This window comes from Dietzia massiliensis, assembly GCF_018390595.1.
In the GTDB taxonomy this organism is placed as follows: Bacteria; Actinomycetota; Actinomycetes; order Mycobacteriales; family Mycobacteriaceae; genus Dietzia; species Dietzia massiliensis.
Window position 1 is genome coordinate 1 of record NZ_JAHBAV010000018.1, and the last position, 56,649, is coordinate 56,649.

General features: G+C 67.4%; 56 protein-coding genes and 3 pseudogenes (1 of these 59 only partly in view). 27 read left to right on the forward strand and 32 right to left on the reverse strand.

Annotation, left to right across the window (positions count from 1 at the left end; all coding sequences use genetic code 11):
- On the reverse strand, positions 1–1,614 hold a 1,614-nt coding region (gene istA, locus KHA85_RS06960), incomplete at its 3' end, for an IS21 family transposase (protein ID WP_213185264.1).
- 264 nt (positions 1,615–1,878) lie between these two features.
- Positions 1,879–2,514: a LuxR C-terminal-related transcriptional regulator gene (locus KHA85_RS06965; RefSeq protein ID WP_308936886.1), complete on the reverse strand. Its 636-nt coding sequence runs from the start codon at positions 2,512–2,514 to the stop codon at positions 1,879–1,881.
- A 130-nt stretch (positions 2,515–2,644) separates the two neighbouring features.
- Between KHA85_RS06965 and KHA85_RS06970 the strand changes: the two genes are divergently transcribed.
- The 6 genes from KHA85_RS06970 to KHA85_RS06995 all read left to right on the forward strand — a co-directional run bounded on the left by KHA85_RS06970 (position 2,645) and on the right by KHA85_RS06995 (position 6,906).
- Positions 2,645–2,920: a WhiB family transcriptional regulator gene (locus KHA85_RS06970; RefSeq protein WP_213185265.1), complete on the forward strand. Its 276-nt coding sequence runs from the start codon at positions 2,645–2,647 to the stop codon at positions 2,918–2,920.
- Positions 2,921–3,320: 400 nt separating this feature from the next.
- Entirely contained in the window at positions 3,321–4,121 is an 801-nt protein-coding gene (locus tag KHA85_RS06975) for a PRC and DUF2382 domain-containing protein (RefSeq protein WP_213185266.1), read from the forward strand.
- Positions 4,122–4,250: 129 nt separating this feature from the next.
- Positions 4,251–4,922: an ATP synthase subunit B family protein gene (locus KHA85_RS06980; RefSeq protein ID WP_213185267.1), complete on the forward strand. Its 672-nt coding sequence runs from the start codon at positions 4,251–4,253 to the stop codon at positions 4,920–4,922.
- Complete coding sequence (locus KHA85_RS06985) at positions 4,922–5,350, forward strand: phage holin family protein (protein WP_213185268.1); 429 nt, start codon at positions 4,922–4,924, stop codon at positions 5,348–5,350. Before KHA85_RS06980 ends, KHA85_RS06985 begins: the two co-directional genes overlap by 1 nt.
- Positions 5,347–5,964, forward strand: a complete 618-nt coding sequence (locus KHA85_RS06990; protein ID WP_131886538.1) for a DUF3618 domain-containing protein — start codon at positions 5,347–5,349, stop codon at positions 5,962–5,964. The genes KHA85_RS06985 and KHA85_RS06990 overlap by 4 nt, the downstream gene beginning before the upstream one ends.
- A 123-nt stretch (positions 5,965–6,087) precedes the next feature.
- Entirely contained in the window at positions 6,088–6,906 is an 819-nt protein-coding gene (locus tag KHA85_RS06995; RefSeq protein ID WP_213185269.1) for a hypothetical protein, read from the forward strand.
- A 2-nt stretch (positions 6,907–6,908) separates the two neighbouring features.
- On the opposite strand, the gene KHA85_RS07000 is transcribed toward KHA85_RS06995, so the two are convergent.
- Positions 6,909–8,432, reverse strand: a complete 1,524-nt coding sequence (locus KHA85_RS07000) for an IS1634 family transposase (protein ID WP_438802047.1) — start codon at positions 8,430–8,432, stop codon at positions 6,909–6,911.
- A gap of 113 nt (positions 8,433–8,545) precedes the next feature.
- Between KHA85_RS07000 and KHA85_RS07005 the strand changes: the two are divergent.
- From KHA85_RS07005 to KHA85_RS07015, 3 genes and pseudogenes are all read left to right on the forward strand, one after another.
- Positions 8,546–8,644 (forward strand): annotated as a pseudogene (locus KHA85_RS07005) (Lsr2 family DNA-binding protein); the annotation flags it as partial.
- 202 nt (positions 8,645–8,846) lie between these two features.
- Entirely contained in the window at positions 8,847–9,113 is a 267-nt protein-coding gene (locus KHA85_RS07010) for a helix-turn-helix domain-containing protein (RefSeq protein WP_213185271.1), read from the forward strand.
- Positions 9,110–9,484, forward strand: coding sequence for a CueP family metal-binding protein (locus tag KHA85_RS07015; protein ID WP_083249563.1), 375 nt, complete (start codon positions 9,110–9,112; stop codon positions 9,482–9,484). The genes KHA85_RS07010 and KHA85_RS07015 overlap by 4 nt, the downstream gene beginning before the upstream one ends.
- Before the next feature lie 96 nt (positions 9,485–9,580).
- On the opposite strand, the gene KHA85_RS07020 is transcribed toward KHA85_RS07015, so the two are convergent.
- Positions 9,581–9,970, reverse strand: a complete 390-nt coding sequence (locus KHA85_RS07020) for a heavy metal-responsive transcriptional regulator (RefSeq protein WP_213185299.1) — start codon at positions 9,968–9,970, stop codon at positions 9,581–9,583.
- Positions 9,971–10,062: 92 nt separating this feature from the next.
- Here KHA85_RS07020 and merA point away from each other — a divergent pair, with 92 nt between their 5' ends.
- The 6 genes from merA to KHA85_RS07050 all read left to right on the forward strand — a co-directional run bounded on the left by merA (position 10,063) and on the right by KHA85_RS07050 (position 15,988).
- On the forward strand, positions 10,063–11,457 hold the full coding sequence (merA, locus tag KHA85_RS07025; protein ID WP_213185272.1) for a mercury(II) reductase: 1,395 nt from the start codon (positions 10,063–10,065) through the stop codon (positions 11,455–11,457).
- A gap of 81 nt (positions 11,458–11,538) precedes the next feature.
- Complete coding sequence (gene lspA / locus KHA85_RS07030; protein WP_227022071.1) at positions 11,539–12,102, forward strand: signal peptidase II; 564 nt, start codon at positions 11,539–11,541, stop codon at positions 12,100–12,102.
- Between the two features lie 604 nt (positions 12,103–12,706).
- On the forward strand, positions 12,707–13,273 hold the full coding sequence (locus KHA85_RS07035) for a copper chaperone PCu(A)C (RefSeq protein ID WP_308936887.1): 567 nt from the start codon (positions 12,707–12,709) through the stop codon (positions 13,271–13,273).
- 6 nt (positions 13,274–13,279) lie between these two features.
- Entirely contained in the window at positions 13,280–14,536 is a 1,257-nt protein-coding gene (locus KHA85_RS07040) for a Dyp-type peroxidase (protein ID WP_213185274.1), read from the forward strand.
- A 176-nt stretch (positions 14,537–14,712) separates the two neighbouring features.
- A complete protein-coding gene (locus KHA85_RS07045) occupies positions 14,713–15,357 on the forward strand; it encodes a DsbA family protein (protein WP_067718661.1) in 645 nt (214 codons plus the stop codon).
- On the forward strand, positions 15,341–15,988 hold the full coding sequence (locus KHA85_RS07050) for a vitamin K epoxide reductase family protein (RefSeq protein ID WP_213185275.1): 648 nt from the start codon (positions 15,341–15,343) through the stop codon (positions 15,986–15,988). Before KHA85_RS07045 ends, KHA85_RS07050 begins: the two co-directional genes overlap by 17 nt.
- A 181-nt stretch (positions 15,989–16,169) precedes the next feature.
- Here KHA85_RS07050 and KHA85_RS07055 read toward each other — a convergent pair whose 3' ends face one another.
- From KHA85_RS07055 to KHA85_RS07065, 3 genes are read right to left on the reverse strand one after another with little or no spacing between them, the layout of a single operon-like run.
- Positions 16,170–16,991: an SURF1 family protein gene (locus tag KHA85_RS07055; RefSeq protein ID WP_182642091.1), complete on the reverse strand. Its 822-nt coding sequence runs from the start codon at positions 16,989–16,991 to the stop codon at positions 16,170–16,172.
- Positions 16,961–17,128 carry a hypothetical protein gene (locus tag KHA85_RS07060; RefSeq protein WP_159981201.1) on the reverse strand — a complete coding sequence of 56 codons (168 nt, stop codon included), beginning with the start codon at positions 17,126–17,128 and terminating at the stop codon, positions 16,961–16,963. The genes KHA85_RS07055 and KHA85_RS07060 overlap by 31 nt, the downstream gene beginning before the upstream one ends.
- Positions 17,129–17,142: 14 nt before the next feature.
- Entirely contained in the window at positions 17,143–17,343 is a 201-nt protein-coding gene (locus KHA85_RS07065; protein WP_017838586.1) for a hypothetical protein, read from the reverse strand.
- A 446-nt stretch (positions 17,344–17,789) separates the two neighbouring features.
- On the opposite strand from KHA85_RS07065, the gene KHA85_RS07070 reads away from it, so the two are divergent.
- Positions 17,790–18,167 (forward strand): hypothetical protein, encoded by a 378-nt coding sequence (locus KHA85_RS07070; protein WP_017838585.1) that lies wholly within the window; start codon positions 17,790–17,792, stop codon positions 18,165–18,167.
- Between the two features lie 760 nt (positions 18,168–18,927).
- Here the strand turns inward: KHA85_RS07070 and KHA85_RS07075 are convergent.
- Positions 18,928–19,695: a M23 family metallopeptidase gene (locus KHA85_RS07075; RefSeq protein WP_213185276.1), complete on the reverse strand. Its 768-nt coding sequence runs from the start codon at positions 19,693–19,695 to the stop codon at positions 18,928–18,930.
- A 481-nt stretch (positions 19,696–20,176) separates the two neighbouring features.
- On the opposite strand from KHA85_RS07075, the gene KHA85_RS07080 reads away from it, so the two are divergent.
- The gene (locus tag KHA85_RS07080) at positions 20,177–20,872 is read left to right on the forward strand and encodes a M23 family metallopeptidase (protein WP_213185277.1); all 696 of its coding nucleotides are present in this window, start codon (positions 20,177–20,179) and stop codon (positions 20,870–20,872) included.
- Positions 20,873–20,945: 73 nt separating this feature from the next.
- On the opposite strand, the gene KHA85_RS07085 is transcribed toward KHA85_RS07080, so the two are convergent.
- From KHA85_RS07085 to KHA85_RS07110, 6 genes and pseudogenes are all read right to left on the reverse strand, one after another.
- Complete coding sequence (locus tag KHA85_RS07085; RefSeq protein ID WP_063973418.1) at positions 20,946–21,257, reverse strand: hypothetical protein; 312 nt, start codon at positions 21,255–21,257, stop codon at positions 20,946–20,948.
- An 8-nt stretch (positions 21,258–21,265) separates the two neighbouring features.
- Positions 21,266–22,196: pseudogene (locus KHA85_RS07090) on the reverse strand (IS5 family transposase).
- A 26-nt stretch (positions 22,197–22,222) separates the two neighbouring features.
- Positions 22,223–22,564: a hypothetical protein gene (locus tag KHA85_RS07095; protein ID WP_213185278.1), complete on the reverse strand. Its 342-nt coding sequence runs from the start codon at positions 22,562–22,564 to the stop codon at positions 22,223–22,225.
- Positions 22,565–22,650: 86 nt separating this feature from the next.
- On the reverse strand, positions 22,651–24,693 hold the full coding sequence (locus tag KHA85_RS07100; RefSeq protein ID WP_213185279.1) for a bifunctional copper resistance protein CopD/cytochrome c oxidase assembly protein: 2,043 nt from the start codon (positions 24,691–24,693) through the stop codon (positions 22,651–22,653).
- A 370-nt stretch (positions 24,694–25,063) separates the two neighbouring features.
- Positions 25,064–26,005: a cation diffusion facilitator family transporter gene (locus KHA85_RS07105; RefSeq protein ID WP_017838579.1), complete on the reverse strand. Its 942-nt coding sequence runs from the start codon at positions 26,003–26,005 to the stop codon at positions 25,064–25,066.
- Between the two features lie 6 nt (positions 26,006–26,011).
- The gene (locus KHA85_RS07110) at positions 26,012–26,389 is read right to left on the reverse strand and encodes an ArsR/SmtB family transcription factor (RefSeq protein ID WP_042330374.1); all 378 of its coding nucleotides are present in this window, start codon (positions 26,387–26,389) and stop codon (positions 26,012–26,014) included.
- A gap of 268 nt (positions 26,390–26,657) precedes the next feature.
- Here KHA85_RS07110 and KHA85_RS07115 point away from each other — a divergent pair, with 268 nt between their 5' ends.
- Entirely contained in the window at positions 26,658–27,971 is a 1,314-nt protein-coding gene (locus KHA85_RS07115; RefSeq protein WP_213185280.1) for an ISL3 family transposase, read from the forward strand.
- A gap of 1,461 nt (positions 27,972–29,432) precedes the next feature.
- Here the strand turns inward: KHA85_RS07115 and KHA85_RS18260 are convergent.
- From KHA85_RS18260 to KHA85_RS07160, 9 genes are all read right to left on the reverse strand, one after another.
- Positions 29,433–30,272, reverse strand: coding sequence for a DUF4185 domain-containing protein (locus KHA85_RS18260; RefSeq protein WP_213185301.1), 840 nt, complete (start codon positions 30,270–30,272; stop codon positions 29,433–29,435).
- Positions 30,169–30,744: a DUF4185 domain-containing protein gene (locus KHA85_RS18265; protein ID WP_213185281.1), complete on the reverse strand. Its 576-nt coding sequence runs from the start codon at positions 30,742–30,744 to the stop codon at positions 30,169–30,171. Before KHA85_RS18265 ends, KHA85_RS18260 begins: the two co-directional genes overlap by 104 nt.
- A gap of 133 nt (positions 30,745–30,877) precedes the next feature.
- Positions 30,878–31,258 carry a hypothetical protein gene (locus KHA85_RS07130; RefSeq protein WP_017838560.1) on the reverse strand — a complete coding sequence of 127 codons (381 nt, stop codon included), beginning with the start codon at positions 31,256–31,258 and terminating at the stop codon, positions 30,878–30,880.
- A 485-nt stretch (positions 31,259–31,743) separates the two neighbouring features.
- Positions 31,744–32,244, reverse strand: coding sequence for a hypothetical protein (locus KHA85_RS07135; protein WP_213185282.1), 501 nt, complete (start codon positions 32,242–32,244; stop codon positions 31,744–31,746).
- A 191-nt stretch (positions 32,245–32,435) separates the two neighbouring features.
- Positions 32,436–33,095: a hypothetical protein gene (locus KHA85_RS07140; RefSeq protein WP_156523581.1), complete on the reverse strand. Its 660-nt coding sequence runs from the start codon at positions 33,093–33,095 to the stop codon at positions 32,436–32,438.
- A 79-nt stretch (positions 33,096–33,174) separates the two neighbouring features.
- Complete coding sequence (locus KHA85_RS07145; protein WP_156523582.1) at positions 33,175–33,420, reverse strand: hypothetical protein; 246 nt, start codon at positions 33,418–33,420, stop codon at positions 33,175–33,177.
- A 6-nt stretch (positions 33,421–33,426) separates the two neighbouring features.
- Positions 33,427–33,705, reverse strand: a complete 279-nt coding sequence (locus tag KHA85_RS07150) for a putative quinol monooxygenase (protein WP_082923921.1) — start codon at positions 33,703–33,705, stop codon at positions 33,427–33,429.
- 85 nt (positions 33,706–33,790) lie between these two features.
- Entirely contained in the window at positions 33,791–34,567 is a 777-nt protein-coding gene (locus KHA85_RS07155; RefSeq protein WP_082923922.1) for a recombinase family protein, read from the reverse strand.
- A gap of 287 nt (positions 34,568–34,854) precedes the next feature.
- Positions 34,855–35,814 carry a TIGR03620 family F420-dependent LLM class oxidoreductase gene (locus tag KHA85_RS07160; RefSeq protein ID WP_213185283.1) on the reverse strand — a complete coding sequence of 320 codons (960 nt, stop codon included), beginning with the start codon at positions 35,812–35,814 and terminating at the stop codon, positions 34,855–34,857.
- Between the two features lie 147 nt (positions 35,815–35,961).
- On the opposite strand from KHA85_RS07160, the gene KHA85_RS07165 reads away from it, so the two are divergent.
- From KHA85_RS07165 to KHA85_RS07195, 8 genes and pseudogenes are all read left to right on the forward strand, one after another.
- Complete coding sequence (locus KHA85_RS07165; protein ID WP_213185284.1) at positions 35,962–37,323, forward strand: acyl-CoA dehydrogenase family protein; 1,362 nt, start codon at positions 35,962–35,964, stop codon at positions 37,321–37,323.
- Between the two features lie 57 nt (positions 37,324–37,380).
- The gene (locus KHA85_RS07170; protein ID WP_213185285.1) at positions 37,381–37,857 is read left to right on the forward strand and encodes a hypothetical protein; all 477 of its coding nucleotides are present in this window, start codon (positions 37,381–37,383) and stop codon (positions 37,855–37,857) included.
- 6 nt (positions 37,858–37,863) lie between these two features.
- Positions 37,864–39,111: a D-arabinono-1,4-lactone oxidase gene (locus tag KHA85_RS07175; protein ID WP_213185286.1), complete on the forward strand. Its 1,248-nt coding sequence runs from the start codon at positions 37,864–37,866 to the stop codon at positions 39,109–39,111.
- On the forward strand, positions 39,108–39,506 hold the full coding sequence (locus KHA85_RS07180; protein ID WP_213185287.1) for a sensory rhodopsin transducer: 399 nt from the start codon (positions 39,108–39,110) through the stop codon (positions 39,504–39,506). The genes KHA85_RS07175 and KHA85_RS07180 overlap by 4 nt, the downstream gene beginning before the upstream one ends.
- Positions 39,506–39,934: pseudogene (locus KHA85_RS19435) on the forward strand (FUSC family protein); the annotation flags it as partial. The gene KHA85_RS07180 and the pseudogene KHA85_RS19435, both read left to right, overlap by 1 nt.
- A 720-nt stretch (positions 39,935–40,654) precedes the next feature.
- Entirely contained in the window at positions 40,655–41,518 is an 864-nt protein-coding gene (locus KHA85_RS19440) for an SDR family oxidoreductase (RefSeq protein ID WP_236885332.1), read from the forward strand.
- Position 41,519: 1 nt separating this feature from the next.
- On the forward strand, positions 41,520–43,454 hold the full coding sequence (locus tag KHA85_RS07190) for a glycoside hydrolase family 15 protein (RefSeq protein ID WP_213185289.1): 1,935 nt from the start codon (positions 41,520–41,522) through the stop codon (positions 43,452–43,454).
- 3 nt (positions 43,455–43,457) lie between these two features.
- On the forward strand, positions 43,458–44,423 hold the full coding sequence (locus tag KHA85_RS07195; RefSeq protein WP_213185290.1) for a TIGR03885 family FMN-dependent LLM class oxidoreductase: 966 nt from the start codon (positions 43,458–43,460) through the stop codon (positions 44,421–44,423).
- Positions 44,424–44,444: 21 nt separating this feature from the next.
- On the opposite strand, the gene KHA85_RS07200 is transcribed toward KHA85_RS07195, so the two are convergent.
- From KHA85_RS07200 to glnT, 7 genes are all read right to left on the reverse strand, one after another.
- A complete protein-coding gene (locus KHA85_RS07200; RefSeq protein ID WP_213185291.1) occupies positions 44,445–45,650 on the reverse strand; it encodes an NAD(P)/FAD-dependent oxidoreductase in 1,206 nt (401 codons plus the stop codon).
- A 3-nt stretch (positions 45,651–45,653) separates the two neighbouring features.
- Positions 45,654–46,925, reverse strand: coding sequence for an allantoate amidohydrolase (locus KHA85_RS07205; RefSeq protein WP_213185292.1), 1,272 nt, complete (start codon positions 46,923–46,925; stop codon positions 45,654–45,656).
- 127 nt (positions 46,926–47,052) lie between these two features.
- A complete protein-coding gene (locus KHA85_RS07210; RefSeq protein WP_131886401.1) occupies positions 47,053–47,709 on the reverse strand; it encodes a helix-turn-helix domain-containing protein in 657 nt (218 codons plus the stop codon).
- Between the two features lie 21 nt (positions 47,710–47,730).
- Entirely contained in the window at positions 47,731–49,104 is a 1,374-nt protein-coding gene (locus tag KHA85_RS07215) for an FMN-binding glutamate synthase family protein (RefSeq protein WP_131886390.1), read from the reverse strand.
- Between the two features lie 31 nt (positions 49,105–49,135).
- A complete protein-coding gene (locus KHA85_RS07220; RefSeq protein ID WP_213185293.1) occupies positions 49,136–49,885 on the reverse strand; it encodes a protein glxC in 750 nt (249 codons plus the stop codon).
- A gap of 37 nt (positions 49,886–49,922) precedes the next feature.
- The gene (locus tag KHA85_RS07225) at positions 49,923–50,819 is read right to left on the reverse strand and encodes a class II glutamine amidotransferase domain-containing protein (RefSeq protein WP_213185294.1); all 897 of its coding nucleotides are present in this window, start codon (positions 50,817–50,819) and stop codon (positions 49,923–49,925) included.
- A gap of 34 nt (positions 50,820–50,853) precedes the next feature.
- Positions 50,854–52,266, reverse strand: coding sequence for a type III glutamate--ammonia ligase (glnT, locus tag KHA85_RS07230; protein ID WP_131886387.1), 1,413 nt, complete (start codon positions 52,264–52,266; stop codon positions 50,854–50,856).
- Between the two features lie 258 nt (positions 52,267–52,524).
- On the opposite strand from glnT, the gene KHA85_RS07235 reads away from it, so the two are divergent.
- A complete protein-coding gene (locus KHA85_RS07235; protein ID WP_236885327.1) occupies positions 52,525–53,874 on the forward strand; it encodes an ammonium transporter in 1,350 nt (449 codons plus the stop codon).
- An 81-nt stretch (positions 53,875–53,955) separates the two neighbouring features.
- Here the strand turns inward: KHA85_RS07235 and KHA85_RS07240 are convergent, their stop codons facing one another.
- Together KHA85_RS07240 and pntB are read right to left on the reverse strand one after the other, a co-directional pair.
- A complete protein-coding gene (locus KHA85_RS07240) occupies positions 53,956–55,428 on the reverse strand; it encodes an NAD-dependent succinate-semialdehyde dehydrogenase (RefSeq protein WP_213185295.1) in 1,473 nt (490 codons plus the stop codon).
- Positions 55,429–55,644: 216 nt separating this feature from the next.
- Positions 55,645–56,649: the 3' portion of a Re/Si-specific NAD(P)(+) transhydrogenase subunit beta gene (gene pntB / locus KHA85_RS07245; protein WP_213185296.1), read on the reverse strand. The gene runs 417 nt beyond the window's last position; only the last 1,005 of its 1,422 coding nucleotides appear in the window; the start codon falls outside the window, past its right edge — the gene reads right to left on this strand; its stop codon occupies positions 55,645–55,647.

The window sequence follows — 56,649 nt, forward strand, 5'->3', positions numbered from 1 at the left end:
CTCAAGCGGGCGCTGGTTGGTGGTGGTCAGGAGCTGGTCGTAGCCGGCCAGTGACGGGGCGGGCCTGTGGTCGGTGGCCGCCGGAGCGGCCGTGGCCGGCAACGTGATCGGCGGGGTGGCGGCCCGCCCGCAGGTGGCGCTGCGGGCGTGCACGGCGACCAGGTCGGCATCGAACACCCCGTCGGCGATGGCGGCGGCCATCCCGGCGGTCACCGCAGATGGGGTCATGGTGCGATGCAACAGCAGGACCCCGATCAGGGCGCGGGTGCCCGCGCCATCGCCCAACGCGGTGCGGGCGGCGGTCCAGAACCGCTGGTGGTCGGCGGTGAACAGCCCCGATGCTCGGGCTGCGGCCAGGGCGGTCGACCCGGCCAGCGCACCGGGTTTGCGCACCAGCACCTCCAGGTAGTGGTCCAGGACCAGGTCCTCGGTGCCCTTGTGCAGTGAGCGGGTGTGCTCGGCGATGACCTTGCCGTGCGCGGCCGGGTCGAGCACGCGGATGCTGGTGGCGCCCAGGCGGACCTCGAGACGACGCCCGACGTGGCGTGCGGGCACCGAGTAGTAGGACTGGCGCACGCACACCCGCGCTTTGGCATCGACGCGGCACGACAGGACGGCGGCCACATCGAAGTCCTCGTCCGGGAGCGGCCGCAGCAACGGTAGTTCTCGGGCCGCGGCGGCGCCGACGGTCTCGGCGCGGGCGCCGATACGGCGGGCATCATCGCGGGCATCGCCGGCGGCGATGAGCTCGTTGAGTTCGGCCAGGGAGCCCACTTTCGGTACCGGGGTCAGGTGCCGGCGCCTAAACCGGCCGATCTCGCCCTCGACGCCGCCCTTCTCGTGGGCGCCGTCCTTGCCGGGGAGGCAGTAGAACGAATCGAACCCGTAGTGCGAACGCAACGCCACGAAACGGGGGTGTTCGAACCGGTCCCGGCCAAGCGCGACCCTGGTCACCGCCGGTTTGAGGTTGTCGTAGCGGATCATGCCGACAGGTACCCCGCCGAAGGCGGCGAACGCCCGGACGTGGCCGTCGAAGAACGATTCCTGGGCCTGGTTGGCGTAGGCGAAATGGAACGCCTTGCCCGAATGCGACAGGCGCATGCAGAACATGAATATCTTCATCACCACCCCGGCAATGGTGACGGTGAACTCGCCGAAGTCGACCTCGGCCTCCTCGGCCGGCGGATGAGTTTGAGGCACCATCACCTCTTTCGGCCCGCTGATCTCGGCGCGGAGCTTGGCCACCAGGTTGCGCACGCTCGACTCGGCCACCTCCACTCCTTCCTCCTCCATCAGGCGCTGCCACACGCGGCGAGCGGTGTGACGTTGCTTGCGCGGCGCCTCGAGGTCCTCGGTCAACCAACGCCGGATCGTCGCCTCATGCGGACCCAGAACCGGCGCCTGGCGTTCCGGGGTCTTACGTGGTGGCGGCACCGCATCGGCCAACGCCGCGCGCACCGTACGGCGGTGCACCTTGTGCCTAGCGGCGAGCGCCCGGATGGACAGGCCTTCGTCTCGGGCGTCTCGTCGGATACGTTCGAACTGCTCCACTCTCGATCTCTCCTTCAACCCCTTGCCTCTCGTGAACGTCTTTGGTCGGACGACACGAAACATAGGGTCTGATTGATCGAGGGTGGGGCCATTTCAGACCAGCACTACGCCTCCAAGTGGGGCCAATTCAGACTGGCACACTCACAAGTGCAGGCAGACAGTCCGATGTGCCGGGATCGTGGGCCCTCCTTCCCCACGGTGGCAGCCCACTAGAACCCCGGTGCCGCCGATTCGGCCCTGACTGCGCTGGGGCGTGCCGATGCTGTTCCGGTAACCCTGGCGGGCTGGCGCGTAACCCTGGCGGGCTGGCGCGCGTGGGGAGCTCGCTCAGGGGCCTCGTCGGTCGGGCTTGAGTCCGTGATCGATTCCCCACGCCACGGCCTGGGCTCGGGTGCTCACGCCCATTTTCCGATATGCGGACCGGATGAAGGTTTTGATCGAATTGGTCGACAGGTAGCACTGCGCGGCGATGTCCTTGTTGGATAGTCCCTGGACAATGAGACCGATCACTTCCGCCTCCCTGGGAGACAGGCCCGCCTCTTTGGCCGGCCACTGGTCCGATCGCATCACCGATAGGCCGGGTCCGACCATGGTCACCCGCTGGCCGGCGGCGATTTTTTCAATTCCTTCGACGAGTTCGAGCGCTGTTAGCGACTTCGCTAAGAATCCATGGGCTCCTTGGGCCAGGCTGTCATCGATCGCCCGTTGATCCGCGGCGAAGGAGTAGACGGCGACCGACCCGATCAATGGGTCCTGCAGTAGCGATTCCAGGCGGGCGTGCTTGCCCACAGGTGCGGCGAAGGTGTCATAGAGCGCGACGTCCACGGGGGCCGATCCACTGGTGACGGTGTGCCGTTCGACGACTTCAACTCGGTCCGCATACGGCGCCAGCAGTGCGTTGACTCCCGCCACTACGACGAGATAGTCGTTGACCACAGTCACCCTGATCGCTTTGCCGCTCACCGTGGTAATCGTAGGCGCAGGTGAACACCTCTCCACTTCACCCCTGGGGGTGAAGCCATGGCTGCTGTGGCCCGAGATAATGGGATGTCCACTTGGCGCGCGATGCTTGACGAAGGGCAGGAAATATCTGTTGACTCACATCATCGCCACGGCTCTCGATGACCGGTGGGCATGGGCCGATCGCGGTAGCTGCCAAGGGCAGGCAGAGTTGTTCTACCACGATGAGCAGGACCGCAAAGGGGTTCGGCGCCGTAAAGAGCGGGCAGCCAAAGTCCTCTGCGAGCAATGCCCGGTGATAGTGGAATGCCGCCAGTACGCGATGAAGGCGCGGGAGCTCTACGGCGTTTGGGGAGGCCTGACCGAAATGGAACGCCACAAGCTGGCAGGCCGCCTGCGCTCTGGCTGACCATGCCTCCGTACGACTGACCTACCAGTGTCCCTGCCCGGCCTAGCCCCTCTGGGCAACGGCTCGCGGGCAGGCACTATTTGCTCGCCTGACGGTTGTAACTCTTCTCGGCGTCGACCGGCCTGGAGCGCCCCGGGAAGATGTTCTCGTTAGACGCCTCCAGAGACGAGGAACTGGGCCGTCTCCACTTCTTGCAGGGGCCCGGTCCCGTCCTTTCTGCAGGCCGGTGGCGATCCCTGGGAGCGGCGGCACCGAAGCAACCCACCATCGGAATCACCCTCAGGGGTGAAGAATTGCCCGCGGGGGCCCGAGATAATAGGCAGTGAAGACAACGATCGGGTAGTTAGGTTCCGGTTCGTGGTCGAGGTCGCTTTGTTCCCTACTGCAAGGAGTTCGAAACATGACCGACAATTCGTTTGATCGTCTGGCTAATGCCACTGTTTACGACAATTCCGGAGACAAGATCGGCAAGCTCGGGACGTTGTATGTCGACAACGACAGCGGCCAGCCCTCGTTCGCCACCGTTTCCACGGGTCTGTTCGGGATGTCTGAGAGCTTCGTGCCGCTTCAGGGCGCGCAACTGGGTGACGACGAAGTGCGGGTGGCGTACACCAAGGATCAGGTCAAGGACGCTCCCCGTATCGATGCCGGTGGAGATCTTTCTCCCGCTGAAGAGGACCGGCTCTACAGCCACTACGGACTCACCGGCGGTGGGGCGGCCACCGGCCGTACCGACCGCGCGACGGTGTCTGATGATGACGTCGATGCCCGCGTGAAGGCTGGCACCACCGGGCAGGCGCGTGAGGGTGGCCATGAGGCCACCGACACCGTGACCGCGCACGAGGAGCGCCTCAACGTCGGCACGCGCACCGAAGAGACCGGCCGGGTGCGGCTGCGCAAGTACACGACCACGGAGACCGAGAACGTCGAGGTTCCCGTCTCCAAGGAAAAGCTCGTCGTCGAGCGCGAGGACGCCGGCGGCACGGTCCGCAAGGGTGGCCTCGACGAGGTCAGTGACGGTGAGCACGTCGAGGAGATCACTCTTCGTGAAGAGCGTCCGGTGGTGGAGAAGGAGGCAGTCGAGCGCGAGCGCCTTCGTGTGGGCAAGGAAAAGGTCACCGACACCGAGACCGTGTCGGAGGAGGTCCGCACCGAGCACATCGACATCGACGGCGACACCGACCAGACCACGCGGCGCTAGCCCGACTCAGGCCCTGTGACAGGCGCCGCCCGGCACCCAGCCAGCGGCGCCTGTCAGGCCAATAACGACGTGCACGTCACCACCAAGCTCGCCGGGTAGGCGAGCCGACTCGCAAGAAGGACACCGACGATGACACCGAACTCACAGGGCGCCGACTCAACCCCCGACGCCGCTCGCGAGCAGGCCTCCCAGATCACCGATCAGGCCAAGGGCGCCGCCGGGCAAATGGCGGGCACCGCCCGCCAGGAAGCGTCCCAGGTCACCAACGAAGCACGTGATCATGCCAAGTCCCTGGCCTCCTCGGCACGCGATGAGGCCCTGTCCCAGGCGGCCACCCAGCAGCAGCGCTTGGCCGAGCAGGCCCGTGTGGCCACCGATGATCTCCAGCGCCTGGCCCGCGGCGAACAGCCGGAATCGGACCTGGTGGGTCAGGTCATCTCCACCGTGGCCGATCGCGCCCACCAGCTCACCTCCGCGCTGGAGACCAAGTCGCCCGAGGATCTGTTGACGGGCGTGCGCCGTTTCGCCGCCCGGCGCCCCGGCACCTTTCTGGCCGTGGCCGCTGGTGTCGGCCTGGTTGCCGGGCGCCTGACCCGGGGGCTGGCCGACAGTGACGATGCTCCCGCGGCCGCCACCTCACCGGATGTCCCGACCCCTGCGCATCCGATGCCGGCCCCGGCCGATCCCACGTTCGACTTTCCCGAGCGCGTGGACCCCGTCCCGGCCATCGATCCGCTCAGCACTCCGCTGTTCGGGCAGGGCCCCAGCGGCGCCGACACCATCGATCCGGGTGGCCGTTGATGACCGGGTCCTCGCCAGTTCCCGAACCCGAAGCCGAGCAGCGCGCCCGTACCGAGTCGCTGGGGGAGATGTTCTCCAGCTTCGCCGACAACCTCTCCACCCTGGTCCGCAAAGAAATCGAACTCGCCAAAGCCGAAGCCACCCAATCCGCTAAACAGGCCGGCGCCGGGGTCGGGATGCTCGCCGGGGCAGCACTTGGCGGGTTCTTCGTCCTGATGTTTCTCTCCCTAGCTCTGGCGTGGGCGCTAGGCAACGTCATGGACCTGGGGTGGGCCGCCCTGATCGTGGCCCTGTGTTGGGCCGTTATCGCTGCCGTGCTCGCGGTGCTGGGCAGGGCGCGAATGACCAAGGTCAAGGGGTTGCCCCAGACCCAACGGACCATGCAAGAGATTCCGCCCACCCTCAACCCCAGCAAGGAGACGCCATGAGTACCCCCGAGGAGATTCGGGCCGACATCGAGCGCACCCGCGCCGATCTGGGCCACGATGTGGACGCACTGGCCGAGAAAGTGGACCCCGCCAAGGCCGCCAGCCGTCAGACCGACAAGGTCAAAGACCGGTTCAGCAGCATCCGGGAGTCCGTGATGGGCGCCGTGGACCACACCGCGTCCTCGGGCCAGGACACCGCGGCCCAGGCGCGGGACCAGGCTTCGGCACTGGCCTCGGAGGCTGGGCACGCTGCCAAGCAAGCACCCACCCAGATCAAGAACCGCACTCGCGGCAATCCGCTCGCCGCGGGCCTGATCGCCCTGGGCGCCGGATGGCTTCTCGGGTCCCTGCTACCGGCCAGCGACGCTGAGAAGAACGCGGCCACCACCGTGAAAGACGGGGCAGAACCGCTGGTCGATGAGGTCAAGGGCGTGGCTCAGGACATGACCGAGAGCCTTAAACCGCAGGCCCAGGACGCAGCCGAATCACTCAAGGACACCGCTAGCGCAGCGGCGGAGACGGTCACCAGCGAAGGCAAGCACCACGCCTCCGAGCTCAAGCAGAACTCCCAGCAGGCCGCGCAGAACGTCAAGGACCACGCGCAGGACTCCTAAAGCTCGAACCAACCGACACACCGGAAAAAAGAGGCGCGGGAATCGAGGCTCGCCAGCAGCGAACTCGATCCCCGCGCCCGCCTATCCAGCCGACAAGGTTCAACCCTCAAAGGAGCTCTACCCATGACCTCTGCAGACGACCGAGAGGACGCCAGAGCCGGCCGCGACCGGACCCCGGACACCACCGGATCCCACCGGCGATCAGAAACAGCGGGCTTCGCCCTCGGACACGGCCCCACGCACGGCTCATCTGCGCCACTGGCCCCCGAGCAGCACGACGACACCGCGCGAGATTCTCTCATCGGCACCGATCGAGGCCACCGCACCGCCAACACGTCGTGGGGTGCGATCTTCGCCGGCACCGTGACGTTTCTGGCCATCCTGGTGGTCTTCGCCCTGGCCAGTGCCGCACTGGGCCTATCAGAGGCAAGCGGCATTGCCGTGAGCATCTGGGGCGTGGTGGCGCTGGTGGTAGCGCTCGCCGTCGCCGGGTACATCGCCGGTGCCCTGGCCGTGCGCAGCGGCCTGCTCCACGGGCTGGTGACCTGGGCCACCTCACTGGTAGCGATGCTGGTACTGGTCGGATGGCTGGGCACGAGCATCCTGGGCACCATCGGAGGAGCGCTCGGCACCCTCGCCCAGACCGCGGGCAGCGCGACCACCATCTCCGCCGACCAAGCCAGCCAGGCGGCGCAAAACGCCGACATCGACCAGCAGGATGTCGACCAAGTACAGCAGCAAGCCGACCAGGCCGCCCAGGACGCACAAAACCAGTTCGAGCAGAACCGCGACGAGATAGCGACCGGGGCGTGGTGGGCCGTAGGCGGCCTACTGCTCGGAGCCCTCGTCACCGCACTGGGCGGCGCCGCCGGTGCCCGAAGCACCCACACCACCCGCGCAGACGACTACCGCAGCACCAGACCTGACTTCCACAAGTTTTAGTGTCACCCTGCGTTGATCGCGTCGATGACGGCTCGGGCGGCGTCTGGGATCGTGGGTTCGACAAGCATTTCGTGATCGCCGATGGCGACGGTGACGGTGCGCAGGGGCCGCAGGGTGGTGACGATCTTCTTGATCGACATGCCGGCGGAATCTTGCAGGTGCCGGGATACTTCCAAGGCGGCGAACACGACGGTCAGGTGAGCTTCAATCGCGTCGCGGGTGCGGTGGAAGATCGGGCGGGCCCTCAGGTCAGCCTTGGCCATACGGAAGGACTGCTCGACCTTCCAGAGATCGTGATAGGCCGCCACGACGGCATGGCCGTCCATCACGTCCGGGGCAATGTTGGTGACATACCCCTTGTAACCTGCAGATTCGCGGGCCCGCTCGATTGAAACCTCGTCCAGGATTACCTTTTGGTCGGTGACCTTGACGAATCGCTGCTTCTTGAGTGGCTCTGCCCGGTCGGCCACGCGTTGGGCCCGGTCGATCTGCGCGTTCAGCGTCCGCTGGTCTCGTTTGGCCCGCTCCCATTTGTAGTGCCACACCACCCGCCGGTCGCGCCGGTCCCGGCCTTGCCCCATTGGGCGGATCAGCTCCACGACGCCGTCGTCGGGGATAGCGTTGCCGCGGCGGCCGAAGTGCTCCTCGAGCTCCTTGGGCGCCTTGGAGGTGCGGGAGCCGACGATGAACGACAGGCCCGCGTCCTCCAGTGCATTGAGGTTGGCCGCCGAGAGCATTCCGGCATCGGCCACCACGACCATGTCGCTGATCTGGTGGCGCGTCTGGAAGGCCGTGATGACCGGGATCAGCGTCTTGGTCTCTGCCTTGTTGCCCTCAAAGACGTGCACGTCCAGCGGGAAACCATCCCGGGCCACCAGCAGGCCCACGGTGATCTGCGGATCGACCTTGCGCTCCTTGCTCATCCCGACTTTGCGCAGGTCATCTTCTTTTTCTGCCTCGAAGTACAACGTGGTCAGGTCGTAGAGCACCAACGCCACGCCAGGGCCGCCGGTGCGGGTGACGTGGGCCCAGCAGGCGGTGGCGATCAGGGTGCGGTAATCCCGGCCGACCACCCGCTGTAGACAGTTGTAGAGCGTGTTGACATGCGGTGGTGTCGTCCCCAACTCGGCCAGGACCCGAACCGAGTCCAACTTGCTGGTCGGCTCCACCACGCGGCACAGCACCAGGTCGCGGAACACCGGATCGCCCACCACGTCGAAACCGAGCCTGGAGTACGTACCGGTCAACCCTTGCCACAAGATCCGCGCCGTGGACTGCTGGATCCGCGCGGCCGTCGCCGCCGGCACGTCGATCACCGCGCCGTCGCGCTCGCCCAATTCCAGGTCAAACGCCTGCTGATCGCCCTGAATGCGCTGCTTGGCGACCTCGATCAACGCCGCCAACTCGCCGGGGGTGTGAGCCGAACCGAGGTGCTCGCGCACCACCAACCGGCCGCTTACCCACTCGACCAACTGCACGCCCGTGGCCCCCGACCCCGTCGGCACCTTCCGAAATTTCAGCCCCACACGTCCAAGCTACCGGGCCGTTTAGTGTCACAAACGCCAGCCCCGAACTCGACCTACCAGCGAAAACCGCAATCCCGATCCCTAGAACAGCGTCAACTTGTGGAAGTCAGGCCAGAGCGATTCGAGACTGGGCCCGCGCCAATGGTTACGACGTCTCAGACCGCGGACGCATCCCCGCCGACGTGATGCAGGCCTACGCAGCGGCAAACTAGCTCGACAGCCGGGCGCCAACCACGCGAGAACCAGCCCTGCCGCAACAGGCGCATGGCCGGCCATGGGTGGTTGACCCGTGCGGAAAACGCTCTGACCAGCCGTGAAGTGAACGCCGATAACTTACGTTATGTAAAGTGGAACTTGTCGCAAGCGTTAACTATCCCTTGACGATACCTGTGGCGCACCTGGACACTCGGAGCTATGGAGACTCCTCACCTGGTCGAGCTCATCGACGCCCACAAGCGCGCCTACGGCATCAGTGAGGCCGAGCTGGCCCGCCGAATCGGGATCACCCGCCAGAATCTGCACCTGTGGCGCACCCACGGCCTGCGCGGCCTGCCGGCCCGAACGACCCTCAACGGCATGGCTGCTGAACTGCGCCTTCCATATGTCCGGATTCTCGAGGCGGCCTTGCGCGATGTCGGCTACCTCGACGCCACCGACGGATTATCAGGCTTACTGGCATGACCGCCCCTGACCCCCTCGGCCCGGCGGCCACGATCGCGGCTCTGAGTTCCACCACCCACCCGCTCGGAGACCTGACCACGCTACCCGCGGCATCCGGGCTATATGCCTGGTGGGCGGCCCCAGAGATACTGCCGCACCTGCCCGGCCCCGCCCATCCGCACCAGGTGCAGGTCACCGTCACCGATACCGCCACCGGAGACACCCTCATCGACGAACCACGCACCACCTATGACAACGGCTTCCTCGGATTCTGGCTACCGCGAGACATCACTGCCACGCTCACCATTGATTGCGACGACAAATCGGCCACTGTTCCGATCGCCACCGGGGACCTGGACCTCACCTGCCTGACCACCATGAGACTCACCTGACAACCCCCACTGCCCGCATCAACACCCCCTGCCGGGTCGTGGCCACCGGCCGGCAGGGAAGCCAGGTGCGTCCCGAATGGGCCACAGCTCCGCCAGTCAGAGGTAGCGGCAGATCGTTTCGGCTTGGCAGGTCGCAGGGTCCACTGTGCGGCTGGCGGTCTGGAGCTGGGTGACTGTCTGACGCAGCTGCAAGAGGTCGGCTATCTGCTGGTCGATCTCGTCCAGTCGAGTCACCAGGAGCGTGTCGACGTGAGCGCAAGGTGCCTGTCCGTCATCGCGAATCCGGAGGATCTCACCGATGCGGGCAAGCGATAGTCCCGCGCTCTGGCCTCGCCGGATGAAATCGATCCGGGAGATCGCGTGCTCGGGATAGTCACGGTAGCCGTTGAGGGTTCGTTGTGGGGGCGGGAGAAGGCCCACGGATTCGTAGTAGCGAAGGGCTTTCGGAGTGGTGCCCGCCGCGGCAGCCAGTTCGCCGATCCTCATTGAAATTACCGTTCCTTCGAAACCGCCCGGTTTGACCTTCCAGTGCGCTGGAAGGTCCATCCTAATGAGCGAAGAAAGAGAGGGGCCATCTGATGGAACCGGGTTTCGAATTCGATTTGGCGGTAGTGGGCTCCGGCGGGGCAGCCATGGCGGCCGCTATCACCGCTCGACAGGCCGGCAGGACGGTGCTGATGATCGAGCGCGGCACCATCGGCGGCACCTGCGTAAACATCGGGTGCGTCCCGTCCAAGGCGCTGCTGGCCGCTGCCGGCACCCGCCAGGCCGCACTGACCAATCCCTTCCCAGGGGTCCCCACCCTCGCCCGGGACGTTGATCTGGGAGCGCTGGTCATGCAGAAGGACCAGCTCGTCACTCGACTGCGAGAGACCAAATACGCCGACGTCGCGAACGCCCATGGCTTCGAAATCCGCCGTGGGGAGGCTTCCTTCCTCGATCCCGACACTCTGGTGATGGATGGGGATCCGGTGGCGGCCGGTTCGGTGGTACTGGCCACCGGAGCAGAACCGGCACTACCGAAGGAGGTAACCGGGCTGGACGAGGTGGAGCATCTGACCTCGACCGCCGCCATGGAATTAACTGAACTGCCCGACTCCATGATCGTCATCGGCGGTGGCTACGTCGGTATCGAACAGGCCCAACTCTTCGCCCATCTGGGCACCCGGGTGACCATCATCGGCAGGATCACCCCTGCTGCCGAGCCGGAAATGGTCGCCATCCTTCGCCAGGCCCTGGCCCAGGACGGGATCACGGTGGTCGAGGAGCACGCCACCTCTGTCGACCGGCAGAACGCACAGGTCACAGTCCGCACCGCTTCGGGCCGCAACCTCTGCGCAGAGCGTCTACTGGTGGCCACCGGGCGTCTCCCGTCCACAGACCGCCTCAACCTGCCAGCCGCAGGCATCACCACCGACCCGGACGGATTCATCCTTGTCGACGAGCATCAACGCACCACCAACCGGCGGGTCTTCGCCGCCGGTGACGTCACCTCGGCACCCCAGTTCGTCTACGTCGCTGCTGCCACTGGGAAGGCCGCCGCCGTCAACGCTCTTCGGACCGATCCGCAGGGCCCAGCCGAGGTCGTCGACTACACCGGACTGCCGACGGTGATCTTCTCCCGCCCCCAACTGGCCACCGCCGGGCTCACCGAAGCCGCAGCCCGGGCCGCCGGGCACCGATGCCAATCCCGGGTGATGAGCTTCGAGGACCTGCCGCGCGCCTTGATCGACCAGGACACCCGCGGGGCGATCAAGATGGTCGCCGAAGTAGAAACCGGGAGGATCCTCGGACTCAGCGCCATCGGAGACCGCGCCGGAGAAATCATGCTCGCGGCCACCTACGCCATCACAGCCGGGATGACTACCCGCCAGATCGCCGACACCTGGGCTCCCTATTTGACCACTTCCGAAGCCCTGCGCCTGGTCGCAGGCACCTTCCACACCGAACTACCCACCTCCTGCTGCGCCTGAACACCGCCTCCACGTGGGGGCTTGGTCGGTCGCGTTCGAGGTTTCCTGCCGTCTCGGTTTCGAGTCGAGGAGGATGATGCCATGTCGAAGGACGTCAATCCCGTTACTGAACCACCCCGACAAAGCGAACAAGGTGCCCTGGCGCGAACTGTTCTGGTCGTCTCCGTCATGCTGCTGGCCGCGGCGGACCTCGGAGCTAAGGCTTGGGCGGGCGGAGCACTGGCCGACGGCCACACGGTGGATCTGGGACCAATGCAGCTGCGCCTGGGTTTCAACTCCGGGGTGGCGTTCAGCCTCGGCGCTGGCCTTCCCGCCGGCGTCGTTCTCGGCATCACTGGACTCATCATCGGTGCGCTGGCGCTCTTCACCTGGCGGGCCACCGGCACAGCAACGCGCACAGTACGACTGGCGTTGGCCCTGGTCTTGGGCGGAGCTGTGGCCAACTTCATCGATCGCGCCCCCGACGGGGTGGTGACTGACTACCTGCACACCGGATGGTTCCCTACTTTCAACCTCGCCGATGTCTTCATCACCGGTGGCGCTGTGGTGCTGATCGTGGCCACCCTTACCGGCCGCGACAGGATCGAGGTGTGGGAGACGCCAGAAGTTGCAGCCCGGCAAGTCAGGGGACCTCATGACAACTGAGGTGGCCGCGGCAGCATCGGCCTTGTGGTTCGGCCTCGTGGCCGCGTTCGGGGTGCGCTCCTAGCGCCCCCATCAGAGCACCGCTTTCGCCGACCTGCGCGACCTGCGCGGCCTGCGCGGCCTGCCCGGATCAGTCGAGTGGTTGAGGTGGGAGCTGGTGACGTCAGGTCTTGCGTGCCGACCGCGAGACGAGTCCGAGTTACACCGAGATTCTGCGACAGATGCTCACAGTGGCTGACCCACGCTCAGGGCGGCAGCGCTATCCCCGCTGCATTTCCGCCGATCCCGAGCCCGCTTGGTCGGCAGCCAGTCGATGCAGTTGCGCTCGCCTCTAGTTCGGCCGTACCTGACTGCTCAGGTGCCGACGTGGCCGCACCCGGCCGGTGCGGTGGCCGGCTCTGTCGTTTCTACAACCCACCCACGGCCGGTGGGTCGGACCAAAGCGCGGCATTATAGAGTCCTGGCTAGCCGTTGCAGCCCGAAACGCGCCGTAAATAATCCACGCCGGTGCGACGCTCCGTTTGGACAACAGGGGCGGTCGCGGTTCAGGTGCGTGGAGTTACATGGATGTGAGTGAGCTATGCGTAGGACTCCCTTCGTCGCGGTGATCGCCGCGGTCGCCCTGGGCCTGGCCGGGTGCACCTCGGAGAACACCGAGACCGGGACGGAGACGACCGCAGCCTCGACCGTCGGCGCGGCGCCCCTTGTGGTGGAGGATGCGTGGGTCAAGGCCACTGATGTCAATGGGGGCACTGAACACGGCGAGGCCGCCACTGGTGACCCCGGTTCTGCTGACCCGAATGCGCACGGCGACGGTGGCGCGATGGCACCGGTGTTTGGGATCGTGCGGAATCAATCCGATGAGGATGTCCGCTTGGTCGAGGTGGCCTCCGTGGTCTCCGGTGAGGCCGAGTTGCACGAGACCGTCTCGGGGGCGGCGGGTGGCTCGATGATGCAGGAGCGAGAGGGCGGCTTTGTCATCCCGGCAGGCGGAGAGCTTGTCTTCGAGCCTGGCGGGAACCACATCATGCTGATGGGCGTGCACGAATCGATCCGCACGGGTCAGGAAGTCGCCGTGACCCTCACATTGGAGAACGGCGACAGCAGCGAGATCGTCGCCTCCGCGCGGTCGTTCGAGGGGGGCAATGAGCAGTACCAGGGCGGAGAGTGACCGGCAATGGGTGACAGTAACCGCCGCTCGGCGTTGAATCGCAGATCCTTCCTGGTCGGCGGTGCGGCTCTCACCGGTGGTGCCGCTGTCGCCGGAGGAGCTGCGGGGTGGGGAGTTGGTGGGCGCACCGCGACCGCGCGGACCCCTGATCGCGACGCGATAGCCAACTCCCGGGCCGTCGGCGCGGCCACCGAGCCTTTCCATGGTGACCGTCAGTCCGGCATCACCACGGCGCCGCAGGCGCATGCGGCGTATATGGCATTCGATCTGCGAGACGGCCTTCGCCGCACCGACCTCATCGGCGTACTGCGAGCCTGGACGCAGGACGCGGCCCGGCTCACGCAGGGGCGCGGCGGTCTGGCCGACCTGCAACACGAGTTGGCTGAAGGACCGTCCCGGTTAACGGTGACCATCGGCTTCGGCCCGGAGCTGCTCGGCAAGATCGGTCTTGGAGACCGCACCCCGGAGTGGTTGCAGCCGCTACCGGACTTCCCGCAGATCGACCGGCTCGAGGACCGGTGGTCCGGCGGCGATCTGCTGCTGCAGGTCTGTGCCGACGACCCGCTCACCGTCGCCCACTCGGCCCGGATTCTGTCCTCGGGTGTTCGCGACGCGGTCCTTCAGCGGTGGGCGCAGCGAGGGTTCCGTCGTGCCGTGGGCACCGACCCGTCCGGGCAGACACAACGCAACCTCTTCGGGCAGATTGACGGCACCGCCAATCCCTCGCCGGCCGATGCCGACTACGACCAGTTGTTGTACTCCGATGGCGCCGACCGGCGATGGATGCGGGGCGGTACCTCCCTGGTGCTGCGTCGTATCCGGATGACGATGGACACCTGGGAGGAGATCGAACGGAGCTCCCGTGAGCTCACGATCGGACGGAAACTCGACTCGGGCGCGCCATTGACCGGTGCCACTGAACACGATCCCGCTGACTTCGAGGCGATTGACCAGACCGGGTTGACCGTCATCCCCACCGAGTCACACATGGCCCGGGCTCGGCCGCGGGTCCGGGCCGAGACGATTCTGCGACGACCGTACAACTATGACGATATCCCGGATTCCGGCCAGATCAGCAATTCTGGTCTGTTGTTCGCGTCCTACCAGGCCGACCCGGTACGCCAGTTCGTACCGATCCAGCAGCGACTGGCAGAGCAGGACATGCTCAACACCTGGACGGTCCCGATCGGCTCCGCCGTTTTCGCGATCCCACCGGGGTGCCACGAGGGCGGCTACGTCGGCGAGAGCGCATTGGAGGGATAGCCGCACGCAACCACCGGGAGCTGCGGTCGCCGACCCGCTCGATTCGGACCTGTCCGGCCATCGTCTCGTGGGTCGATCGCGCTCCGGTTGCCCGCCTCACCGCCGAAGCAACGGCTGCCCGATTATCATCCAGTGACCACGTCAGGGCACGCATGAGTTAGAAAGCGGACAATCTGTTGAGTAAGAATCTGAAACTCTCGCTAGCGCTGATCACGACTGCTCTGATCGTTTTGGTGGTGGCCTTACTGGCTGCCGGGAACGATTCCGGCTCCGAGCAGGCACGTCCTGATGACAGTCCGGGCACCGGAGTGTTGGTGCGTGAGGACAGTCCCCGACTGTCTGAGGGCGGTGACGCCGTCTTCGTTGAGTTCCTCGATTTCGAATGCGAAGCCTGCATCGCGCTCTATCCGACAATTGAGGACCTCCGCGAGCAGTACGGAGACCGGGTGACGTTCGTGGTGCGCCACATGCCCCTGCACGACAACTCTATGGCGGCGGCCCTGGCCGCCGAGGCCGCCGCCGAGCAAGGCCAGTTCGAGGCCATGTACCGCAAGTTGTTTGACACGCCCGAGCAGTGGGGCCACCAACAAACCCCGCAAATGGACACCTTCTTCGGCTATGCCGAGGAACTGGGGTTAGATATGGAGCGCTTCGAGAGCGCATACAACGACCCGGCCACCCTCGAGCGCATCGAACAGAGCAAGCAGGACGGTCAGAGCCTCGGGGTCAGTGGCACGCCGACCTTCTTCCTGGACGGGGAGCGCCTCGAGCCGACCAGCGTCACCGATCTCGAGAACAGCATCAATGCTGCCCTCGAATAGCTCAGCCACCCCGGTCGCACACTCCACCAACGCCGGCCCGGATCAGTACCCCCACCGCAGGCTCGCGGTGGTGCTGATCGTTGGTGGGCTCATCGGCCTGGTCGCAGCGGTAGTGCTCCTGGTGGAGAAGATCGCACTGATCGAGAACCCGGGCTACGTCCCGTCCTGCAGCATCAACCCCGTCCTGTCCTGCGGGTCGGTGATGACCACCGCGCAGGCCGAGGCCTTTGGCATCCCCAATCCGATCATCGGCATCGCCGGATTCGCCGCCACCACGGCCCTGGGTGCCGCGCTCCTAGCCGGGGGAGCATTTCAGCGGTGGCTTTGGGCCAGCATCCAAATAGGCGTCACCTTCGCGGTGGTGTTCATCCACTGGCTCATCTACCAAAGCTTGTACAGCATCGGTGCCCTGTGCCCGTACTGCATGATCGTCTGGGCGGTGACCATACCGATCTTCTGGTACTGCACCCTGTGCAATCTTCAGCCACTACGCCGCAGCGATTCGGCGGGTCTTGCGCGCCTCATCGCCGTAGTTACCGAATACCGGGGCGCGATACTTACCGCCTGGTACCTACTTGTCCTGCTGCTCATCACGCACCGCTTCTGGGACTACTGGACCACCCTCGTCTAGAAACGCTCGCCGAACAGCAGATCGCGTTCCGCGAGTCAGTCCTCGGCTCACTCGGGGGCGGCACACCGCAGTCTGCGCAGGCGCTCCCAGATCAAAGCAGCGCACGCCGGATGGCTCTCGGACCCGGTCCCCCGCCCGCTGTCCAACTCCTCGTACAGCTATCGACTGCTGTCGCAGACGATCAGGCGCGGTTGCCTCCACGCGAGCTGCGTCGATACTCGGATGCGAACCGGTCACCGTAGCGATCACGCATGGCCGCCGCTACGAGCCGGTCTGAGTCCGCGGCCTCGTCCGATGGACCATCGTCTCCAACCGTGGCCGCGGGAGGGCCCGACGGGGCCTGCGACGCTGTGGTGTCCTGCCCGGGACCTGCTGCCCGGTTCCCGCCCTTGCGTGGCCGCGCCGCGGCGGCATCGTTGTCCTCGTCGTCCAGACGACGGCGCTGACGTATCTCGCTCCACACGAAGTAGCCCAGGCCGATGGGAGCGAGGACCCCGAAGGCCATCCACTGCAGGCCGTACGACAAGTACGGACCCGACTCGGTGGACGGCACTGGCATCGGTTCCAAAGACCCGGGCTGCCCACCGGCGAGCTGGAGATAATAGGGCGACAAGTCGGTGCCGAGGAGGTCCCCGATGACGGGGGGGTCGATGTTGCGCACCATGTTCCAATCGTGCAGAACGATGGGTTGGGCGGGAGCATCCATCGGGATCCTGAGGCGGGCGATGATGGTCAGCTGGCCCGTCGGCGCGGACGGGAAGTCCGGGACCGCGTTGTCGTCGCCGACGCGGACCCATCCGCGGTTGACGAGCAGGGAGTCACCACTGTCGGTGCGGAATGCACGAAGTGCCTGGTACACGAGTTCACCGTCGACGGACTGCATCCGCAACAGGACATCCTCCATGGGCAGGTAACTTCCGCGCGCAGTAACCAGATGCCACTCGGAATCACCGAGAGATCCCTCCCGCCGGATCACTTCGTCCAACGGAACCGGCCCTGCCACGCTGCTCTCAACGAGCTGGCATTGCGTGCCTTGAGATCCTCGTACTTGTTCAACTGCCAGGGGGCAAGCATCGTGAAGCACAGGTAGGCGAAGAGGCTGATGAACAGAAGGGTGATCAACCATCCCGGCTTGAGCATGCGAGAGAACCGTTTCACCTGCCAAACAGTAATCGTGCCGGCTGTCCGATCACCCTGCGCATCACCACGGCGACGGGAGCCGGCTGCACGGGCCTGTCGGAAAACTGGGCTGACCGGGGGGCGCGCACCTCATTTACGACCTGTCCGGTGCCCTGGTGGTCCGTGATCAGCGTCGTCAGGTTTTCGACCTCCCGCCGATCGAACATGCTCGCCATCGAGCACCGCGCCCAGCGGCGCGCATGTTCATGCGGAGTAGTGACTACCGCTGCGTTCCCGGCCGAGGCCAGAGCCCCGGTGTGTTACGGGCCCGGCGTGGCTGCGCTGGGCGCCTACCTACTGGGCCGCCAGCACCTTCCGGTTGACCGGCGTTCCGCAGAATTCGGTGGTTCTGAAGCCATTCCGGGGTGTTCGCAACGCTGTGCCCTGCACGGGCATGTTGAGGTCTAGCAATTCGTGTCGACTCTGCCCGTGTCACCTAACCCCCCAAGCAGAAACGCGGGACTCATGACCGAATGGGACACTTGAAGAGCGCCCTGGAGTCTCGCCCCCAGCAGCGTCCGGGACCGTAGCCTGATTAGGCGTCGTTGGAGCCGATGACTGCTCGCAGAGCAACGGGCGTGCCAGCCTAGCTGCAATCAGATACCGACCTAGGAGATCAGCAATGATCGCATTGACCACGTGGACGGGCGGCATCCTCACCGCCACCGGACTCATCGCCTACTTCACCACCGGGATGGAGAGTGCCACCTCGCTGATACCGGCGTTTATCGGTGTGCTGCTGCTCATCGCGGCGTTCATCGCGAGCCGCGTCCCGAACGCCAGCCGAGGGGTGATGATCGCAGCGCTCGTCATCGCCGTGCTCGGGGCACTGGGATCTCTCATGCCGCTTGCCGACCTCGGCGCGTTGTTCGCCGGAGATGCAGAGCGGCCTGCTGCGGTAATCGTCAGCGGGATCATGCTGATCGTGCTCGTCGTGTACTTCGTGGCGGGCCTTCGTCAGATCCTGACCACTCGCGAAACGGGGCCAAAAGCAAATTGACAAAGACCCCGGCCTTTCGCGGTGGGGTGAACATCGGGAGGAAGATTCCCGCGGATCGTGAATCGGGGCGCTCGCCTCGCACCGCGGCTGACGCGGGTTGCCGGGGTCGAGAGCGTTCAGGACGTAGTCGGGGGCGCGGGGATCGGCCACGGCAACGTGCTCGGAGAGGTTCTGCTCGCAGCCGTCCTGGACCACCACGTTGGTCGCCATCGAACCGGGGCCAGGCCCGACGTGTACGGCAGGACGACCTCGACGTACCGGGTAGCCCGTTGAGGTACCGCACGCCCGGCGCGTACGGAGTCCCGTCGGCCCACAACTCCTGCAGCACGAGCGAGCCCGGCAGCATCTGCGTGAGGAGCACCGCAACCAACTCGACGCCGCCGGTGGAGGCGGTAAGCATCTGGTCCGGTCACCGGCCTGCTGATCGAATCCCGTACGACTCAGCTCAATGACCGCGATATCAAGACGGTCCGCGGAACCCCGGTTTTCGCTCCCAGCCGGGACACGCTTCCACGTCGCGCACGCGGCCGGAAACCAGGAACCACTCCTGCCAGCGTTCCGGAGAATTCTCCGGTTCTGGAGTCATTTCGGAGTGGGCGCAACGCCGTGACCTGCAGGGGCTTGTTTGAGATCTAGTAAGTCGGGGATTCCCCGAAGAAATGCACTACCGCGCGGGGTTGCAACGCCGGCCCGGAAATTGGCGAACACCAGCACGCGCTCCCCCGCGGGGAGGCGGTCGGCACGCCCGAAGTGGACGGTGCTAGACGAGGACTCCTTGGGCCGCGAGCCACGGCACCGGGTCGACCCACTGACCGGCGGCGGTCTGTACGCGAAAGTGCAGGTGGGGGCCGGTGGAGTCTCCGCGGTTGCCGACGGTTCCGATCACTTCACCGGCGTTGACCCGCTGGCCGACGCTGACATAGTTCTGGTCGTTGTGGCCATATTCCAGCAGTTCGCCGTCATCTGTGCGGATGCGGATCCAGATGCCGTACCCTGCGGCGGGGCCAGCGGCTTCCACAACGCCGCTTTTAGCGGCGTAGAGCGGCGTTCCAATGGGCGCACCGAAGTCGGTGCCGTTATGGAAGCTGCCCCACCGCGAGCCGAACCCCGAGGTGATCGCTCCTGATGTGGGGGCATACGCACCACCGATCTGCGGGAGACTGCCTTCGTCGAGGGAGCCGAACCCGAGTCCGGCGGCGTACTGCCGGACCTCACTTGGGGCCACGCCGAACTGGTCCCCAATCCTTTGGATCTCGGCTGGTCCGATGCCGAACTGGTCGGCCGCGGCCTGGATCGCCTCGACGACCTGGGCCTGATCGATCGCGACGGGTTGAGCGGCGGCGGCTGGCGCGAAAGCCAGACCAAGGCCGCCCGAGAGGGCTACGCCGACGACGGCGCCACCAACAAACCGCGACACCGTCGCGGTTTCGCTGGCCACACGATGGCGGCCGCCGGCCAACGTCGCGTTGTGCACGCCCAAACGCTCGGTGAGCTCTGCGACGGTCACGGGCCGGGTGGAGTCGATCATGGGGCTGTCTCCATCGTTCGGGGTGATGTGTTCCCGCGACGTCTAGGCGATGCGGGTGACCGATTTCGTCGGCAACACGACCCAATATAACAACTCGGTATCGATCGTGTCACCCCTCAGCGCGTAATTCGTGATCATCGCCAGCCCCAGTGCGCCCAGATCGACTCCCGGTCGGGGAGAAGTCGTCTCCACCTCGGAAGCTCAGCCAGCGCCTAACCCTGGCGGAGCTGTCACCTCACTGGTCCTCTCTGTGACGGTCGTCTCGGCCGTGCATCTGCCTTGCGACCCGGTTGGTCAGCCACTACCTTTAACCGGGGTCAGGTCACGAAACGATTACGGTTAGACGACGACGGGAGTCGGTAGCGCAGTGGAGAAGCGAGCAGGACCGAAGCACGCCTCTCAGTCGACCAGCTCCCCGCGGCGGCGCCGGGGAGCCCATCGCCGGGTTTCACCGAATAACCACCGCAGTATCGCCGCGGTCGTGGCCCTGGCCGCGGGTGCCTCTATTGCGGCAGCGGCTCCCGTCAGTGATCAGCGGATCGTTCTTCTCGCGACCGACGAGCCCCCGGCCGGTAGCACTGATGACGCGCACTCCAAAGATGCCCAGGCCGCGACCCCCTCGGCTCCGCTCCCCCTCACCTCCGATGACACGAACGTGGCAGGCGAGCCAGGACCCACCTCCGCGGCATTCGTCGGCAGTTTGCAAAGCGGCACCGAACTCAACTACGAGCGTGAGATTGCCGAGGAGCAGGCGCGGCGCCCCACTGTGGCCCTCCCGGCAGTGGGCATCTCAACGTCCTCCTTCGGCCCCCGGTGGGGAACGTCCCATTCAGGTCTCGATGTCGCCAACGCCATCGGCACGCCGCTCTTCGCCGCGACCGACGGAATCGTCATCGATTCAGGCCCCGCCTCCGGGTACGGCAACTGGATCCGGATCATGTCGCCGGACGGTTTCATGACCGTCTACGGCCACAATGAGAGCAATACAGTTCAGGTCGGTGACACTGTCGTCGCTGGTCAGCAGATTGGCGTGATGGGCAACCGCGGCTTTTCTACCGGCCCACACGTGCACTTCGAGGTTTGGGCCGACGGCGGCTCGCGGGCTGTCGATCCCTCGGCGTGGCTGGCAGAACGGGGCATCGTGGTCAACTCGGGGTCAAACAGCAGCGCCCTATGACACCGGAACTCTGACAGCGCAGACTGGCCGACAAGGGACTGCTCTCCCGGTCTCCCCCGGTGGTACTGGGCTTTTAGCTGTGACGAACAACTGACAAGACGACGCCCACCGGCACACTCACTGCGAGGCTGGCAATGACAATCCGGTAGAGCACGAGATACCACGTACGCGGGCGCGCGTGACGCACAGTGGCCAGGAACAACGTGAGCGATATCAGCAACAGCACACCGCCCGCGGCCACCACGATCACGGAGCCGGTCAGGGTGCCACCGAGTACCGCACTGTTGGCCAAGTTGTAGGCGAGAAGCTGGACAACACGCAGGCGACCGAACAGTGTGCCGCCAGTAAGCAGTGCCTGTCCGACGCCCAGCCCTACCTGGGCCACCCCCGCAACTAGGGTGTGTCTCCCAATCGGCGTAGCCAGGTGAGAATTGCGCAGAGGGTGACGGCGGCGCGGTAAGTGATCGCGAGTTTGTCGTAGCGGGTGGCCAGCGCTCGCCATTGCTTGGCCAGTGCGAAGGAACGCTCGACGACGTTTCGGTCTTTGTAGAGGTCAGTGTCGAGTTTCGGGGGTCGGCCACCGCGGCTGCCGCGGCGTTCGCGAGCGGCGATGGTGTCGCTTTTCTCCGGGATGACAGCGGCGATACCGCGACTGCGGAGCTGGCGTCGGATCGTGCCAGACGAGTAGGCCTTGTCTGCGATCACCGCGTCGGGGCGGGTGCGGGGTCGGCCCTTGCCGTGGCGTGGGACGTGGATGTCGGCCAGGACTTCGGCCAGCATCGCGCCGTCGTTTCGTTGCCCACCGGTGATCACGTTCGCCAGCGGTCGGCCGCGGCCGTCGACGGCACTGTGAATCTTGGTGGTCAGCCCTCCTCGCGAGCGACCGATGCCATGACCTGCGGGTTCACAGTCCCGGAAGGGCCGGTTCTTGTGATTCGACCCTGCCCCCTGTGTCCTGCTCAGGGCGCGTTGTATTTGTGCCGTGCTGATGAGCGCGGCAGATGGTGGCGTCGACCGAGACGTTCCAGTCGATCTTTCCGGCTGCGTCGGCATCGGCCAGGATCACGTGCAGGATGCGATCCCAGGTCCCGTCCCGGGCGTAGCGGGCGTGACGCTTCCACACGGTCTGCCACGCACCGAACTCCTCGCGAGGTAGGTCCCGCCAGGGAATACCGGCGCGGTAGCGGTAGATGATCCCCTCGACGACCTTGCGATTGTCGCGAAACGGATGCCCCTGCCGCCCTTCATTGGAGGGCAGCAGGGGCTCTATCCGCTCCCACTGCTCGTCGGTGAACTGGCGAAATCGTGACTTCGTCTGACCCATACGGCCACGGTCTCGCGGGTCACCGCTCAGCTATGGGAGACACGCCCTAGCACCAGGTAGGCCGCCACCCAGGAACCCTCATCGAAACCGGTGGGACCGGTGACCGCGGCGACAAGGCCGCCCGCGATGATGGCGGTGAGGCCGACGAGCACGAATTCTCGCATCGCCCGCCAGTGCGAGCGTGTGAACTCGGCCTGATTACGTGCGCTGTGACTCAGTTCGTCGCCCATTCTCTGTTTCCCCTCGCCGTGATCGGTGTCGTGGTCCTGGTAGCGGGGTTGCTCGCCACTGAGGTGGAGACCACCGGGTTGTCGCACCCGCCGGTTGGTGGGGTTGGGGATGTTGCGGCGGGCGGCCATCTCGTTCATGGGCTCGCTCCTATCGCCGACGTGCCTGGGGGACGAACAAGGGGGTGTGAGGGAACCATCCTCGACGACGAGGGTCCGCTTGTCCCCTACTTCCGGTCGGTCTGGGACATTTCGCGGAGCATGTCGTTATAGGCCTTGAGCTCGGCGTCGTCGTCCCGCTCGGCCTGCCGCTCCCCCCTCCGCGCCTCACGCATGTCCGTCTGGAACCACTGCCAGGCCAGGGCGAGCATGACGATGAACAGCGGGATCTCCCCCGCCGCCCACGCCACCCCGCCGCCGACCTGCTGGCTCTGCAGCAGATCCGGGACCCAGGGCAGCCCGATCCCCGAGTACCAGCTCTCGGCCAGCACGGTCTTGTAGTTCATGAGCATGATGCCGAAGAAGGCGTGGAACGGTAGCGAACCGAGCAGCACCATGAGCTTGTAGAAGGGCGAGAAGTGCCGCGGCGCCGCGTCCACGCCGATGATCACCCAGTAGAACAGGTAGCCGCTGATGAGGAAGTGCACGTTCATGAACATGTGGCCCAGGTGCTCGGAGGCCAGCGTCTCGTAGAACCCTCCGAAGTAGATCAGGTAGAACCCGGCCACGAACTGCACCGAGGCGACGATCGGGTGGGTGAGGAATCGGGAGAGCGGGTTGTTGATGAACTCCACGATCCACTCGCGTGGTCCCGGCGGGTTGGCGCGGCCCGCCGCCGGGAGCGCCCGCAGTGCCAGTGTCAGCGGCCCGCCTAGGGCGAGCAGGACCGGAACGAGCATCGAGATGAGCATGTGCCCGACCATGTGGCTGGCGAAGTCGGCCATCATGTACATCCCCATGCCGGAGCTGGTGGTCAGGAACAGCAGCACGCACCCGAGCACCCACGCCACGGTTCGTCCCACCGGCCAGGAGTCGCCGCGTCGGCGCAGGGTGATCAGCCCCCACACGTAGAGCCCGAGCAGGATCACCGAGGCCAGACCCAGCACCAGGTCGAAGCGCCACAGACCGAACACTGTCTCGAAGGAGAACGGCCCCGGCAACTCAAAACCCAGCAGCGACTCCTGCCGGGTGGGCACGTAGAGCGGTGCCGGTGGTGGGGTGCGGCCGAGCGAGACTGACAGACCCAGGGTGCCCGCCATGATCACCGTTTCGACCAGTCCGATGCGCAGCAGCGTGCCGCGGTCCACCGGGGCGTTGGCCGACGTTCCCTCGATGCGGTTGATGATGCGCCGGCGCACCGCCAGCCCGAACACCGCCAACAGTGCCAGGCACAACGCTTTGGCCACAATCAGCAGCCCGTAGGTCGAAGACAACAGGTCGGCGGGGTGCAGACGGACCAGCCCGTTGATGATCCCGGTCAGCCCGAGCGCGACGATCGCCACCGTGGCCACCACCGAATAGCGGCGCAATGAAAGCGCTACCCGGCCCCCGCCACGCATCGCGTGGGCGATCACCGCGACGAGCCCACCGACGTAGAACGCGGCAGCGAACAGGTGGATGATCAGCGAGTTGGCGGCGATGTCGTGGGCGGTGCCGCCCGAGGCGTGGCCCGTCGCGGCAACGGGCAGGAGCGAGAGCACCGTGACCCCCAGCCAGATGACCGACCAGCGCCAGCTCACGGTGAGCCGCTGCCCGATCCCGGCGACCAGTGCAATGATCGCGGCCCAGCGCCACGAGGACGCCACCTCGATCTGAGTGATCGCCACGATCCACTGGTCCGGCGGCAGGGACTGCCAGAGCGTGCGCCCGGACACATCCGACAGGGTCAGCGGGATGAGCAGGGCCGCCGCGATCGCCCACGCGATGTTGATCCACGAGGAGATCTGCTGTGCGCGGTAGCCGTCCACGTCGAGGGTCTTGTCTTTCTGCGGCGGGGTGAAGAACGCGGCGAACAGCGCCATTCCCACCGCCACCGATGCCAGCAGCTCGGCGATCGCGCGGACCGCCGGGAGCCCGGCGGTGGTGAGCAGGCCCGGGTTCGGGACGCCGAGGAGCTCGAGTGCCAGGTCCGTGGACATTCGCGAGAGCGGGACCACCACACCTGCCGCCACGACCGCGAGCAGCACCACGACCGGCACCACACCGCGGGTACGCAGCGGTCTGGCGGTGGCGGAAGCTTTGGACGAGGGTGCCTTCGACGACGGCGACATGATCCCTATCGTAGGAAGCGGGTATCCCGGGGTCCGATTCGCGCCTGCTCTGCGCACCCCCGTGACCGGCGACGTTTCATGCGGGCCGTCCACCTGCCGGCGGACTACCGGGCCTGCTCGCATGCGCCCACTCGGCCGCCGCTCTCTCGGACTCCGGGCCTCAGCTGATCAGACAGTCTCGGGTTCGGGCGGTGATCGCGTGGGTCGGCCAGCCTGCCGAGGCCTTCAGGGTCGTACCTTCACCCGCATTGGTGGCCGTCTCCGCGCCCGCCGATCCCTTTCCTGCCGCCGCGCCGAGCAAGTCCGCTGGCCGGACCCGCACTACCCATCGTGCAGAAATGTGAACCGTTCATCTCCGGCTCGTAGCGGGTCAAGCGTGTCGGACTGCGGGAGATTCACGGTCACGCACGGCGGCGGTCTCCAGTTGAATGGTGGCATGGTCAATGGAGACGGGGAAATGCTCCTTGACGCAGGTGAGGATCTCCTCCAGGATCTGCGGGGCGTGACCGGATTCGAAGCACTGATCATCGATCACGACATGCGCGGAGATGACCGGCAGGCCGGTCCCAATCATGGATGCGTGCAAGTCGTGCACGTCCCGAACATGGTCCAGCTCCAGTATGTGATCCCGAACCTCATCCAGATCGAGCCCCGTAGGCGCGTACTCCATCAGCACCCGAACCGTCTGCCGCAGAAGCGTGAACGCGCGCGGGATGATCAAGGCGGCGATGAACAGCGCGGCAATGGTGTCGGCTCGCTGGAAACCGGTGGTGTTGATGACGATCGCCGCAACGATCACCCCCACCGACCCCAAAGCGTCGTTGAGCACCTCCAGAAATGCCGCCCGCATGTTGAAGTTGTCGCCTCGCCTGGAGGCCAGCACCACAATGGCGGCGATATTGGCGATCAGGCCGATCACGCCGAACACCAGCAGTTCGGTACCGGGCACGTCCGCCGGCTCGAAGAGTCTGCGGACGCCTTCGATCGCGGCATAGCTACCGACGACGATCAGCAGGACAGCTTGCCCTAGTGCGGCGATGACTTCGATCCGGGCGAATCCCCAGGTCCGTTTACTGCTCGGTGGACGCAGCATCATCGTCGCGGCTATGACCGCAACCAACAATCCCGACGCATCAGCCAATGCATGAGCGGTGTCGGTCAACAACGCGAGACTGCCAGTGACCACGCTGCCCACCGCTTGGGCCACCACGATGATCGCGGTGATGCAGAACGCGATCAGCAGCCGACGACGCGTCCCGCGATCGGCCTGGGGAGAAGTACTTCCATGGTCGTGACCGTGGCTATGCCCCATCTCGACTCACTCCTGCCCGAGGTCAAGGTCGGGGTGGTCCTGGTGATCGCGCAGCGACGGCGACACCCCGGACGCACTCAATAGCGCATCGGCGGCTTCTACCAGGTCCGCCAGCCGGGCCGGCTCAGCCAGCGAGAACCACGAGGAGCGCCCCTCGATCCGCATTCTGACTAACCCGCAATCCCGCAGGCAAGCCAGGTGCTTGCTCACCGTGGACTGTGCCAGATGCATGTGATCGACCAGATCCCGAACCCGATGCTCACCACTGACCAGATGCTCCAACAACGCCAGTCGAGTTGGTTCTGCCAGAGCATGGAACAACGCTGCATAGGTGTTTCGATCCTCGAACGTCACTGAATCGGGCACCCCATAATTGATCGCCATAGAGCGATGTTAGCACGAACCGTCGATAAGTTCGGGTGGGTCTCGGCCATCGGTGTACGCATTGTTCTTGCTCAGTCGTGCCTGGCACGGGAGAGCAAATGGCCACGAGCCGAATTGCTAGGTGTGACACTTGGAAAACGGGCTCTTCCGGATCCGGAGTGCGTAGCGGGGATGCTGCGGTGATGCGGTGAGGCACAAGATGTAGGGGTCCTGGGGGTGTGAGGATTGCGGTTCCTACACCTGCACCCAGAACCACCCAGGACCCGCTTTGAACGCTACCGCCAGCCTGCTTGCCGACACCATCTGCCGCACCGTCGAGCTCGGGGTGACGATCACCGACGCCGCGGTGGCCGACGAGTTCACGCACCTGTTCTGCGCCCCGGTCACACTCGACCCGGTCTGCGCCGAGTGCGGGATGGCGGGCCGTTTGCGGGACCACGTCCAGCGGAAGGTGACCGATCTGCCGATCGTCGGGCATCCCACCAGGCTGCATGTGCGAGTACGGCGCTTCACCTGCGACAACATCGAATGCGAGACGCGCATCTTCCAGCAGCGGATGCCGGCGTTGGCTGAGCCGCGGGCCAAGACCACCCGCCGGTGCAGCCGCTGGATTCTGCAGCGCCTGGCGATCGACCGCACCAGCGTGGCCGCCGTCGCGAAGGCCCTCGGGCTGGGCTGGGATCTGGTCAACGACCTGGCGGTCTCCGAGACCCGCGCCATGGTCTACGACCAGCCCGGCCACTTCGACGGCGTCCGTGTCCTCGGGGTCGATGAGCACAAATGGAAGCACGTGCGCGGTGACGGCAGCAGCTCATTCGTCACCGTGCTGGTGGACCTGACCCCGGTCGTGGACGGCACCGGCCCGTCTCGCCTGTTGGACATGGTCCCGGGGCGTTCGGCGAAGGTGCTCACCGAGTGGCTCGACGCCCGCGACCAGGTGTTTCGAGATCGAGTCAAGGTGGTCACGATGGACGGGTTCGCCGGCTACCACTCCGCCGCAGCCAAGGCCGTGCCCGCAGCACGCACGGTGATGGACCCGTTCCACGTCGTGCATCTTGCCGCCGCCAAGCTCACCGTGTGCCGCCAACGGATCCAGCAGGCCACCACCGGGCACCGGGGACGGACCGGCGATCCTCTGTACGGCATCCGCAGGACGTTGAACACCCGGGCCGAGCTGCTGACCGACAAGCAGAAGGTCCGCTTGTTCAAGGCGTTCACCGCCAATGACGCGCACGCGGCGGTGGAGGTCACCTACGGCGTCTACCAGCGACTCATCGCCGCCTACGAGGCCTCGGGCAGGCGGGAGGGCAAGATCGCGATGTACAAGCTCCTGCGCTCGATCCGGGCCGGGGTGCCCAAGGAGCTGCCCGAGCTCGCCCAGCTGGGCCGGTCGCTGTGGAAGCGCCGCCGCGAGATCCTCGCCTACTTCGACGTGGGCGCCTCCAACGGCCCCGTCGAGGCCATCAACGGCAGGCTCGAACACCTCCGCGGAATCGCCCTGGGCTTCCGGAACCTCAAGCACTACATCTTGCGGTCACTGATTCACTCCGGACAGCTGCGGGATCGGATCAATGCACTCTGAATCCGGAAGGGCCGGAAAACGCCCCAAGGTGGAACATACTCATCCAGTATTCTCCGACGAGGGTACTGGTTCGATGGGGCAACGGGAGACCAACCGTTTGGCTACGATAAGGCACGGGGTAAGCACTGGGTATGGAACAGAAACATATGGAAGGCGACGGTAGGAAACGCGGGGGGCTGTAACGAGTCTCAGTCGAATCCCACCGCTGGAGTATTCACAAACTGGTTCGACCGCTTGACATGTCGTGTCATTAACTCAATTCCCGTCGATTGCAGTCAATGGGAAAGTAAGCGGGTTCGCTCTATCGAAGTGCGATCAACCACCCAGAACACCCCGCCTGGCAGCGAGATGCTAGGCAATCTCAGTATCTACTGTGAGAATACGCCGCCTAGCGACCAACTGTGTCCGATTTGGGTAGGCTACGCAGTCCCTCCACATCCTGACGATACTCCGCCACCGTACAACTAACTAGGTAACCCGTCGGGGCATCGCAGTTGAGCGATGCCCCGACACCGGCGTTGCCCAGGTTACGCTTTTGTGCGACAGATATTGAATCCTAAAGTTACCATTACATTAGAGCGGCAAAGTTATGAACCAAGACGGGCCAACCGAGAACCACTGGACTGACACGTTTTCAGAAAATGAGCACTCGCGGGCTTTTCCATTCATCACCCAATGCCATCGCGAATTGCAGTCGCGGTACTGCGACGACGCCAACCGAGATATGCCGTCGCGCTTCCTTTGTTACTTGCTGAACGAGATTCGCACTAACACATTAACCGAATGCTGGTGCGTAGGCGTACGCGACGCTGGAGTACTTGGCGATGGCAGCGCATGGATCAAATATAGTTTTGGCGAATTGAAATTTGCTATTGCTCTTCGAATTGACGCCTCCGTTATCAAGGCGCACACCGACCACTTAGCGAGGTATGCAAGCGAACTTGCAGCTTTCACAATTGGAGAGCCGGGCATCAACTTGGCAAATTCAGAAATCGTGGACGGCACCTACTGGTTTAGGGTGGACAGATAGTTAACCGTTCTGTGTACGCTATTCAGGGCAGTTGGTGGGCAGTTCGGCGAGGGCGTCTGGGTATGCGCCGTGGCCGTTCAGGGCGAAGCCCGCGAGGCCAACGACGTCGCGGCGCCAGCGCAGGAGCCCGAGGAATAACGGCTCCCCTACTTGGTTGGCTGCGTGGCGGCTGGAGCGTGCTCGCCGACGGCGACTCCCCCATCCGTTCGGACTTGGGTCGGGGAACGCCGGAAACACGTAACGTTTCCTGTTCCCGGATGCTGTGGATCTGAGTGCGGTGACGACGGACGCAACGCTGGCATTGCTGCCGCCCAGAACTGCACCCGTTCTGGGCGGCCACTAATTGATCCGACAGACATTGCGGAAAAGCGACACCGCCCGGGACGCCCGGGCCAAGGGGCGCACCGCCGAGGAGTCCGCTCGAGAAGGGCCTACTCCGCGGTCATCGGGTCATAGTTTTCGTGATCGGCCGGGGTTGTGCGATCGTCCTCGAGTTCTCCTTGTAAGGCAGAGCGGAGCCAATCATGATCGACCTCGGCGTCGACTGCGTCCGCGAGAACCGCGACCTGCTCGGCCACGGGGAGCTGAGAGACGTCAGGCGCCAGGTCCCCCGTGTACTCCTCGGTCACGTGACTGGACTCGGAGGACAGGTTCTCGGTCGCTGCCCGCGCCGTCGGAGAGGAACTCAGGGAGCCGGACCCTCCACCGAAGAGGCTGACCTCCCATTGCCTCGTGCCGTAGTAGAGCGTCTGGCCATTCACCTGCGGCCACGCTGACAGCAGCATTTGCGCACGGCCCAAGTTGCTGTACGGATGGATCGCCGGCGCGTAAAGGGCTGGCTGCTCGACTCCGGTGACCTGAATGGCGGGCATCGTCCATAGGCCTTCCGGGCGAGGAGCGGTCCGGGTGACGGCGCCAAGGATGCCGTCGCAGTACGAGAGCACGACTCGTCCGTCGATGACTTGAGCGGAGAGCTCGCCGATGGCGTTGTTAGGAACCGTGGGGGTGAGGATCGGGGTCGTGAAACCACCGCGGCGCCATGCCCATGTTCCGCCGCCGTCTCGACCCCAGAACTCATAGGTTGAACGGTTCCACATGCTGCGCCAGTCCACGCGCACGAGATGGATGCCGCCGCCGTTCCAACGGCCCTCGTTGGTGCCGTAGATGTTAAACCCAAGGTTCGCCGGGGAGCATGAGCATCGTGTTGTTCTGGAAGTGACTCCACTCCCCCACGTTAGGGAAGTCGAAGTTCTCGCGATTGACCTCCAGATCCCACGTGCGTTCCCAGTTCTCGGCGTGGGCTTCGGTCGAGGTCCACATGCGCGAGTGGAAGGTCGCCCAGCTCCCGCCGGGCGAGATCGGATCCCAGGACCGGATCGCGAAAGTTGTCATCATGTACCGGCCGTCGGGCAGGTGGATCAGGTCGTTCGGAATGTTGGTGAAGCCGTCCGGGAGCTCGCCAGCATGGACCGTTCCGCGGTGCTGATAGTTGATCATCTCTTTGGCGTAGGCGCCGCCGATGGCGTTGTCCCACCGGATGCCGTTCTCAATGTCTGGGTTGGACTGGCGAAACCCGACTGGAGACCTCCAGCCGCTGCCGCCGACGTGGTCGACGAAGGTGTCGCCGAAGATCGTGATCGTGTACCCGTGGTTGGTGATCGCCGGGAACCCGAGATCGGTTGCTGAGGCGCCCCAACGCCCAGTTTCGTTCGGGCCTGTCAGCTCTTTGACCAGTCGTGCCATCGTCATGCCTCCTGTGTCGAGAAGTCGCCTTGGCGACGAAGTGAGCAACGTCAGTTTGCGTCGTTCACATCCACCGTGCCATGCGGGTACGACACGAAACTGAACGATTAGTTCACGAAGGAGGTGAATCTCGTTAGAGTCCGGGGATCATGCCCGGGTACAGGAAGACGTTGGACGCTGGAGTAGACGATCCAAGGCCCAGAATGGGGCGCAGCTTGTGTGGGTTCCCGGCTTGGTCGGCCTGCCAGCAGTTGTCGTACCCGCGGAACCCGGTACACACGATCTTCGTGGTCGTGCCAAACGGCGAGATGATTCTCGGCAGGCCGATGAAGGGATTGTAGAACTCCAGACGGTCAGGGGTGAGCGCAAAGCTGGTCACGTCGACTGGCCGGACGGGAGATCCCTGCCCGGGATCAACGGGCCAGGCGTCCTGAGCGTTCGCTTGTCCCACACCGACAAGCATTGATGCAGTGGCCAATGTGACGGCGGCGAGCGTGGCAAGGGTGCGGCGCATAATCAATTCCTTGCTGGGAGGGACGGTCTCAACCCGGTTATCGTCGCAGAAGTCGTATGCGTTAACAACGGAGCAAGCTGGCGTTCTCAGGCGCTCAGCGCTACTGGGAACTTGAGGGTGCACCCATCCAGGTGAACCGGTGACCGGTCGGATGGCCAGTTGCACCGCCTCAGGCCTGAAAGCGTAGGTGCCACTCGATGGCGTCGCCCACCACCAGAGTCGTGACGTGGCCGTCCTCGGCCACGAACCGGACGCTGACTCGGGAAAGTGGAGCATCGGACATGCGCCGAGCGTAGCCGCGCCAACGTGCACTTCTCGAAGAGAGCCGTGCCCCCAACATCTCCACCGGCGGGCGTCTCCTCTCTCTCCCCCGCCCCCGATTCCTAAGAACTGCGTAGGCCGTCCCAGTTCCTTGGTTGTGGGACGGAGACTGTCGACCCGCAGTTTCGGTTTGTGAGTCGCAACGCGCTACACATCGTGCTTGTTCACGAAGACCAGGTGCGCCGCCGAGAGAGAAGGTCCGGGTTGATGACGCGGACCGCTTGAATCAGAGCGATGCCCAGTAGTCCGTAGATCCACACGGAGTACGACCACGGGCTGTGGGTAACCATGCTGACGCGGGGGTCGTCCCTGGTCCAGTAGGTGCAGCGAACCCCGGCGGGGAGCAGTTCGTACCCATGGGACCAGTTGAGGTTGGTGTGAAATGTGCTGACCTGTTCCTGCGGGGGAAGCCGTTCGGGAGGAAAGCCGTCCGGCACGTGACCGTCGCGAAGGGCGCAGGTATAGCCGGGGTAGTCGTTGTAGGCGTCACTGCCGGCGAAGCCGAGGAACGCGATCGCTCCGCAAATCGACAGCACTGCAGAGACAGCGGCTGCACTTCGTCTGGCACCTCGCCCGGTCGCCTTGAAGGAAACCCAGACGGTGAAAATCCAGATCGCAAGCGACAGGGCTACCGGAGGCAGTAGCGGAATCAGGAATGCCTCCACGGGTACCTCCTAGTTGTCGCACTGTGCGGGATCGGGACAGGTACGCGTGTCAGTCGGTGGCTGCCGACGAGTTCCCCATCGCAAGACCCCTCGATTGCGGCGCTCAGTGGCGGGGTTCTGCCAGGACTGACTGGCAGCCCGGTGTCATGCTGCAGCACCTACCGCGAGCGAAAATCCCAGCGTCGCCACAGCTAGGACTGCGGGAGGTCGCGGATCAGCGGGACTACTTCCCACTGGATGTCGCTTCGCACCTCCTCGACCAGATCCGGCCTAGTCGAGTAGACCTCAATCCATCCTGTCTCCGGTTGAACCTCGAGGAACAGCGTCTCGTCGTCGGACCACAAGAAGGATGGTTCGGGGTAGAGGAACGGGTCCGTAAGAGCGGCGGTCGAGGCCGATACCAGCTGGTAGTCGTAGTCGCTGCCATAAGCGCTGTCGTCCACGATTTTGATGATGCGCGTGTCCTCGGGGTCTCCGATTGGATCACCCCACACCGTCCAGATCGCCGCCTTCCACTCCTGACAAGACGCGGTGCGAGAAAAGCGCTGCACGATCTCGATGGCAGGGCCCGCGCTGCACCCGACGAAACGATCCACATCCGTCGCTTGCTCCGGGGAGGTGGCGCTGTCGATCATCGCCGTCAATCCGCGGCGGGGCGGATACTGCGCACCCACCCACTCAGCAACCTCACGCCATGAACACCAACCGGCCACGTCACGGCCCGCACGGAGCGTGATCGGACACAGGATCCGCACCCCGTGCGGAAAGAGTTCTCGAACCGCGCTCACGGTCCGCGCCTCGAGCAACGCTGCGATGCGCCCCTCGACTCCGCATGGCACCCATCCGGTCACGCCGGTAATCCCCCTCCGGTCGACCGCGCGCCAGTGAGCGCCGATTCGTACTTACGCAGGACAGCCGGCGTCGCGCTGCTCACCGCGAGGTCGCCCGCCTGGCGTCGACTGCCCGGTGGAGGGCCCAGATGATCAGCCCCACGACGGGCAGGAGGAACGCCACCATGAACCATAGGAACGTCTCGGGCCACGGCGCTGCGCGGCGCCGTTCAGCGACGACGATCGCGACCGGGATCAGCAACCACACCAGGCCGGCGAGGAGCCATACGACGTCAAAGGCCAGCGGAATCACTGCATCCGCACTGTCTGCGGCGAAAGTAGTCATGCCGAGTCAGAGCCCCGTGATGCAGTAGTCGCGCTCAATACCTGCTGTCACTATCCCCCACTCACTGCCGCGAACCCGCTCCTGATGCCTGCGGAACGAAGCGGCGTCGTCGAAGACCTCCTCGACGCCCCACACCAGACGATCCTCGGTCCGGGTCACCGAGAATGACCTGCAGCCCTGCTCAGCTCGCGTCAACTCAACATGACATGGCAAGTGGGTGTCGACAAGAGCGGCTTCGCGTTCGTCGCGACACACCAATCGACCCTTCAGATGAACTTCGGTCACAAGTCCAGTATCGGCTACCCCTCAAGCGGCACGCCCTTGAACAGCGCAACGGGCCGACCATCAGCGGTCACGGTGCGCGGCGCTGTCACGGTGCGCGGCGCTGGAGGGCGCGATACAGGGTGGAGCGGCCTACCCCGAGATCTCGAGCGATCGCTGACGGCCCCTCCCCTGCCTCCACGCGGGCTCGGGCTTTACCGATCTGTTCGTCGGTCAGCACGCGTTTGCGTCCCCTGTATTTGCCTTTCGCTTTGGCGATGGCAATGCCCTCGGCTTGGCGTTCACGGATGATGGCCCGCTCGAACTCGGCGAACGCCCCGAGCAGCGAAAGCATCAGGTCTGCTCGTGGATCCTGGGCGCCGGCGGCGTAAGTGGCGCGTTCGTGGACGAACTCCACGCTCGCGCCTTTGGCGGTGATCTCGCCAACGATCTGCTTAAGATCCACGAGGGAGCGAGCGAGTCGGTCCATCGATGCAACGACGAGCTCGTCACCGTCCCGCAGGTACCTGATGCACTCAGCGAGCTTCACCCGGTCCGCGCGAGAGCGTGCGGACTGCTTTTCTATATAGACCTGATCGCACTCCCCAACCGCCTCGAGCTGACGCGCCTCATTCTGATCCGCGGCCGACACCCGCACGTACGCCACCCGCTGCCCACGAGGCCGCGAGGACCGGCGAGCCGGCTTCCGGGCCGGCCCCGATTCTCCCTCGACGATATTCTCCGAGTCCGTGGACTCGACTCGGATTGACCAGTCCAGCTCGTCCCGGCGACGGAACCTGGTACGCACGCTCCCGCGGCTGACGATGAGCACCTCCTCGCCACCGTCACCCGAGCGATTGAGCAACATCCCGATTCGATCAGCCATCGAAAGAGCCTTTCGTCCGGAATCTGTACCACTACACACTAGACCCGAAGGGACGGCGTTTCATAACTCTAGAAACCACCTTGTGACACAGCGACGATGGCGGACTCGCGCTCGTCCCCCTGGGGTGTACTCGACAAACCACATTGCTGCTAAGGAGTACTGGGGAGATCTACGAGCGCCGCCAGCGGTCAGTGGCGAGGATCAACCGGCTCTCCGAAAAAACAGAGACTGACAAGCCCCTCTGGCAACCGACGCGTCTCCGGTCCGCGCAGTCTGGCGACCAGGCGTCAGCCGAGCAGCCCCTCGGCCGCGATCCGCCAGTCCTCGACCGGCGGCGTCAGCACGTTCTCGCCGAGCACCTGCACCAGCACGGTCGAGGCCCCTGCGTCCAGGTGCTCCTGCACCCGCGCCCGCGTCGCCTCGACCCCGCGGGTGACCATCGCGTGCTTGAGCCGATCGCTGCCCCCGCGCACGTAGTCCGACTCGTCGAACCCCTGCCGGGTCCACGAGTTCCGATAGTTCGGCAGGCCCGTATAGACGTTGAGGTGATCGTGGGCCCGCGACCGCCACACCTCGTCGTCGTCGTCGACCCCCTCGGCCACCACCGCGGCGTGCTCCACGACCAGGGCCGGCCCGTCGTCGGCGGTCCCGCCGAGGATCTCGCGCGCCCGGGCGGTGTGCTCGGGCAACGTCAGGTACGGGTGGGCGCCGGCGGCGCGATCGCGCGACAACTCGAGCATCTTGGGGCCGAGCGCGGCGAGCACGACCGGCGGCATGGTGTCCTCGCCCGCCGCCATGGGTTGAGTCCGGTCGAGCGCGTCGAGGTACTCACGCATCGCCGACAGCGGCCGGCCGTAGTGGTGACCACGGTGGCGCTCGACCAGCGGCGCGTGCGAGACGCCGAGACCCAGGACGAACCGGCCCGGGTGCATGGCTTCGATCGTCCGGGCGGCCGCCCCCGCCGCCGAGGCGTCGCGGCCGTAGATGTTGGCGATGCCGGTGCCGATCGCCATCCGGCGCGTGGCGCCCAGGTACAGCTGCGCGGCGGTGAACGCCTCCCGGCCGACGGCCTCGCCGAACCACAGCGAGCCCCAGCCCTGGTCGTCGAGCTCACCGAGGACGTCGGGGATCGCCGCCGGCGTGAGTCCCTCGAGCGAGCCGGTCCACAGGCCGATCCGGCCGAGCTGCTCGCGACCTGCGGGGCGGTGGCGGGTTCGGTGGGATGCACTGTCCTGGAGGGCACTCATGTCCCCGAGTGTGCCCGACCCCGTCGTCGCCGGGCCGGCCATTCGCCGCAAACGGCCGCGGCCGTCGACCCGGTCGCGACACACTGAGCTGACACGTGTTGCAGCGACACGCGGCACACCCCCGGGCACCGAGGAGACGAGACGCCGATGTACGAGTGGTCCGAGACCGACCTGATGATCCGCGACGCCGTGCGCGGCTTCATCGCCAAGGAGATCCGCCCCCAGCTCGACGCCCTGGAGAGCGGTGAGATCCCGCCGTACCCGATCATCCGGAAGCTGTTCGCCGAGTTCGGCATCGATGCCATGGCGCGCGACGGGGTCGAGAAGATGCTGGCGAAGGAGCGGGCGCGCGAGACCGTCGGCGCGGCCGCCGGGGGCGGGACCGCGGGCGGCGGGTCAGCCGGCGTCGGGGCTACCTCCGGTGACGCGCCGCGCGGCGACGGCGGGAGGGGGGACGACGACGAGGGCGGCGATTCCGGCGGCGACCTCGCCAGCCGGGACTCCATGATGGCCGTGGTGACCAGCGAGCTGGCCGGCGCGTGCATGGGGCTGGTCTCCGCGCTCGGCGTGAGCCTCGGGCTGGGCGCGACCACGATCATGTCCCGCGGGACGCTCGCGCAGAAGGAACGCTGGCTGCCGGGGATCGTGACCATGGAGAAGGTCGCGTCGTGGGCCATCACCGAGCCGGACTCCGGTTCCGACGCCTTCGGCGGCATGCGGACCTACGTGCGGCGCGACGGCGAGGACTACATCCTCAACGGCCAGAAGACCTTCATCACCAACGGGCCGTACGCGGACGTGATGATCGTCTACGCCAAGCTCGACGAGGGGTCGGGTGGAGCGGGCAGCACGGGTCCGGCCACGGACGCCGACAAGCGCGACCGCAAGGTGCTGACGTTCGTACTGGACAAGGGCATGGAGGGCCTCACGCAGGGTGCTCCGTTCAAGAAGATGGGCCTGCACAGTTCCCCGACCGGGGAGCTGTTCTTCGACAACGTCCGCCTCGGCAGGGACCGGCTGCTCGGCGAGTCCGAGTCCGGTCACGGAGGCGACGGCCGCGAGTCGGCGCGGTCGAGCTTCACCGCCGAGCGGATCGGGGTGGCCACCATGGCGCTCGGGATCATCTCCGAGTGCCGCCGGCTGTGCATCGACTACTCGCGCGAGCGGACGCTCTGGGGCCAGGAGATCGGCCGTTTCCAGCTCATCCAGCTCAAGCTGGCGAAGATGGAGATCGCGCGGATGAACGTGCAGAACATGGTCTTCCACTCCATCGAACGCGCCCGCGCCGGGAAGCCGCTGAGCCTCGCCGAGGCGTCGGCCATGAAGCTGTACTCCTCCGAGGCCGCCACCGAGGTCGCCATGGAGGCCGTGCAGCTCTTCGGCGGTAACGGGTACATGGCCGAGTACCGGGTCGAGCAGCTCGCGCGGGACGCCAAGTCGCTCATGATCTACGCGGGCAGCAACGAGATCCAGGTGACGCACATCGCCAAACGGCTGCTCGCGCGCTGAGGCCGGCGCCAACGCCTGACCGGTTGCCCCGCGCGCCCCAGCTCGTACCGTCGTGGTATGGCCACCGAGATGTTGCACACCTACATGCAGGACCACCACGCCGGTGCCGCCGCCGGGATCGATCTGTTCCGGCGCGTCGCCGAGCATCACGACGACCCGCACGTCCGTGAGGTCGTGGGTCGGATCGGGGACGAGACCGTGGAGGACGTCAAGGCTCTCGAGGAGCTCATGACGTTGGCGGGGACCTCGCCCTCGGCGCTCAAGGACCTGCCCGCCAAGGCGGCGGAGAAGTTCGGGCAGCTCAAGCCCAACCGGCGCGTCGCGGAGCGGTCCCCGCTGAGCGACCTGGTCGAACTCGAGGCGCTCACCCTGGCGGTGACCGGCAAGACGCTCGGGTTCAAGACGTTGCTCGACATCGGCGACCCGCGCCTGCCCACGCCGACGCTGGAACGTCTGGTCGAGCGCGCGGAGCAGCACGGCCGTGAGCTCGAGCAACTGCGGCTGAGCTGCACAGACGCCCTGAAGAAGCGGTGACAGGGTGTGGCGGAGACCTTCACCAACTGGTCCGGCAGCCTGAGCTGTTCCCCGCGCCGTCGGGTCCGCGCGTCCACCGTCGACGAGGTCGTCGAGACGATCCGCGGCGCCGCCGATGACGGGTCGACGGTCCGTCCGCTCGGCTCGGGGCATTCCTCGATGCCCATCATGACCACCGACGACGTGATGCTGTCCGTGGACGACATGCGGGGCGTGCTCTCTGTGGACCGCGAGGCCGGGCTCGCCCGGGTGCTCCCCGGCACGGGGCTGGCCGACCTGGGCGCGGAACTCGCGGAGCACGGGCTGGCGATGGAGAACCTCGGCGATGTCGACTACCAGTCCATCGCCGGTGCGATCGGGACCGGTACCCACGGAACCGGTGTACGCCTGGGAAACCTGTCGTCCACGCTGGCCGGCGGCACGCTCGTGAACGGCACCGGCGAGGAGGTGCCGTTCGGAGTCGACGCCGCGGACGACGGCGGGAGCCCCGGCGACGAGGACGACGACGAGGTGCTGCGCGCCGTGCAGGTGTCGCTGGGTGGCCTCGGTGTTCTCACGAGTCTGACCCTGCGGGTCCTGCCGGCCTACGAGCTGCACCGCACCAACTGGATGACGCACATCGACTGGGTGCTGGAGAACCTCGACGAACTGGTCGAGCAGAACCGCCACGTGGACTTCTACTGGTATCCGCGCAGCGACCTCGCCCAGGTCAGGATGCTCAACCCGCCGGGACAGGAGCCGGAGCTGCTGCCGCCGGGCGAGCTGCGCAAGGACGAGATCGGTCCGTCGTACGAGATCCTGCCGAACCACCGAGAGCACCATTTCGACGAGATGGAGTACATGCTGCCGCTGGAGGTGGGGCGGTACGCGTTCCGGGAGGCCCGCGAGCGGATCAAGCAACGCCACCGGCAGCATGTGGGCTGGCGAGTGCTCGTCCGGACCGTCGCCGCGGACCGTGCCATGCTCAGCCCGTCGTACAGGCGGCCCACCACGACCATCGCGCTCCTGCAGAACGCCTCTCTGCCCCACGATCACTACTTCCGCGACATGGAACCACTGATGCTGGACCACGGTGGCCGCCCCCACTGGGGAAAGAAGCACACCCGGACCGCCGAGCACCTCGCCGGCCTCTACCCCGAATGGGAGGACTTCGCCCGGGTCCGGGAGCGGTTCGATCCTGACGGCGTCCTGCTCAGCGGCCATCTGCGCGAGCTCTTCGGTGTCGGCTCCGGCCGGAAGGGAGGGACGGCATGACGAGCGGCAACGACGACGCGACGCGGCGGGGCGACGGCAGCACCCGCTGGTACTTCCCGGCGGGGTTCATCCCCGAGCACGGGACGGGTCACGAGCCCGAGTACACCAGCCGCAACGAGCTGTGCCTGCTCAACACCGGCGACGAGGAGGTCTGCGTGCGGCTCACCGTCTTCCACGCGGACCGCGATCCCGTCGGCCCCTACGAGATCCGGGTCGAGGGCCGGCGGGTGCGCCAGCTGCGGGTCAACGACCTCATCGCCCCGGAGGCCGTGCCCCTCGGCCGACCACTGGGTCTTGTGCTGGAGTCCGACACGCCCGTGGTCGCCCAACTGCGGTACGTCGACACCCGCCGCGGCGGACTGACCGTCACGGCGGTGCCCGGGCTGCCCGGATAGTGTTCTCCCGCGCGTTCGGTCGACTGCGGGGTCATGCGCCCACCCTGCTCCTGGCCTCCGTCGCGGCCGGTCTGGCGTATCTCCTCGCGGGTCTGGTGTTCGGCCCGACCGAGGCGGTCTTCGCACCGATCGCGGCGGTCGTGGCGACCGGCCTCTCGGCCGGGCAGCGGCGGATGCGGGCGGTCGAGATCTCGTTCGGTGTCGTCCTGGGCATCGCCGCCGCCGATCTGATGTCCCGCCTGCTGGGGATCGGCGCGTGGCAGCTCGGGGTGGCCGTCCTGCTCGCGACGTCCGCGGCGGTGGCGTTCCGGGCCAGCGGGCTGCTCAGCAACCAGGCCGCGGTCGCGGCCGTGGTCGTCATGACGCTCGTCCCCCTCCTCGACACCGGCCCCTGGGTCCGCCTGGGGGACGCGCTGATCGGGGGCCTGGTCGCGGTCGCGCTGTCCACGGTCTCCTCCCCGTCCACCTTCCGCACGTTGTCGGCGGCCGCCGACCGCACCCTGGCCGGGTACGCACAGGTACTGGCCGACCTGCGCCGTGACCTGGCGGCGGGATCGCTGTCCGGCGCCGAGGCCCGCCTCGAGCAGATGGAGTCACTGGCCACGGCGCGGCAGGAGTTGGACGACGCGGCCGCGGCGGTGCGCGAGCGACTCGTGCTCGGCGGCCGCGCCGCACGCGCCGAGCGTCGCCGCACCCTGGACACCGGGGCGCTCCTCGGTCAGCGCGTCGTGCTCCTGCTGACCTCCGGGCGCGCCCTGTGCCGCGCGGGCGCCAACCTCGTCCGACGCGGCCGCCCGGTGGAACCGGAACTGCTCGAGGCGCTGGACCGGTTGGTCGCCGCCGTCACCGCCCTGCGCGGATGGGTCTCGGGAGGTGACGACGACGAGGTGCGCGATCTCGCACTCTCCGCGGCGGCAGTGGCGTCCGAACTGTACGAGGGTGGCCGTCCGCCGGCGGTGGTCGTGGCCGTGGGTCAGATCCGCTCGGCCGTGGTCGACGTCCTGCGGATCACCGGCTCGTCGCAGGCCGACGCCGTGGCGATGCTCGAGACCGCGGCGGGTCGCGCCGACCGGTGTGCACCCCGCGAACTCTTCGCTACGGTCGGGTCCATGGGTACCACGAGCGACATCGCAGACAATGCGCAGCAGATGGTCAACGACTCCGGCGGATTCCCCGCACAGGAACAGGAGCCACCCGGGCTGACCTCCCGGATGGACCCACAGCCGGACCACGGCGAGCACAGTTATCGCGGCTCCGGCCGCCTGGACGGCCTCAAGGCGCTCATCACCGGAGGGGACTCGGGCATCGGTCGGGCCGCCGCGATCGCGTTCGCCCGCGAGGGAGCGGACGTCGCGATCTCCTACCTGCCCGTCGAGCAGCCGGACGCCGAGGAGACGGCCGGGTGGATCGAGAAGGCCGGACGCCGCGCGGTCCTGCTGCCGGCGGACTTACAGGACGAGGCGCAGTGCCGCGGGGTCGTCCGTGACGCCGCCGAGCAGTTGGGCGGGCTCGACGTACTGGTCAACAACGCCGCTTACCAGCACGCCCGGGGCGACGGGCTGGAGACCATCGACTCGGAGAACCTCGACCGGGTGATGAAGACCAACCTCTACGCCACCATCTGGGCCAGCCAGGAGGCGCTGCAGTTCCTCGGGCGTGGCTCGTCGATCATCAACACCACGTCCATCCAGGCCTACCAGCCCGCCCCGCCGCTGGTGGATTACGCCGCGACCAAGGCCGCGCTCAACAACCTCACCGTGAACCTGGCGAACGAGCTGGGCGAACGCGGAATCCGCGTCAACGCCGTCGCCCCGGGGCCCATCTGGACACCGCTGCAGCCGGCGACCCAGGAGGGCGACAAGCTCGAGGAGTTCGGCGTCGACACCCCGCTCGGCCGCGCCGGTCAGCCCGGCGAGTGCGCGGGCGCGTACGTCTTCCTCGCCTCGCCCTCCGACGCGAGCTACGTCTCCGGAACCGTGTTGGGGGTGACGGGCGGCAAGCCCATCTTCTGACATGTCGACCCCCCTCGAGGAGTACGCACTTCTGTCCGACCTCCGGACCGGCGCGCTCGTCTCGCGCGACGGCAGCATCGACTGGCTGTGCCTGCCCCGGTTCGACTCCCCCGCGGTGTTCTCGGCGCTCCTCGGTGAGCCCGAGGACGGTCGGTGGCGCCTGTCCGCCGTCGACGGTGAGGTCGTCGACCGCCGCTACCACCCGCTGACCTTCGTCCTGGAGACCACCTGGCGCACGCCCGGCGGCGTCGCGCGGGTGACCGACTTCCTTCCACGCAGTACCGACCAGGGGGACCTCGTCCGCCGCGTCGAATGCCTGGAGGGCCGGGTCGAGATCGAGCACGACCTGCGACTGCGGTTCGACTACGCCCGTGCCACCCCGTGGACCCGGGAGATCGACCGTAGTGGCGACGAGCGGGCGCTGCTCTCGTTGGCCGGGCCGGACGCCATCCTGGTGACCGGCCCGATGCTGCGGTGGCCCGACGAGGACCTCGACGACTCGGCCGGCGGCGGCGAGGGTGACGGCGGGAGCGAGGGCGGCGACGACACGCACACCCGCGTCGCCGTCGACGGCCCGGACGACGCCCGCGGTGGCCATCGGGCCCGACGCCTCGAGGGCAGGTTCGGTCTGTCCGCCGGGGAGATCCTCTCGTGGGATCTGACCTGGTTCCCCTCGCACGAGCCGGCCCCGGAACCGCCCGAGGCGGAAGAGGCCCTGTCGGCGACGATCGACATGTGGCACGGATGGGCGGACCAGCTCGAGGTGGACGGCCCCTACCGGGACGAAGTGGTCCAGTCCCTGCTGGTCCTGCGCGCGCTGACCCACCTGGACACCGGCGGGATCGTGGCGGCCCCCACCACCTCACTCCCGGAGGAGTTCGGTGGTGGCCGCAACTGGGACTACCGCTACACCTGGCTCCGCGACGCCGCGTTCACCATCGAGGTCGTGGTGGCGCACGGGCTCACCCGGGGCGCGACCCTGTGGCGCGACTGGCTCCTGCGCGCGGTCGCCGGTGACGCCCAGGACGTGCGCATCATGTACGGACTCGCGGGCGAGCGGCAGCTACCCGAGGAGGAACTCGACCACCTCTCGGGGTACGAGGGTTCGCGACCGGTCCGCATCGGCAACGGCGCGGCCGACCAGTACCAGGCCGATGTCGTCGGCGAGGTGATGATCGCCCTGCACGAGCTGCGCGCCGCGGGAGTCGACGAGGAAGAGTACACCTGGGGGCTGCAGAAGCGCCTGCTGGCCTACGCCGAGGCCAACTTCGACCGCGAGGACCACGGCATCTGGGAGATGCGCGGCGACACCCACCACTTCACCCACGGCCGGGTGATGATGTGGGCCGCGTTCGACCGCGGGATCCGAGCGGTCGAGGAGTTCGGCCTCGACGGTCCCGTCGAGCGGTGGCGGGAACTGCGCGACCGCCTGGCCGAGGAGATCGAGGAGCACGGTTTCGATCCCGAGCTGAACAGTTACACCCAGACCTACGACAACGACGAGGTCGACGCGTCGCTGCTCCAGCTGCCCCACATCGGGTACCTGGACTTCGACGACCCGCGCATGCTGGGCACGGTCGCCAGGATCGAGAAGGATCTGGTGAGCGACTTCGGGCTGGTCAACCGCTACCGGACCTCCAGCGGCATGGACGGCGTGGGCGGCACCGAGTACCCGTTCGTCATGTGCACGTTCTGGCTCATCGAGCAATACGCCTGTAGCGGACGGCTCGCCGAGGCCGAGGAGCTCATGGCGAGCATGCTGGCCTGCGCCAGCGACCTGGGCCTCTTCGCCGAGGAGTACGACCCCGAGAGCGGGCGCCAGGCGGGCAACTACCCCCAGGCGTTCAGCCACATGGGACTGATCCGCGCCGCGGACGCCATCGACGCCGCACGCCGCACCCGCTCCGCGCACGGAGCCGAGCCGAAGGAGGGCTGAGCGATGACCGACTACGGATTCCACGCCTCCCACGAACAGATCTCCCCCGGACGGCTCCTGGACGACGTGCAGCGGGCCGAGCGCGCCGGATTCCGCATGGCGATGTGCTCAGACCACTTCGCACCCTGGTCGGTCCGACAGGGCCACTCGGGTTTCGCCTGGTCCTGGCTGGGCGCGGCGCTCGCCACCACCGACCTGGAGTTCGGCACGGTGTGCGCGCCCGGCCAGCGCTACCACCCGGCCGTCGTGGCGCAGTCGGCGGCGACCCTCGCGCAGATGTTCCCGGGGCGGTTCTGGGTTGCCCTGGGTAGCGGACAGAACATGAACGAGCACATCACCGGCGACAAGTGGGTCGCGAAGGACCTTCGCCAGGAGCGGCTCGAGGAGTGCGTCGACGTGATCCGACGCCTGCACTCCGGCGAGGAGGTCACCCACCGCGGACTCGTGGAGGTGGATCGGGCGCGCGTCTACTCCCTGCCCGACACCCCGCCACCGCTGCTCGGACCCGCGCTCACCCCGGCCACGGCCGAACGCGCCGCCGCCTGGGCGGACGGGCTCATCACCGTCAACGCGGACCTCGAATCGGTGGCCGGGATCGTGCGCGCCTACCGCGGCGCGGGCGGGCGTGGGCCACTCGCCCTGCAGGTCCACATCTCGATCGCCGACACGATCGGTCAGGCCCGCGATCTCGCCCGCGATCAGTGGCGCAACAACGCGATCGACTCGCCCCTCGACGCTGACCTCGCCACCCCGGAGGAGCTCGACCTCGCCGGGCGCTACCTGCCCGACGAGAAGATCGCCGAGGCCGTGATCGTCACCGACTCCGTCGACGACCTCGTCGGGCGCCTGCGCGAGTTCGAGGAGCTCGGATTCGAGCGGATCTACCTCCATCACGTCGCGCGGGACCAGGCGCCGTTCCTCGAGCTCGCCGAGCGGCAACTCCTGCCCGCCCTCCACGGTTGCACGTGAAACCCGCGGGTCCGTCGCCCCTCAGCGCATCTCGCCGGCGCCCACGTACGGGTTGAGGCTGGTCGTGGGGCGTCCTTCCGCGAACCGGGAGTAGCGGCAGTCGGACGGGTCGACGCCGCTCATCGTCGTCGTCCCCTCAGTCAGTAACTCCGCGACCAGCCGACCGACCGCGGGTGCCATCTTGAAGCCGTGGCCCGAGAACCCCACCGCGAGGAACAACCCCTCGATCGGCGACGGGCCGATGATCGGGTTGTAGTCCGGCGTCGTGTCGTAGGCCCCGACGTAGCTGCCCGTGATCGAGGGGTCGGGCATGTCCGGGAGCCGGTGCATGAGCCGCTCGACGACCTTCTCCACCGTGGAGGTGTCCGCACGGTTGGCGTAGGCGTCCGGGTCGATGTACTCCGGCGCGTGGTGGTCGGAATTGCCGGCGAGGATCTCCCCGTTGGGCTCGCGGCACAGGTACTGCAGGCCGACCAGATCGGACAGGGTGGGCACCGCCCCGAGCGGCTCGCCCTGGTCCACCATCACCAGCTGGGCGCGCTGAGCCCGGACCGGGATGTCCAGGCCCACGGTCGCACCGAGCTGTGGCGCCCACACGCCGGTCGCGAGGATCACCTGCTCGGCGTGGATCCGGGTGCCGTCGGCCAGCTCGGCGCCCACGACCCGGTCACCGCGTCCACGGATCAACGAGGCCACGCGGGTGCTCTGCCGGATCCGCACACCACGTCGGCGGGCGGCGGCCGCGAACGCCATCCCCGTCATGTACGCCTCCCCCCGGCCGCCCCGCGGCTCCCACGCGGCCGCCGCCACGTCGTCGACGTTCAGTCCGGGCCACAACTCGGCCATCCGGTCCGGGCCGATGAGCTCGGTCTCGACCCCCAGGCTCTGCTGCATCGCCACGTTCGCCCGCAGCGGCACCACGTTCTCCTCGCCGACGATCACCGCGTAGCCACACTGGCGGAAGCCCAGGTCGTCACCGAGCAGCTCGGTCGCGTTCTCGAACACCGGGATGCTGTGCCAGCTCAGCGCCGCCATCGTCGGCGAGCCGTAGTGGCAGCGCACGATCCCGCTGGACTTTCCGGTCATGCCGGAGCAGAGCGTGTCCTTGTCCACCACGAGGATGTCGGTCTCGCCCCGCTCGGTGAGGTTCCACGCGATCGACAGGCCCTCCAGGCCGCCGCCGACGATGAGGAACCTCACCGTGGTGCTCGTTGCCGTGTCTGTCATCGGTCACTCCTTCGCTTCGGTTGTGAGGGTGTCGGTGCCGAGGGTGTCGGTGGTGAGCAGGTCCGCCAGGACGTCGGCCAGAGCCTCGGCGCCGCACTCGGCGTCGGCGTCCTCGACGTACTCGTCCGGCGAGTGGGAGACGCCGGAGGGGTTGCGGACGAAGAGCATCGCGGTGGGGACGTGCGCGGCGAGGACGCCCGCATCATGTCCGGCGCCCGTCGGCAGTACCGGGACGCCCGGCAGGCCGGCGCGGAGCCGGTCGCGCAGCACGGGATCGAAGTCCACCGACGCGCTGAGCGACTCCTCCACCATCGACACACCGCACCCCTCCCGTAGCGCGGCGGACGCCGCCGCTTCGGAGATCTCGTACACGATCCGCTCGGTGACCACGTCATCCGGATGGCGCACGTCCAGCCACAGGTCCACGCGCGAGGCGATGACGTTGGTGCCCCCCGGCGTGGGCACCAGTCGGCCGACCGTGGCCCGCGCCCCCCGGTGCACGTGCGCGATGCGCCGGACGTCGAGGACCGTCCGCGCCGCCGGGATCATGGGATCGCGCCGGTCCGCGAGCAGCGTGGTGCCGGCATGGTTGCCCTGGCCGGTGAACGTCAGCCGCCACCGCCCGTGGCCGATGATCGACGAGGCCACCGCCACGGGGCTGTCGAGGTCGACGAGCCCGCGGCCCTGCTCCACGTGGAGTTCCACGAAGCGACCGATGTGGCCCAGCGCCTCGTCGTCGCGGCCGAGGTGCGCTGGTTCGAGACCGTTGCTCCTGCACAGCTCGGCGAAGGTGACCCCGTCGTCGTCGCTCAGTCCCGCCGCCACGGCCGGATCCATCGCGCCCGTCAGCAACAACGACCCCAGGCACGCCCGCCCGAACCGCGACCCCTCCTCCTCGGGGAAGACGGTCAGCGCCAGGGCCCGGCGCGGCCGCACCCCCCGCGCCACGAGTCGGTCCACCGCGACCAGCGCCGAGGCGACGCCGAGGGGACCGTCGAAGGCCCCTCCCCCGGGTACCGAGTCCAGGTGACTCCCGGTGACCACGGCGTCCTCCAGCGGATGGTCGGCCGGGTTCCACCAGGCCCAGATGATGCCGTTGCGGTCCGTCTCGGCGCACAGACCGCGGGCGGCGGCCTCGGACAGGAACCACTCGCGCAGGCTCGACTCGGCGGTGGAGTAGACGGGGCGGCTGTATCCGCCCCTGATGGGATCGGTGCCGACGTCCGCGATCGCGGACATCAGCGAGGTGACGGTGGCGGCCACGGGTGCCGACATGGGGGCTCCTCGGGAAAGGTGGGGGCGCACGACCGGGTGAAGGGTCGCGTGCGGGAAATGGATGGGATGTGGTCGGGCGGGCGCCGGGGCGGGTGGTGAGCGGCCAGCGCGGGGAACGCCGCGGCGGTCAGCCCTCGACGCCGTCCGGATAGGCGGTCACGGAGAGGAATCGGATGGGCAGCTCGAGCATCGCCACCGGGCCGTGGACGCCCTCGCCGTCGAGGAGGAGGGAGTCCCCGGGCCGGAGGCGGTACTCCGCCTCGGCGTGGTGGTAGATCATGTCGCCGGCCAGCATGTAGAGCAGCTCGGTCCCCGGGTGCTGGAAGCGCGGGTGCGTCTCCGACTCGGCGGTGAGCGTCACCAGGACCGGTTCGATGCGCTTGTTGGGCCCGCGCAGCGCGCCCAGCAACTCGTAGACGTGCCCGACCGACGTGCCCCGTCCGACGATCGTGGCGCCCTGCCCGTCGGCGGTGAACACCGCGTCCCGCCTGGTGTCCGCGCCACGCAGCAGCGAGGTCACCGGGACGTCGAGACCGGCGGCGAGCTTGGCCAGCATGCTCAGCGAACAGGACGTCTGCGCGTTCTCGATCTTGGACAGCATCGCCTTGGAGATACCGATCCGCTGCGCCATCTCCGCCACGCCCAGCCCCTCGGCCGAACGCAGCCTCCGGACGTGGAAACCGATGATCCGCTCGAGGTCGTTGCCGGTGGGCACGTCCACCGGGAGCTCGCGCGGAGCCTCCTGATGGACGATTCTGCGCGCGGTCTCCGGGTCGGTCCCCATGGCCTCGACGGTAGCGGTCACCTACAGGCCCCGTCCCACGTGGCCGGGGATCCAGTCGGTACCGGCCAGCGGCACCCGCGCCATCGCGGCGGCCTCGAGGGTCAGCGCCACCAGGTCGTCGGGCTCCAGGTGGGTCAGGTGCGCCTTGCCGCACGCCCGGGCGATGGTCTGCGCCTCCATGGTGAGCACGTGCAGGTAGTTGGCCAGGCGCCAGCCGGCGGCCTCCGGGTCCAGCCTGCTCGCCAGCTCGGGATCCTGCGTCGAGATGCCGGCCGGGTCGCGACCGTCCTGGAAGTCGTCGTAGAAGCCGGCCGCCGACCCCAGGGCGCGGTACTCCTGCTCGTAGCGCGGGTCGTTGTCGCCCAGCGCGATGAGCGCCGCCGTCCCGATGGCCACCGCGTCCGCGCCCAGTGCCATGGCCTTGGCGACATCGGCGCCCGAGCGGATGCCTCCGGAGACGATGAGCTGCACCTTCCGGTGCATGTCCATCTCCTGCAGCGCCTGCACCGCCTGCGGGATCGCCGCGAGGGTGGGGATGCCCACGTGCTCGATGAACACGTCCTGCGTGGCCGCCGTCCCACCCTGCATCCCGTCGACCACCACCACGTCGGCACCGGCCTTCACCGCGAGCTTGACGTCGTAGTACGTGCGGGTGGCCCCGACCTTGACGTAGACCGGCTTCTCCCAGCCGGTGATCTCCCGGAGTTCGAGGATCTTGATGGCCAGGTCGTCGGGACCCGTCCAGTCCGGATGCCGGCACGCCGAGCGCTGGTCGATGCCCATGGGCAGCGTGCGCATCTGCGCCACCCGATCCGAGATCTTCTGCCCCAGGAGCATGCCGCCGCCGCCGGGCTTGGCCCCCTGGCCCAGCACCACCTCGATCGCGTCGGCCTTGCGCAGGTCGACCGGGTTCATCCCGTACCGCGACGGCAGGTACTGGTAGACGAGCTGCGAGCTCTGGCCCCGCTCCTCCGCGGTCATCCCACCGTCGCCGGTCGTCGTGGACGTCCCGGCCGCGCTGGCCCCCCGCCCCAGCGCCTCCTTGGCCTGCGCGGACAGGGCGCCGAAGCTCATCCCCGCGATGGTGACGGGGATGTCCAGGTGCAGCGGCTTCGACGCGTACCGGGTGCCCAGGGTGATGTCCGTGCCGCAGCGCTCGCGGTACCCCTCGAGCGGATACCGGGACATCGAGGCGCCCAGGAAGAGCAGGTCGTCGAAGTGCGGGAGCGGGCGTTTGGCGCCCCAGCCGCGGATGTCGTAGATCCCGGTGGCGGCCGCGCGCTGGATCTCGCGGATGACCGGGCGGGGGAACGTCGCGGACTCCCGCAACGTCGGGTCGGGGGCGGCCGGGACGGAGGTGACCGGCTCGGTGCGGGTGTGGCCGTCGAAGGGCATGTCGGCTCCTGTCGGTAGGTGCGGAGTGATGTCAGTACGCCGAGGCGTTGTCGACGTCGAAGTTGTAGAGGGTGCGCGCGGACCCGTAGCGCCGGAACTCGTCGGTGGCCACGTCGGTGACCCCGGCCCGGTCGAGGAGCTCACCGAGCTCGGCGTGGTGCTCGGGCCGCATCTCCTTCTCCACGCAGTCGGCGCCCAGCGAGGCGACGCGGCCGCGCACGTAGATGTGGACCTCGTAGAGGGAGTCACCGAGGGCGTCCCCGGCGTCGCCCAGGACCACCAGGCGCCCGGCCTGGCCCATGAAGCAGCTCATGTGGCCGATCGAGCCGCCCACCACGATGTCGACGCCCTTCATCGAGATGCCGCACCGTGCTCCGGCATCCCCGCTGATCACCAGCAGTCCGCCGTGCGCGGTCGCGCCGGCCGACTGGGAGGCCGAGCCGTTGACCCGGACCGTCCCGGACATCATGTTCTCGGCGACGCCGACCCCCACGTTCCCGTTGACGGTGACGTAGGCGCCGTCGTTCATTCCGGCGGTGTAGTAGCCGGTGGGTCCGTCGATCACCACCTCGTCCGGCTGCGCCAGGCCAACGGCGAGCGCGTGCGCCCCCCGGGGATCGGTGAGCAGGAACCGGCCGGAGCCGTCAGAGCACTGAAGGGTCCGGTTGGTCTCCCGCAGCCCGGCCTCGTGGACGTCGATCACGCGCGGCTCGGTGGACGCGGCGCGCTGGTCGGGTGCCCTGTACTCCGGGGCGAGTTCCTGCTGCGGTGTGACGGTCATCGTGTGTCCTTTCTGAGGCGCGGGGGCGGGGCGGGGTTCAGCGGTGCCAGTGGTAGACGCGACCCGGTTCGGGCTCGTAGATGTGCGCGTCGGCGATCCCCGGTAGGTGCGCCATCGCGCGGTACTCCGAGGCCATGGCCACGTACCGGTCGGTCTCGGCGATCACCGCGGGCTTGCAGGCGATCGGGTCGCGCACCACGGCGAACTCCTCGGCCGTGGACACCAGCAGGGTGTAGAAGCCGTCGAGGACGCCGGCCATCTCCTCCAGCGCCTCGTCGATGCCCGCGCCGGCCGCTATCTGCTCGGCCACGAAGCGGGCGGCGACCTCCGTGTCGTTGAGGGTGTCGCAGTGGACGCCGCGCCGGGCCATCTCGCGGCGCACCGAGGCGTGGTTGGAGAAGGAACCGTTGTGGACGATGCACTGGTCCGGGCCCACGGAGAAGGGGTGGGAGCCGGCCGGGGTGACCGCGGACTCGGTGGCCATCCGCGTGTGCCCGACGCCCTGCCACCCGGAGGCGCTCGGTAGGCCGAAGCCCGCGGCGAGGTCCATCGGCAGTCCGACGCCCTTGAGAACGGCGAGCTCGGTACCCATGCCCACCAGGACGACCTCCGGCGCGGCCGTGCGGACCGCGGTGGCCAGGGCGTCGGCGTCGGTGCGGGCGGTCAGCAGTGTGGTGGCGCCGAGTTCCCGGCCGTGGACCTCGGCGCCGAGGAGGCCGGAGACGCGGGAGGCCAGGGTCGTGGCGTCCTCGCCGTCGGTCAGCACGGTAACGGTCGCCGAGCCGGACGGGGTCCAGTCGGTGTTGCCGTAGACGGCGACGCCGGCCGAGTCCGAGCCCCGGTCGGTCATCTCGCCGAGCATGGTCGTGAGCAGGGCTCCCAACCGCGGCTCGAGGTCCGGGTCGCGCAGGTGGAGTCCGACGATTCCGCACATGGGTGTTCTCCTTCAGGGGTCGTGGGTGGGGCGCTCAGAGCGCGGTGAGGTACTCGTCGATCTCCCACTGCGTGACGGTGTTGTGCCACGCGGTGAACTCCTCGCGTTTGAGATCGGCGTAGTACTCGGCCACGCCGTCGCCGCCGATGTCGAGGGCGGCGCGGATCACGCGATCGCGGTTGAGTTCCTCGACAGCGTGGAGGAGGGTCGGCGGGAGAGTGCGGGCGGCGTCGGCGAGGGTGGCCGGCGGCCCGGGGTCGAGCTCGCGCCGAACGCCGTCCAGCCCGGCGGCCAACTGCACCGCGATCGCCAGGTACGGGTTCGCCGAGCCGTCACCACCGCGCAGCTCCACACGGTTCCCGTCCGGGACCCGTAGGTAGTGGGTTCGGTCGTTGCCGCCGTAGGTCACATCGCGCGGTGACCACGTGGCGCCAGAGGCGGTCGTCTGCGCGCCTATACGTTTGTAGGAGTTGATCGTCGGGCACAGGACCGCGTGCATCCCGGTGGAGTGCCCGAGGATGCCGGCGATGAACGAGTACGCGGTGGGCGACAGCCCCAGGCCGTATCGATCCCGGTCGCCCGCGGGGAAGACCGGGTCGCCGTCGCGCCACAGCGACATGTGCAGGTGCATCCCGGAGCCTGTGCGGTCGGAGAACGGCTTGGGCATGAAGGTGGCGATCATGTCCCGCTGCTCGGCGACCATCGAGATGATGTAGCGCAGGGTCATGACCCGGTCGGCGGTGATCATCGCCTCGTCGTAGGCGAAGTTCTGCTCGAACTGCCCGTTGCCGTCCTCGTGGTCGTTGGCGTAGTTGGCCCACCCGAGGGTGTTCATGGCGTCGGAGACCCCGGCGAGGTGCTCGTACATGCGGGTCACCCCGCGGGCGTCGTAGCAGGGGTGGGACTCGTCGTCCCTGGGGTCGGCCGTGCACAGGGAGCCGTCGGCGTTCCTCCGGACCAAGAAGTACTCGACCTCCGCGCCCACCTTGAGTTCGAGGCCGTCGGTGGCGGCGTCGGCGAGCGTCCGGCCGAGGATGACGCGCGGCGCGAAGCGCCACGGCTCGCCGTTCACCCAGGGGTCGCAGTGCACCAGGGCCAGGCCGGGTTTGATGAAGTCCAGGGAGGTGAAGGACCGGGGGTCGGGGACGACGACGAGGTCGGGGTCTCCGGGCTGTTGGCCCATCGCATCGGCGGCGAAGCCGGCGAACCCCAACTCTCCGGCCTCGAGCTGATCGACGGCGGCGGCGGGGACGAGCTTGGCGCAGGGTTTGCCGCGGAGGTTGGTGAACACGGCGAGGACGAATCGTGTCCCCGTCTCGGCCACCAGTCGTGCGAGTGGGCCGCGATCCGGGCTCGCGGCGGGGCCCGGCACCGGAACCGCCGGGTGAGGGGCGGAGTCGCTCGGACTGGCGGCGGCCCCGACGGCGGGGTCTGCGGTCACGGTCATTGGTCCTCCCAGGGCGTTTCTTCTTGGTGTCCATAACCTACTGACATGAAACGCCGAGTTGGTTTCGACGGTGTTACATCTCGTCGCCATCCCGGAGCCGCCCGACTTCCCGATCTCCCCGCTGGTCAGACGACCCATTCGGTAACCGGATGGAAACGAGCGTGACACCCGACGGTGAGGGACGCGGGATCACACTGTGAAACGTTCGTTTATCCCGACGGCCGTCCCCGGGGTGGCCCGCAGAGAAAAGAGAGACAGATGGACGTAGCCATCGCGGCGGCGGACACCGCCTGGGTGCTCGCGGCCATGGTCGCCGTGGCGCTGATGGTGCCCGGTCTGGCCCTGTTCTACGGCGGCATGGTCAGCATCCGCAGCACGCTCAACATGATGATGATGACGATCGGCGCGGTCGCCGTGATGGCGGTCCTGTGGGTCGTGGTGGGCTACTCCCTCACGTTCGGCGATTCGGTCGGCGGACTGGGACTCCTCGGCGACCCGCTCGAATATCTCGGCCTGGAGGGCATCATGGCCGAGCCGGAGACCCCCGGTCTCCCGCCCGCACTGTTCGCCGGGTTCCTGCTGCTGTTCGCCGGCATCACCGTCGCCCTCGTCGCGGGTGGTGTCGCCGACCGGATGAAGTTCTCCAGCTGGCTGGTCTTCGCGGTGGTGTGGCCGCTGCTGGTGTTCTTCCCCGTCGCGCACTGGGTGTTCGCGTTCGACTCCGATGACGGATCCGTGGTGGGCGGGTGGATCGCCAACGGCCTCGGTGCCATCGACCTGGCCGGCGGTACCGCGATCCACATCAACGCCGGCGTGGCGACTCTCGCGCTGGTGCTCGTTCTCGGGCGCCGCGCCGGGTTCCCCACCGTGAGCCGTCCCCACAGCGTGCCGCTGACCTTCCTGGGCGCGGGGCTGCTGTTCGCCGGCTGGATCGGCTTCAACGCCGGCTCGGCGGTCGCGGCCGGCAACACCGCGGGTGTGGCCGCCCTCAACACGGTGGTTGCCGCCCTGTGCGGCGCGCTGGCCTGGATGATCACCGAACAGATCCGGGCGAAGCACCCCACGACGCTGGGCGTCGCCTCGGGCCTGGTCGCCGGCATGGTCGGCATCACCCCGGCCGCGTCGTCGGTGAGCCCGCTCGGTGCCATCGCGATCGGGCTCATCTGTGGCGTGGTGTGCCACTACGCGGTGGGACTGAAGTTCCGCCTCGGCTTCGACGACTCACTCGACGTGGCCGGTCTGCATCTCGTCGCGGGCGTGATCGGCACACTGCTCATCGGCGTGCTCGCTGATCCGGCCTCGCCCGTCGGCGAGGCCGGGCTGCTGTACGGCGGCGGGTTCGGCCAACTCGGGGCCCAGGCCCTGGCCACACTCGCCGTGGTCACCTACTCGTTCGTCGTGACCCTGCTCATCGCGCTGGTCCTGCACAAGACGATGGGGCTACGCGTCACCGAGGAGGACGAGCTCGAAGGTCTCGACACGGCGTACCACCGCGAGATGGCCTACTTCCAGGACGGACTCGGCACCCGGGTCGAGCCGACCGGGTCGTCGGGGCCAGTGAACGGGTCACCGGCGCCCACGGTCCCGGCCGCGCCGGCTGGCACGTAGGGGGCACCTCGCGCGATCCGTCGCCCCGGGGGCCGCGCTGACGCTGTGATCCACGCCGGCAGCGCGGCCCCGATCGCCCGGCTAGACGTTGCGGATCGCGACCGTCCGAGTGTTGAGGTAGCACTCCATGGCCTCGGGTCCGCCCTCGGAGCCGTAACCCGATTCCTTGATCCCGCCGAAGGGCAGCTCGGCGGAGGGCATGGACGGCATGTTGACCCACAGCATCCCCACCTCGACCCGCCGGGTCAGCAGGTCCGCGTTCGCCAGCGAGCCGGTGAACGCGTAGCCGGCCAGGCCGTACGGCAGGCGGTTGGCCTCGGCGATCGCCTCGTCGAGCTGATCGAAGCCGCGGATCGCCGCCACCGGGCCGAACGGCTCGTCGTTGAAGAGCCGGGCGTCGGTCGGCACCTCGTCGAACACCGTGGGCGCCCAGTAGTTGCCCGCCTCGCCGATCCGGTGGCCGCCGGTGAGCACCTGCGCGCCGCGGTCCAGGGCGTCGGTGTGGAACTCGCCCATCGCCGCGAGCCGACGGTCGTTGGCCAGCGGACCCATGGTCGTGCCGTCCTCCAGCCCGCTGCCCACACGGATGCTCTCGGCGTGGCCGACCAGCGCGCGGGCGAACTCGTCGCGGACACCGTTCTGCACGAGGAATCGGGTCGGGGAGATACACACCTGGCCGGCGTTGCGGAACGTCATCGGCCCCATCGTCCTGAGCACGAGTTCGAGGTCGGCATCGTCGCACACGATCACCGGGGCGTGGCCACCGAGCTCCATGGAACTGCGCTTCATGTGTTGCCCGGCCAGCGCCGCCAACTGCTTGCCGACGGCGGTGGATCCGGTGAAGGTGACTTTCCGGATCACGGGGTGCGGGATGAGGTAGCCGGAGATCTCGGCGGGGTCGCCGTAGACCAGCCCCAGCACGCCGGCCGGCAGGCCGGCGTCGGCGAACGCCCGGATGAGCTCGGCAGGACTGGCCGGCGTCTCCTCCGGTGCCTTGACGATCAGTGAGCACCCCGCCGCCAGGCCGGCCGCGATCTTGCGGACCACCTGGTTGACGGGGAAGTTCCATGGCGTGAACGCCGCCACCGGGCCCACCGGGTCCTTGAGGACCATCTGGCGGATCGTGATGTCGGTGCGGTGGGGCACGAGCCGCCCGTACACGCGCAGGCCCTCGTCGGCGAACCAGTCGATGATGTCGGCGGCCGCGAGGATCTCCCCCTCGGACTCCCGGAGCGGCTTGCCCTGTTCCAGGGTCAGATGGTGCGCGATCGTCTCGACCCGGTCGCGCAGCAGCTGCGCGGCGGCGCGCATGATCGTGCTCCGCTTCGCCGGGGTGGTGTCGCGCCAGATCCGGAAGCCGCGGTCGGCGGCGGCGAGTGCACTATCGAGGTCGGCGACGGAGGCGTGGGCGACCGTGCCGATGACCTGTCCGTCGGCCGGGTTGAGCACGTCGATGGTGCGACCGTCGGCGGAGTCGATCCACTGGTCGTCGATGAACAGGCGGGTGTCGGGGTACACCGTCTCGGTGCGGTCGTCGTGGGGCGCAGAGCTCATGCCCCACTTCTACGACACTCGCCCGCCCTGCTAGGCGATTCGGCCAGGGGCCGACCCGGCCGCCCACCGGGCCACGGTCCTCTCGACCCCCCTCAACACCGAAAATCCGCTACTCCCCCTCGGAATTCGCTACTCCGACAGGGGTAGCGAATCCGGAGGGACAGTAGCGGATTCGGGGGGCGGGCCGGCCACCGTGGGTGGCCGGGCCGGCACCCGTCAGACGCCCGCGCCCTGCTGGTCCTTGACCGCGGCCAGGATGTCGCCGACGCGGTCCTTGGCGTCGCCGAACAGCATCTGGGTGTTGTCGCGGAAGAACAGCGGGTTCTGGACGCCAGCGTAACCGGCGGCCATCGACCGCTTGAACACGATGACGTTCTCGGCCTCCCAGACGTGGAGCACGGGCATACCCGCGATCGGGCTACCCGGGTCCTCGGCGGCGTCCGGGTTGACGGTGTCGTTGGCACCGATCACCAGGACGACGTCGGTGTCGGCGAAGTCATCGTTGATCTCGTCGAGCTCGAGCACGATGTCGTACGGCACCTTGGCCTCGGCCAGCAGCACGTTCATGTGCCCGGGCAGGCGGCCGGCGACGGGGTGAACGGCGAACCGCACGTCCACACCACGCTCGCGCAGCGTGCGGGTCAGGTCGGCGACCGGGTACTGCGCCTGGGCCACGGCCATGCCGTAACCGGGCGCGATGATCACCGAAGAGGCGCCGGCAAGCATCTCCGCGGCACCGGCCACGTCGATCTCGGTGTGCTCCCCGTGGTCCTTGCCCTCGCCGGAGGCGGCCTCGATGCCGAAGCCGCCCATGATGACGGAGAAGAACGAACGGTTCATGGCCTTGCACATGATGTACGACAGGTAGGCACCCGAGGAGCCGACGAGCGCACCGGTGACGATGAGCAGGTCGTTGCCCAGCAGGAAGCCGGTCGCCGCGGCGGCCCAGCCCGAGTACGAGTTGAGCATCGACACCACGACGGGCATGTCGCCGCCGCCGATGGAGGCGACCAGGTGCCAGCCCAGCGCCAGGGCCAGGACGGTGACGACGATGAGCATCCACAGGGCCGGGCTGGCCACGAACCACACCGTGAGGATGATGAACGCCACGAGGATGCCGAGGTTGATGAGGTTCTTGCCGGGCAGGACCAGCGGCGCCGACTTCATCTTGGCCGACAGCTTGAGGTAGGCCACGATCGAGCCGGTGAAGGTCACGGCGCC

What these genes read in the sequence shown, in the direction of transcription:
- KHA85_RS06975 (WP_213185266.1), top strand. Translation starts at nt 3,321, where the DNA reads ATGACCGACAATTCGTTTGATCGTCTGGCTAATGCCACTGTTTACGAC.
- KHA85_RS06980 (WP_213185267.1), top strand. Translation starts at nt 4,251, where the DNA reads ATGACACCGAACTCACAGGGCGCCGACTCAACCCCCGACGCCGCTCGC.
- KHA85_RS06985 (WP_213185268.1), top strand. Translation starts at nt 4,922, where the DNA reads ATGACCGGGTCCTCGCCAGTTCCCGAACCCGAAGCCGAGCAGCGCGCC.
- KHA85_RS06990 (WP_131886538.1), top strand. Translation starts at nt 5,347, where the DNA reads ATGAGTACCCCCGAGGAGATTCGGGCCGACATCGAGCGCACCCGCGCC.
- KHA85_RS06995 (WP_213185269.1), top strand. Translation starts at nt 6,088, where the DNA reads ATGACCTCTGCAGACGACCGAGAGGACGCCAGAGCCGGCCGCGACCGG.
- KHA85_RS07010 (WP_213185271.1), top strand. Translation starts at nt 8,847, where the DNA reads ATGGAGACTCCTCACCTGGTCGAGCTCATCGACGCCCACAAGCGCGCC.
- KHA85_RS07015 (WP_083249563.1), top strand. Translation starts at nt 9,110, where the DNA reads ATGACCGCCCCTGACCCCCTCGGCCCGGCGGCCACGATCGCGGCTCTG.
- KHA85_RS07020 (WP_213185299.1), bottom strand. Translation starts at nt 9,970, where the DNA reads ATGAGGATCGGCGAACTGGCTGCCGCGGCGGGCACCACTCCGAAAGCC.
- merA (WP_213185272.1), top strand. Translation starts at nt 10,063, where the DNA reads ATGGAACCGGGTTTCGAATTCGATTTGGCGGTAGTGGGCTCCGGCGGG.
- lspA (WP_227022071.1), top strand. Translation starts at nt 11,539, where the DNA reads ATGTCGAAGGACGTCAATCCCGTTACTGAACCACCCCGACAAAGCGAA.
- KHA85_RS07040 (WP_213185274.1), top strand. Translation starts at nt 13,280, where the DNA reads ATGGGTGACAGTAACCGCCGCTCGGCGTTGAATCGCAGATCCTTCCTG.
- KHA85_RS07050 (WP_213185275.1), top strand. Translation starts at nt 15,341, where the DNA reads ATGCTGCCCTCGAATAGCTCAGCCACCCCGGTCGCACACTCCACCAAC.
- KHA85_RS07060 (WP_159981201.1), bottom strand. Translation starts at nt 17,128, where the DNA reads ATGCTCAAGCCGGGATGGTTGATCACCCTTCTGTTCATCAGCCTCTTC.
- KHA85_RS07065 (WP_017838586.1), bottom strand. Translation starts at nt 17,343, where the DNA reads ATGGCGAGCATGTTCGATCGGCGGGAGGTCGAAAACCTGACGACGCTG.
- KHA85_RS07070 (WP_017838585.1), top strand. Translation starts at nt 17,790, where the DNA reads ATGATCGCATTGACCACGTGGACGGGCGGCATCCTCACCGCCACCGGA.
- KHA85_RS07075 (WP_213185276.1), bottom strand. Translation starts at nt 19,695, where the DNA reads ATGATCGACTCCACCCGGCCCGTGACCGTCGCAGAGCTCACCGAGCGT.
- KHA85_RS07095 (WP_213185278.1), bottom strand. Translation starts at nt 22,564, where the DNA reads ATGAACGAGATGGCCGCCCGCCGCAACATCCCCAACCCCACCAACCGG.
- KHA85_RS07100 (WP_213185279.1), bottom strand. Translation starts at nt 24,693, where the DNA reads ATGTCGCCGTCGTCGAAGGCACCCTCGTCCAAAGCTTCCGCCACCGCC.
- KHA85_RS07105 (WP_017838579.1), bottom strand. Translation starts at nt 26,005, where the DNA reads ATGGGGCATAGCCACGGTCACGACCATGGAAGTACTTCTCCCCAGGCC.
- KHA85_RS07110 (WP_042330374.1), bottom strand. Translation starts at nt 26,389, where the DNA reads ATGGCGATCAATTATGGGGTGCCCGATTCAGTGACGTTCGAGGATCGA.
- KHA85_RS18265 (WP_213185281.1), bottom strand. Translation starts at nt 30,744, where the DNA reads ATGGCACGACTGGTCAAAGAGCTGACAGGCCCGAACGAAACTGGGCGT.
- KHA85_RS07130 (WP_017838560.1), bottom strand. Translation starts at nt 31,258, where the DNA reads ATGCGCCGCACCCTTGCCACGCTCGCCGCCGTCACATTGGCCACTGCA.
- KHA85_RS07145 (WP_156523582.1), bottom strand. Translation starts at nt 33,420, where the DNA reads ATGACTACTTTCGCCGCAGACAGTGCGGATGCAGTGATTCCGCTGGCC.
- KHA85_RS07155 (WP_082923922.1), bottom strand. Translation starts at nt 34,567, where the DNA reads ATGGCTGATCGAATCGGGATGTTGCTCAATCGCTCGGGTGACGGTGGC.
- KHA85_RS07160 (WP_213185283.1), bottom strand. Translation starts at nt 35,814, where the DNA reads ATGAGTGCCCTCCAGGACAGTGCATCCCACCGAACCCGCCACCGCCCC.
- KHA85_RS07165 (WP_213185284.1), top strand. Translation starts at nt 35,962, where the DNA reads ATGTACGAGTGGTCCGAGACCGACCTGATGATCCGCGACGCCGTGCGC.
- KHA85_RS07170 (WP_213185285.1), top strand. Translation starts at nt 37,381, where the DNA reads ATGGCCACCGAGATGTTGCACACCTACATGCAGGACCACCACGCCGGT.
- KHA85_RS07180 (WP_213185287.1), top strand. Translation starts at nt 39,108, where the DNA reads ATGACGAGCGGCAACGACGACGCGACGCGGCGGGGCGACGGCAGCACC.
- KHA85_RS19440 (WP_236885332.1), top strand. Translation starts at nt 40,655, where the DNA reads ATGGTCAACGACTCCGGCGGATTCCCCGCACAGGAACAGGAGCCACCC.
- KHA85_RS07190 (WP_213185289.1), top strand. Translation starts at nt 41,520, where the DNA reads ATGTCGACCCCCCTCGAGGAGTACGCACTTCTGTCCGACCTCCGGACC.
- KHA85_RS07195 (WP_213185290.1), top strand. Translation starts at nt 43,458, where the DNA reads ATGACCGACTACGGATTCCACGCCTCCCACGAACAGATCTCCCCCGGA.
- KHA85_RS07200 (WP_213185291.1), bottom strand. Translation starts at nt 45,650, where the DNA reads ATGACAGACACGGCAACGAGCACCACGGTGAGGTTCCTCATCGTCGGC.
- KHA85_RS07205 (WP_213185292.1), bottom strand. Translation starts at nt 46,925, where the DNA reads ATGTCGGCACCCGTGGCCGCCACCGTCACCTCGCTGATGTCCGCGATC.
- KHA85_RS07210 (WP_131886401.1), bottom strand. Translation starts at nt 47,709, where the DNA reads ATGGGGACCGACCCGGAGACCGCGCGCAGAATCGTCCATCAGGAGGCT.
- KHA85_RS07215 (WP_131886390.1), bottom strand. Translation starts at nt 49,104, where the DNA reads ATGCCCTTCGACGGCCACACCCGCACCGAGCCGGTCACCTCCGTCCCG.
- KHA85_RS07220 (WP_213185293.1), bottom strand. Translation starts at nt 49,885, where the DNA reads ATGACCGTCACACCGCAGCAGGAACTCGCCCCGGAGTACAGGGCACCC.
- KHA85_RS07225 (WP_213185294.1), bottom strand. Translation starts at nt 50,819, where the DNA reads ATGTGCGGAATCGTCGGACTCCACCTGCGCGACCCGGACCTCGAGCCG.
- glnT (WP_131886387.1), bottom strand. Translation starts at nt 52,266, where the DNA reads ATGACCGTGACCGCAGACCCCGCCGTCGGGGCCGCCGCCAGTCCGAGC.
- KHA85_RS07235 (WP_236885327.1), top strand. Translation starts at nt 52,525, where the DNA reads ATGGACGTAGCCATCGCGGCGGCGGACACCGCCTGGGTGCTCGCGGCC.
- KHA85_RS07240 (WP_213185295.1), bottom strand. Translation starts at nt 55,428, where the DNA reads ATGAGCTCTGCGCCCCACGACGACCGCACCGAGACGGTGTACCCCGAC.